Below are 57,671 nucleotides of genomic sequence, written 5' to 3' on the forward strand. Positions count from 1 at the left end.
GTGAATCTCTCAAATCTTTGGCAAAGTTGCCTGTTACAACTTCAAGATCAAGTTTCAGCCAGCGATCTTAGCACTTGGCTTCGTCCTTTACAGGCTGATGTGGTGGCGGATAATCACATTGTTTTATATGCTTCTAATATGTTTGTGAAAGGTTGGGTGGAAACTCATTATCTCGCACAAATCCAGCAAATTTGTCAAACACTTGCACAAAATCCTGAACTGCGTATTTCTTTAAAAGAAGGGGTCAAGCCTGCACCCAAAGTAGTGGACAGTGAACCAAGTGGCAATCCTAAAACAGAAAGTGCGGTAGATTTTCAAACTGAATCTAGTGCTTCAGTAAAATTTGAATCTCATCTAAATACTAAACACTTATTTGATAACTTTGTTGAAGGTAAATCGAACCAACTCGCACGCGCAGTCGGTCAAAAACTTGCTCAAGCTCCAGGCGAACCTTCGGCCAACCCTTTCTTTTTATATGGTGGTACAGGTTTAGGGAAAACCCACTTGTTACACGCGATTGGCAACGGCATTTTAGCTAATAAACCAAATGCGCGTGTGCTTTATATTCACGCAAATAACTTTATGCAACATATGGTAAAAGCCGTGCGTGACAATAAAATGGATCAGTTTAAAAAATTCTATCGTTCTCTCGATGCGCTTTTAGTGGATGATATTCAATTTTTCGCTGAAAAAGAAAAAACTCAAGAAGAATTCTTCCATATATTCAATAACTTATTTGAAACTGGTCGTCAAATTATCTTAACATCAGATCGTTATCCTAAAGAAATTGAAAAAATTGAGGAACGTTTAAAATCACGTTTTGGCTGGGGCTTAACAACAGCCATTGAGCCGCCCGATCTTGAAACGCGTGTAGCGATTTTATTGAAAAAGGCGGAAGAACATAATATGAACTTGCCAGAAGAAGTCGCGTTCTTCATTGCTCAACGCTTGCGTACCAATGTGCGTGAACTCGAAGGGGCGTTAAATCGAGTGAAAGCAATGCAAGACTTCAAAGGCGGTGACATTGATATTGATTTCGTACGTGATACCTTAAAAGATATTTTGGCTCTGCAAGAACGCTTGGTTACCATTGAAAATATTCAAAAAGTGGTGGCTGAATATTATCGAATTAAGGTTTCAGATTTAAAATCAAAAAGCCGTGCACGTTCAGTGACTCGTCCTCGCCAAATTGCAATGGCATTAGCAAAAGAATTAACAAACCGCAGTTTGCCTGAAATCGGTCGCGCCTTTGACCGTGATCACACGACTGTATTAAACGCTTGTCGCGAAGTACCAAAATTCCGCGAGCAAGACAATAGCATTCAAGAAGATTGGGCGAATTTAATCCGCACTTTGTCCGCATAAAAGGAGAACGCAATGCAATTTAGTATTTCAAGAGAAAATTTATTAAAACCGTTGCAACAAGTATGCGGCGTATTGAGTAGTCGTCCAAACATTCCTGTATTACACAACGTGTTGTTGCAAATTAAAGACAATAGATTGACTATCACAGGCACAGATTTAGAAGTTGAACTCTCTAGTCAAACTCAGCTTTCATCGTCTTCTGAAAATGGCACCTTCACGATTCCAGCAAAAAAATTCTTAGATATTTGCCGCACTTTATCTGATGATTCAGAAATCACGGTTACTTTTGAAGAAGACCGTGCGTTAGTACAATCTGGGCGTAGCCGCTTTACACTCACAACTCAACCTGCAGAAGAATATCCGAACCTCACGGATTGGCAGTCTGAAGTAGATTTTGAACTACCGCAAAATACCTTGCGCCGTTTAATTGAAGCCACTCAATTTTCCATGGCAAACCAAGATGCGCGCTATTTCTTAAATGGTATGAAATTTGAAACAGAAGGCAATTTATTGCGTACTGTGGCGACAGATGGCCATAGACTTGCGGTCTGTACCATCTCGCTTGAACAAGAATTACAAAATCATTCTGTGATTTTACCGCGTAAAGGCGTGTTAGAACTGGTTCGTTTATTAGAAACAAGTGATGAGCCAGCACGTTTACAAATCGGTACTAACAATTTACGTATCCATCTCAAAAACATTGTATTTACATCGAAATTAATCGATGGTCGTTTCCCTGACTATCGCCGAGTGCTGCCTCGTAACGCGACGAAAATTGTCGAAGGCAGCTGGGAAATTCTTAAACAAGCCTTTGTTCGCGCATCAATTTTATCGAACGAGCGCGTGCGTAGCGTGCGTTTAAACTTAAGCGAAAACCAACTAAAAATTACAGCCTCTAATACCGAGCATGAAGAAGCGGAAGAAATCGTTGATGTCAATTACAATGGCGAAGAATTAGAAGTGGGCTTTAATGTCACCTATATTCTTGATGTGCTAAATGCGCTTAAGTGCAATCAAGTTCGCATGCGCCTAACTGATGCTTCTTCTAGTTGCTTAATCGAAAACTGCGAAGACAGCAGTAGCGAATATGTAATTATGCCAATGCGTTTATAATATGGCGATTTCGCGCTTACTGGTCGAAAAATTTCGTAACTTAACAGCCGTGGATCTTGATTTTGATCCCGGCTTTAACTTTTTGGTTGGCAACAATGGCAGCGGGAAAACGAGCCTATTAGAAGCTATTTTTTATCTTGGTCACGGACGCTCATTCAAAAGTGCGGTAACAAATCGCATCATTTCTTACGACGAACCTCACTTCACCTTATTTGGACAAATCCAAGAAAGCCAACATCAATGGTCAGTGGGATTACAAAAACTTCGTCAAGGCAACACGTTAGTAAAAATTAACGGCGAAGATGGCAATAAAATTTCCGATCTTGCTCATCTTTTGCCAATGCAATTAATCACCCCAGAAGGCTTAACCTTACTGAATGGTGGGCCAAGTTATCGACGAGCATTTTTGGATTGGGGACTGTTTCACCATCAAACAAGTTTTTATGCTGCCTGGAGCAACCTTAATCGATTACTCAAACAAAGAAATGCAGCACTTGCACAAAATCAGCCCTACTCCGCTATTAAAGTTTGGGATGTCGAGCTTGCCAAACTCGCTCATCAAGTGAGTCAATGGCGCGCCGAATATGCAGAAGCACTACGCCCTGAAATCGAGCAAACTTGCCAACTTTTTCTCCCTGAATTAGAAATTAATGTCAGCTTTCATCAAGGATGGGAAAAAAATACAGATTACGCAGAAGTTCTTGAGCAAAATTTTGAACGAGATCGTGCCTTAAATTACACATTTTCTGGACCTCAAAAAGCTGATTTTCGTTTCAAAGCGCAAGGATTGCCAGTGGAAGATGTACTTTCTCGTGGACAACTTAAACTTTTAATGTGCGCATTGAGACTGGCTCAAGGCGAGCATTTAATGAAAGAAAAGCAACGCCATTGTATTTTTTTAATCGATGATTTTGCATCAGAATTAGATCAATATAAACGAGCACTGTTGGCAGAACGATTACAACAAAGCGGTTCACAAGTGTTTGTTACAGCCATTACTCAACAACAATTAAAAGAGATGCAAGTCGAAAACAGAAAAATGTTTTCAGTCGATAATGGAATCATTAAAACGTTAGATTAGATCAAAAAGTACGGTGAAAATCACCGCACTTTTATCTTTTTTAGCGCAAGAACGCTGGAATGTTTTTCTCGTATTCTGAGATTTTTTCTTCATGCTGAAGGGTTAAACCTATATTATCAAAGCCGTTTAACAAACAATGACGACGGAATTCATCAAGTTCAAAAGCATAAACTTTATCCCCTACAATAACCGTCATGGCTTCTAAATCCACATGGATTTGTTTGCCTTCATTTACCCACACCCATTGGAAGATTTCTTCTACTTCTTCTTCGCTTAAACGAATCGGTAACATGTGGTTATTTAAGCTGTTGTTGTAGAAAATATCTGCAAAGCTTGGTGCGATCATCACTTTGAAACCATAATCAGCTAATGCCCAAGGCGCATGTTCACGAGACGAACCACAACCTAGGTTTTTACGTGCTAATAAAATGGTCGCGCCTTGATATTGTGGATAATTCAATACGAAATCTGGATTTGGCTTGGTCCCTTCCACATCCAAATAACGCCATTCATGGAATAAATGTTTGCCGAAGCCTACGCGAGTAATGGCTTGTAAAAATTGTTTTGGGATAATCGCGTCTGTATCCACGTTTGCCGCATCCAATGGTACGACTAAGCCTGAAAGTTGTTTAAATCCTGCCATTTTCTGCTCCTTAGTTTAATGTTACGTCACGAATATCAACGAATTTACCGAACATTCCCGCAGCCGCTGCCATAGCAGGGCTCACCAAGTGAGTGCGACCATTACGGCCTTGGCGACCTTCAAAGTTACGGTTTGAAGTAGATGCACAACGTTCCCATTCGCCTAAACGGTCATCGTTCATCCCTAAACACATTGAGCAACCAGGGTTACGCCATTCAGCGCCTGCTTCGATAAAGATTTTATCCAAACCTTCTTTTTCCGCTTGTTCTTTTACTAAACCGGAACCTGGCACCACTAAAATCCGTTTTACGTTATCGGCTTTTTTACGTCCTTTCATCACCGCCGCTGCTGCACGTAAATCTTCAATACGTGAGTTGGTACAAGATCCGATAAATACTTGATCAACTTTAACTTCTTTTAAATTAGTGCCAGCCTCCAAGCCAATATAGTGTAAGGCTTTTTCCGCCGAAGCTCGTTGTACAGGATCTGTCATTTCTTGCGGATTTGGTATGGTTTCATTCACAGAAATCACCTGCCCTGGGTTTGTCCCCCAAGTGACTTGTGGTGCGATGTCTTTGGCTTCTAATGTGATGACCGTATCAAATTTTGCATCATCATCGGATTTTAAGGTTTTCCAATAAGCAACGGCATCATCCCAATCTTTGCCTTTAGGCGCGTGTGGACGATCTTTTAAGTATTTGAAAGTGGTTTCATCGGGTGCGATTAATCCCGCTTTCGCGCCCATTTCAATCGCCATATTACAAACAGTCATACGGCCTTCCATAGAAAGATCACGAATCACTTCACCGCAGAATTCCACCACATGACCTGTGCCACCTGCCATGGTGGTTTTACCGATAATGGCAAGAATAATATCTTTTGCGGTAATGCCTGGCGCTACTTTGCCACGCACTTCAATTTTCATGCTTTTTGCACGGGCTTGCTTTAAGGTTTGCGTGGCTAATACGTGTTCCACTTCAGAAGTACCAATACCAAATGCTAAAGCACCGAATGCACCGTGAGTGGCTGTGTGGGAGTCACCACAGACGATTGTCATACCAGGTAAAGTTAAGCCTTGCTCAGGCCCCATCACATGTACGATTCCCTGCTCTTTCGTTGTTATATCAAATAATTTGATACCCGTCGCTTTGGTATTTTTATCAAGTTCTAACACTTGGATTTTCGCTTGTCCTTCAAGTTTGTTCACATCACGCACTTGAGTAGAAATGCTATGATCCATAGTACCGAAGGTTTTGCTCACTTGACGCACTTGACGGCCTGCAACACGTAAACCATCAAAGGCTTGTGGGCTGGTCACTTCATGGATTAAATGACGGTTAATATACAAAATCGGCGTTTCGCCTTCAGCTTCGTACACCACGTGGGCATCGAATAATTTTTCGTAAAGAGTTTTTGCCATAATTTTTCTCAATTCGTTAGAGTAGTAAGTGCGGTCAAATTTCGGAGTATTTTTGAACCGCACTTTAATTGTTTTTATTAGATTGCGTTAGCGATTAACGTACCCATTTCCGCAGTTGAAACAGGGGCAGAATCATCAGCTAAATCACCCGTACGGTGACCATTTGCTAAGACTTTTTGTACCGCATTTTCAATCGCATCTGCGGCATCATTTAAGTTGAAGCTGTAACGCAACATCATCGCGGCAGAAAGAATTTGTGCGATTGGGTTGGCAATGCCTTTGCCAGCGATATCCGGCGCAGAACCGCCAGCCGGTTCATATAAGCCGAAACCTTCTTCGTTTAAGCTAGCAGATGGCAACATCCCCATAGAACCTGTGATCATCGCCGCTTCATCAGAAATAATATCGCCGAAAATGTTAGAGCAGAGGAGCACATCGAAAGACTCTGGCGCTTTGATTAATTGCATGGTCGCGTTGTCGATATAAATGTGATCTAAGGTGACTTCAGGGTAATCTTTCGCCACTTCAGTCACGGTTTCACGCCATAAGATTGAGGCTTGTAGTACGTTAGCTTTATCCACAGAAGTCACGTGTTTACGACGTTTCATTGCTGCATCAAAAGCCGCATGTGCAATGCGTTCGATTTCATATTTGTAATAAACTTCAGTGTCGAATGCTTTGGTTTGTGCGCCTTCACCTTCACGGCCTTTAGGCTGACCGAAATAAATCCCGCCCGTTAATTCACGCACAACCACCATATCAAAGCCTTTTGCTGCAATATCTGCACGTAATGGGCAGAATTTTTCGAGTCCTTTATAAAGGGTTGCAGGACGAAGATTGCAGAATAATTTGAAATGTTTACGCAATGGTAATAATGCACCGCGTTCTGGTTGTTGATCCGGAGGTAAATTTGTCCATTTAGGGCCACCCACTGAACCAAATAAAATCGCGTCAGCATCATCACAACCTTTTAAGGTTTCTGCCGGTAATGGGCAACCACAATGATCAATTGCAGCACCGCCCACATAAAACTCGTTGAAGTTGAGTTTCAAACCAAATTTTTCTTGGACTTTATTTAATACTTTAATGGCTTCCGCCATGACTTCCGGGCCAATACCGTCTCCTGGTAGAACAGCGATGTTGTATGATTGCATATTATTTTTCCTATTTCTTTCACACTAAAGTGCGGTTAATTTTCTCCCCCTCTTTTGTCAAGAGGGGGACTCAATCAATTAATGATGTTTGTGGCTTTTAATATCTGCCACTTTATGTGCACGATAAATGGCATTAATTGCATGCACTAACGCTAACGCGGAAGATTCAACGATATCTGTTGCTAAACCAACACCATGGAATTTACGCCCTTCGTTTTCAACGACAATATCCACTTGCCCTAATGCTTCTGCCCCCTCGCCTTTAGCGGTTAAGTTATAGTGAGACATTTTGATTTCTAAGCCAGTTAAATTTAAGATGGCGTTGTAAACCGCATCCACTGGGCCATTGCCGCCAATTGAAGACGTACTTAATTTTTCGCCATCCAATTTCAATTGAACAAAAGCTGTTGCTGGATATTCTTTTGTTGAATGCGCTGAAAGCTTATCTAATACCAAACGATCTTCATCCCCTTGTTGCATATCGATGAACGCCAATGCTTCTAAGTCATAATCGAATACCTGACCTTTTTTATCCGCCAATTTTAAGAACGCATCATACAATTTATCCAAATCATAATCTTGCTCAGTGTAGCCCATGTCGGTCATGTGGCCCTTCACTGCTGCACGGCCGGAACGCGCGGTTAAATTCAATTTTTCTTTTTTCAAACCGATCGTTTCTGGAGACATAATTTCGTAGGTATTTTTGTTTTTCAACATACCATCTTGATGAATGCCAGAAGAGTGCGCAAAAGCATTTGAACCCACAATGGCTTTATTCGGTTGAATCGGCATATTGCAAAGTTGGCTGACCATTTGACTCACGCGATGAATTTCTTGAGTATTGATACGAGTATCCACGCCCATAAAATCCTGACGCACTTTCATGGCCATCACCACTTCTTCAAGGGAAGTATTGCCCGCACGTTCACCAATTCCATTAATGGTACATTCAATTTGGCGAGCACCATTTTGCACTGCCGTTAAAGAATTAGCGGTTGCCATACCTAAGTCATTGTGGCAATGCACAGAAATCACGGCTTTGTCGATATTCGGCACGCGATTGCGCATTTGAGCAATAATGTTGCCGTATTCATTTGGTAAGCAGAAACCAACGGTATCTGGAATGTTTACTGTGGTCGCACCCGCATTAATTGCGGCTTCAACAATACGACAGATATTATCGATGCCTGTACGGCCTGCATCTTCGCAAGAGAACTCAACATCATCCGTATAATTACGTGCGCGTTTCACTGCTGCAACGGCCATTCCTACCACATCATCAAAAGAACGTTTTAACTTCGCTTCAACATGCAATGCAGAGCTTGCAATAAAAGTATGAATACGGAATGCTTTAGCAACTTTCAATGCTTCGTATGCGGCATCAATGTCTTTACCTACGGCTCGAGATAACGCCGCAACACGAGAGTTTTTGATATGACGCGCAATGGTTTGAACAGACTCAAAATCCCCTTGAGAAGAAACAGGGAACCCCACTTCCATTACATCCACGCCTAAGCGTTCAAGTGCTAAAGCGATCTGTAATTTTTCTTTTACCGTCAAACTTGCTTTTAATGCCTGTTCCCCATCACGCAAGGTAGTATCAAAAATAATAACGCGATCTGTCATAACAATGTCCTTACTAAAAGTCCTTCTGAAATCACTCCAAAAGTGCGGTGCATTTTCCTGTATTTTTTAGACAAAAAACCCGCAACTTATAAAGTGCGGGTTTAAAATTGGGTATTTACATCTGACTGTTTTTCATCCACAACTTAGCCGCACACAAAGTGTGAGAGCAGCAGGTTGAGAGATAAAGAAACAATACGAGACATAAATAAAAATCCTTCTGTGTAAAACGCTTTTCATATTACGAATAAAAAACTGGTTGTCAAACTATTTTTTAGCGTTTTATATTAAAAGCAATCATTCAAACACAAGATAAAATATACATTTAACTAATAAATTTAAAATAAAAAGAATATTCAACCAAATTGATTGCAATCAGCAAATTTTTATTATTAAATTTTTTACATTTTCAAAATAAGAAAAATTTTGCAATTTTTTACTCATCAAAAAGAATTTTTGCGATCTATATCGCAAAATGCTTTCAAGTTAATCGTTTCTTTCAATCGTTTTTTCCATACTAAATTTTCAAATCAAAAAGGAAAAAGCATGCACGATATTACTTACACGCTACTCCGCCTAATGCAAGTCCCTAAACTTAGCGGAGTGGGCATTGATAAAATTTTATCCAATATTACGCTAGATGAGTTGCTCAATTATGATGATGTTGCTTTTCGACAAATGGGATGGGGAGCCATTCAAATTCGTCGTTGGTTCAAGCCTGAAACAAAATTTATTGAGCCAGCGCTAGAGTGGTCACAAAAAGAGAGAAATCATTTGGTAAATTATTTTTCCCCTTTTTACCCCTTTCTATTGAAACAGATAGCGAGCTTTCCCCCTCTGCTATTTGTAAAAGGAAATTTGACCGCACTTTCACAACGTCAAATTGCCATGGTGGGAAGTCGCTACTGCACGGCTTATGGTGAATATTGGGCTAAATATTTTGCTACGGAACTATCATTGGCAGGCTTTACGATTACCAGTGGACTAGCATTGGGAATAGATGGGCATTGTCATCAAGCAGTTGTTGATATTCAAGGACAAACCATTGCAGTTTTAGGAAGCGGATTAGAACAAATTTATCCCGTAAAGCACCGAAAACTTTCAGAACTCATTTTGCAAAACAACGGTACATTAGTTTCTGAGTTTTTACCAAACCAAGCACCAATTGCAACAAATTTCCCTCGTCGTAATAGGATTATTAGCGGGCTTTCAGTCGGGACATTAGTGGTTGAAGCCACAGAAAAAAGTGGCTCTCTGATTACCGCTCGATATGCATTGGAACAAAACCGAGAGGTTTTTGCTGTGCCAGGCAATATTCAAAGTGAATTTAGCCAAGGTTGTAATCGTCTCATTAAACAAGGCGCAATGTTGGTGGAAAATGCAAAGGATATTTTGGAAACTCTCTACCAACATTCTATCCATAGCCAAACTGAAATCGATTTTGACCAGATCTCTGTGCCTAATTACACGCCACCACCCGATCCTCGCCGATTGGTGGAAGCACCAAGTCACCCTAAACTTTACTCGCGTATCGGTTACACGCCTGTGAGTATTGATGATTTAGCTGAAGAATTTAACTTGAGTGTCGATGTTTTACTTGTTCAGTTGCTCGATCTTGAATTGCAAGATCTCATCATGAGTGAAAATGGGCTATATAAACGCGTTTAGTGTAAATTTTTATGCTAATATACGCCCATTCTTTTTTCATAAAAGGACGATTATGTTAGCCATTATCTCCCCTGCGAAAACCCTTGACTTTGAAAGTGCGGTAAAAAATTTTCCTGTTTCTCAACCGCACTTTACTGATTACAGCGAACAACTTATTGAGGTTTGTCGTAAACTTTCTCCACAAGCTCTTTCATCTCTTATGTCTATCAGCGATAAATTAGCTGGTCTAAATGTTGCACGCTTTGCAGAATGGACAAAAATTCACGATGAAAATAATTCCCGCGCTGCATTATTTGCATTTAAAGGCGATGTTTATACTGGTTTAGATGCTGATTCCCTTTCGGAAGATGATGTTGCCTTTGCACAATCCCATTTACGTATGCTGTCTGGGCTTTATGGGCTTTTAAAACCACTTGATTTAATGCAACCTTACCGATTAGAAATGGGAACAAAATTATCCAATCCGAAAGGAAAAGATCTGTATGCCTTTTGGGGAAATGTGATTACTCAAGCGGTTCAACAAGCTATAGATGAACAAGGTGATAATGTTCTGATAAATTTAGCCTCTGATGAATATTATAAATCTGTTAAAGAAAACCAGCTTAATGCAAAAATTATTAAGCCAGTTTTCTTAGACAATAAAAATGGCAAATACAAAGTAATTAGCTTTTATGCTAAAAAAGCTCGAGGCTTAATGTGCCGTTATCTTATTCAAAATCGTTTAACTGACATTGAACAGTTAAAAGAATTTGATTTAGCTGGTTATTGGTTTGATTCAGCCTCATCCACTGAAAACGAATTTGTATTTAAGCGAGATATCAATGAATAAAATTTTTGTTATATTGACCGCACTTATACTCTCTGGCTGTGCAACTAAACTGACTCAATTAAATGTTCCTACACAGTTAGAGCACAACGGTAAAAATTATGCCCTTACCGGCAGCCAAGATTTAGAAACCATTGCACGCTATGTTTATATAGCTAAGCCAGATACGCTAGAAAATTGGCAATCTGAAATTGAAATTCTCTTTGATCGCAATCAACCTACGCGTTCAATTAAAGAGCGGATCGCATTGAGAGAACGTATTTATCGTAATACAGGCGTAAAAGATTTCCATTTTAATGCTATTCCAGAAAATTCGACGAATCCACATGAATTAAATGGATATGTCATCTATTCGCCAACGAAAGAAAATCCATCTTGGCAAGTGAATGTGATGAAAGGACGACAATTACCGCAATGTGGCTTTGTTCAGTATCAATATTCACAAAAAGTACAGCAACCAACACTTTCTAAACATTTATCCGTCGATAAAGTGCAACAACATTTGCAAAAATACGTTGTGGATATAGAAAGAAAGCATTTACAAGATTTGAAGTGGCAACTGTTCTGTCAAAAATAATGTAAAAAATTATGCCGGATCAAAATCTCATCAGATTTTGCTAGAGCAGATACCTCTAATGATGTAATCTTATGCCAGTTTCCAATTACGGTTAAAAGTAGGTAAATATGATCAAAAAAATTGCAGTTTTAACAAGTGGTGGCGATGCGCCAGGTATGAATGCAGCAATTCGTGGCGTAGTACGTTCAGCACTTGCAGAAGGTCTAGATGTATTTGGTATCTATGATGGTTACCAAGGCTTATACAACAATAAAATCAAGCAACTAAACCGCTACAGCGTATCAGACGTGATTAATCGTGGCGGTACGTTCTTAGGTTCTGCACGCTTTCCTGAATTTAAGGATCCAAATGTTCGTGCGAAATGTGCTGAAATTTTACGTTCTCACGGCATTGATGCACTTGTTGTTATCGGTGGTGACGGTTCTTACATGGGCGCAAAATTGTTAACTGAAGAACATGGTTTCCCTTGTGTTGGCTTACCCGGCACGATTGATAATGATGTTGCAGGCACAGACTATACCATCGGCTATCAAACCGCATTACAAACTGCAGTCGATGCTATCGACCGTTTACGCGATACATCAAGCTCACACCAACGTATTTCTATCGTTGAAATTATGGGCCGCCATTGTAGTGACTTAACGATTTCTGCAGGTATCGCTGGCGGTTGTGAATATATCGTCGCATCAGAAATTGAATTCAATCGTGAAGAATTAATTCAACAAATTGAACGTAGCATTATTCGTGGTAAACGTCATGCAATTATTGCAATCACAGAACTTTTAACCGATGTTCATTCTCTCGCAAAAGAAATTGAAGCTCGCGTTGGGCACGAAACTCGTGCAACTGTTTTAGGGCATATTCAACGTGGCGGTTCTCCTTGTGCTTTTGACCGTATTCTTGCTTCACGTATGGGCGCATACGCGGTAGATTTATTGCTACAAGGTAAAGGTGGCTACTGCGTAGGCATCCAAAATGAACAACTTGTTCACCATGATATTATTGATGCAATTAATAATATGCATCGTGAATTTAAAGGTGATTGGCTTAAAGTGGCAAAACGTTTGGAATAATCGTTTATTCACTTTATATAAATCACCAAAACTTAATTCATCTTTTTTATCTCACTTAAACAGACACAGCAATGTGTCTGTTTTTTCTTACAAAAGTGCGGTGATTTTTTCTTGAATTTTCTATAAATCATTTCACTTTTAAAGTTTGAAAATAAACGCGACTGCCAGTTCTCCCTAGATGATCTTTTTGCTATAAAAATAGATATCCGATAGAATGCGCCAAGCAAAATAAGGTATAAAAATTATGACAAAGAAAAAAGTAAAACCAGGATCAAATACTATCGCACTGAATAAACGTGCGAGACATGATTATTTTATAGAAGATGAAATTGAAGCAGGTCTTGAACTACAAGGCTGGGAAGTCAAATCAATGCGAGCAGGCAAGGCAAACATTAGTGATAGTTATGTCATTTTTAAAAATGGCGAAGCCTTTTTATTCGGTGCAAGCATTCAGCCATTAAATGTTGCATCAACGCATATTGTTTGTGATCCAACTCGCACTCGTAAATTATTATTAAATAAACGTGAATTAGCATCCCTATTTGGCAAAGCAAACAGAGACGGTTTTACCATCGTAGCGCTTTCTCTTTACTGGAAAAGTGCATGGGCAAAAGTCAAAATTGGTTTAGCCAAAGGTAAAAAACAACATGATAAACGCGATGATATTAAAGAGCGTGAATGGAAAGTAACAAAAGATCGCATTATGAAAAATGCACATCGAGGATAATATATAGCAAAAAGCCCGAAGTTATTCGGGCTTTTTATTCATATCTTATGACTATTTAGCAGTCGGAACTTTTAATTCTGGCTCATCTGGCTTTTCAATTGGTGCAAAAGTTTTATCTTTATTCGCATCAATAATTTTTTGGGTATCATGGGCTAATGCTGTTAAACCCATTTTTTCATACGCTTCTTTCATCAAAGATAAACCTTCATAAGTTGCTTTAGCATCAGGATATTGTTTCAACATTCCAACTACACGGTTTGACACTGCAACCCAAGCATCACGTTTTGCATAGAATTTTGCAATATCTAACTCATGACGAGCAAGCGCATCTTTAATATAAGCCATACGCGCTAAAGCATCTTGAGCATAAGGGCTATTAGGGAATACACGAACTAAATTTTGGAAATTAGAAAAAGCGGTACGCATAGAAGTGGTTTCACGTGTCGCACGATCAATTCCAAAGAAATCTTGAATGAAATTATCACCTGTTGCGGCATTGGTTAACCCAGCCATATAGACTGCATAGTCTTGGTTCGGACTTTGTGGGAATTGATGTAAAAAGCTATCTACCGTCAATAATACTTGCGTATAATCTTGTGCTTTATAGTTTGCATAAATTAAATCTAGCATCGCCTGTTCTTGATAAATACTACCAGGGAAACGTTCAGTCGCCGCTTTTAAATAACGAATAGCTTCAGAATAACCGCCTTCTTGTAATGATGTAACACCTTTAGTGTACAACTCATTTACTGATGCTTGCTCCACATCTTTTGAACCACTTGAACATCCAACAACCAATGCTGCCACGGCAAGCAATGCCAAAGATTTTATTTTACGCATTGTTTTTTCCTTAATTTTTACGAAAACCAATAAATAAGATACAATTGTCCGCTATTGTATAGAACATTAATCAATAAGCCAACTTTTAAAATTTTTGAGAGCTATTTATGCCACAAATTACCCTTTCGGCTGAAGTGCAGCCAGAACAAATGGGACAGCGTTTAGACCAAACACTTGCAGAGTTGTTCCCTGAATATTCTCGCTCCCGATTAAAAACGTGGATTGAAGCCGATCTCGTAAAACTTAATGATCGCATTGCCAATATTCCGCGTGAGAAAGTGCTCGGAGGAGAAAAAATAGAAATCACCGTAGAAGTGGAAGATGAGACACGTTTTGAACCAGAAAATATTCCATTAAATATCGTGTATGAAGATGACGACATTATTGTGATTAATAAACCCAAAGATTTTGTGGTACACCCTGGTGCTGGTAATCCAAATGGAACTGTGCTCAATGCGCTACTCTATCATTATCCGCCGATTGCAGAAGTACCGAGAGCAGGAATTGTGCATCGATTAGATAAAGATACGACAGGTCTAATGGTTGTTGCGAAAACTATTCCGGCACAAACCAAGTTAGTACGCGACTTACAAAAACGCAAAATTACGCGTGAATATGAAGCTATCGCTTCGGGCATTATGACCAAAGGTGGCACAGTAGATCAACCTATGGCTCGTCATGCAACCAAACGTACTTTAATGGCGGTTCATCCAATGGGAAAACCAGCTGTGACCCATTATCGTATTATGGAGAATTACCGTAACTACACCCGTTTACGTTTACGTTTGGAAACGGGTCGTACGCATCAAATCCGTGTTCATATGGCACATATTGCCCATCCATTGCTAGGCGATCAAACCTATGGCGGACGTCCTCGTCCACCAAAAAATGCGAGTGAAGACTTTATGGAAGTATTGCGTAATTTCAAACGCCAAGCTTTACATGCTGTCATGTTACGCTTAGCTCATCCTATTACAGGTGAAATGATGGAATGGTATGCACCATTACCAGATGACTTTGTTGAATTGCTTAATGCACTCAAAGCCGACTATCTCGAACATCAAGATGAGTTAGATTATTAATATGCAAGCGATTAACCCAAATTGGAACGTTCCAAAGAATATTCATGCCTTTACCACTACTCGTGAAGGGGGCGTGAGCTTGACGCCTTATTTTAGTTTTAACTTAGGCAATCATGTCGGTGATAACAAAAGTGCGGTAAAAACTAACCGCACTTTATTAGTAGAAAAATTTGGTTTGCCACAAACACCTATATTTTTAACGCAAACACACAGTACTCGAGTAATTCAATTACCTTATTCAGGACAAAATCTTGAAGCTGATGCAGTTTATACAAATGTTCGTAATCAAGTTTGTGTTGTTATGACTGCAGACTGTTTGCCGGTTCTATTCACCACAACATCAGGCAATGAAGTAGCTGCAGCACATGCTGGCTGGCGTGGTTTATGTGATGGCGTATTGGAAGAAACGGTAAAATGCTTTCAGGCCAAACCTGAAGATATTATCGCGTGGTTTGGCCCTGCTATTGGCCCAACTGCATTTCAAGTTGGAATTGATGTTGTAAAACAGTTTGTTGCGGTAGATGAAAAAGCCAAACTCGCCTTTCAACCTGATGCAATAGAAGAAGATAAATACCTAGGTAATCTTTATCAAATCGCGACTCAACGATTAAACAATCTAGGCATTACGAAAATTTATGGTGGAAATCACTGTACATTCAATGAAAAAGAATTGTTTTTTTCTTATCGCCGCGACAACCAAACGGGTCGAATGGCAAGTGTCATTTGGTTTGAATAAATAGTCTAAAAGCGCATAACATGCGCTTTTAGTATCTTTATTTTATATTCTTTCTTCAATAATACCGCCGCCCAAACAAACTTCACCAACGTAAAATACGGCAGATTGTCCTGGTGTGACGGCTGATTGAGGTTCATCGAAAATCACTCGAATAGTTTCATCATCAATAGGTTCAATCACACAAGGAATATCTTGTTGGCGATAACGTGTTTTCACCGTGCAACGTAATAACTCTCGAATTGGTTCGCGATCAACCCAATGTAATTGGCTAGCAATCAAACCTTTTGAAAATAAACGAGGATGCTCATGCCCCTGAGCGACAATAAGTTCATTATTTTCCACATCCTTATCTACCACATACCAAGCCTCATCACCCGCATTTTTTAAACCACCAATGCCTAATCCTTTACGCTGTCCCAACGTGTGATACATCAAACCATCATGGCGACCAATAATTTCACCATCAACAGTACGAATATCACCAGGCTGAGCCGGTAAGTAACGCGCTAAGAAATCCTTAAATTTACGCTCACCAATAAAACAAATACCGGTAGAGTCTTTTTTCTTCGCCGTAATTAAGCCAAGATCTTCAGCAATAGCGCGAACAATCGGCTTCTCGATTTCACCAACGGGGAATAAACTTTGCCCCACTTGTTTGTGGCTTAAGGTATAAAGAAAATAACTTTGATCTTTATTGGCATCTAGACCACGTAATAATTTTGCATTTTCATCATCACCAGCTCTACGTACATAATGCCCTGTTGCAATGTAATGAGCACCAAGATCTTCAGCAGCATATTCTAAAAATGCTTTAAATTTAATTTCTTTATTACACAAAATATCTGGGTTCGGCGTACGCCCTGCTTTATATTCAGTTAGAAAATGCTCAAAGACATTATCCCAATATTCTGCAGCAAAATTAATTTTATGTAATTTGATACCCAATTTATCACATACAGCCTGAGCATCTGCAAGATCAGCTGCTGCAGTGCAGTAATCCGTATCATCATCTTCTTCCCAGTTTTTCATAAACAGGCCTTCAACCTGATAGCCTTGCTGTTGAAGAATAAACGCTGACACAGAAGAATCTACACCACCAGACATACCACAAATGACTTTTTTTGTCGCATTTCTCGCAAGCTGCTCTTGCGTCAATTGAGGAAAGTGTTGATTATAAGTATTTGAAATTAACATAGTTCTCCCGTAACTTCGGTTAAGGCGAAGCACATTGGTTATTGAATGAGAAAACGGCAAAATAATTTTGCCGTTAATTTTATTTTGCACATAAAGTGCGGTCATTTTTGAGCAAGTTATTTCACTTCATAAAATTGCGAGTCATCATCTTTTTTTGCAAATTTTTGCTCATATTCAGCTTTCGCTTGTTCATCGCCCGCATCTAATTTTGATTGAAGCGTATCGCAAGGTTTATCACAATCGCAAGCTTTGGCAATACCAAGGGTAGATAAACCACCACAGCTGCCTTTTAAACTTTGTTTTTTGATAATAAATCCAATAGACATCAACAATATAATTGCGACGAAAGCGATTAAAGTAAAAAATAAAGTTTGCATAACTATTCTTTTGTTTCTGTTAATTTTTTGAACGCAGAGGATGATTTTGTGACAAAACCACTATCTGTTTTAATGATTAAGTAAATGGCAAAATTATTTTTCTCTGCCACTTCTAACGCCTTGTCTTCACCCAGTACAAATAACCCTGTTGATAGGCCATCTGCAGTCATTGAAGTTGGTGCAAGTACCGTAATTGAGGCTAAATGATGCTGAATTGGGTAACCTGTTTTCGGATCAATTTCATGAGCAAAGCGTTTACCATTTTCTTCAAAGTAAATCCGATAATCGCCAGAGCTTGCCATTCCCATATTGTCTAATCCAATGACAGCTTCAACCGCTCTTTCACCTGTTGTAGTTGGTTTTTCAATTGCGATCTGCCAAGGTTTACCTTCAATATTTTTTCCTTTCGCACGAATTTCACCGCCGATTTCAACCATATAATTCTGAGCATTTAGTTCTTCTAACTTTTCAGCCACTTGATCAACACCAAAGCCTTTAGCAATCGAGGACAAATCGACATAAACTTGAGGAAGTGCTTTGCTTAATGTCGGTTTTGCACCACTCATATCGAGGGCAATTTTATCAATACCAACCCAAGCTTGGCGTTCAGCTAATTGTTCTGGCGTAGGTTGTTTTTCTGGGCGTTTTTCTGGGCCAAATCCCCATAAATTCACAACTGGGCCAACAGTTACATCCAGTGCACCTTCAGTCACTTTATTTAAACGAATCGCTTCGGCCAATACTTTGGCAAAATCTGCTGAAATCTCAATCGGTGTATTCACTTGAGTATTTTGATTGAAACGGCTCAGTTCCGAATCTTTTTTGTAAGTGGACATTTTAGCGTTCACATCTTTTAAGATAGCTTCAATTTCTTCATGCGTCTTTTCAGATGTTGCTTTCATCGAGCCTTCATCAAGGTATTTAACATGATAAGTTGTTCCCATTGTTTTACCACTTAATGAGATAACTTTTGTTTCTTTTTGACAGGCTGCAAGACTTAATACCATTGCCACAGCCATAATACCACTTATTAATTTTTTCATCTGGATTTCCTACATCTGTGAATTACTGGCAAATTCAACAAAACTTACCTGTAATCATAGAAAATTTTCTAAAAACACCTTAAATTTTGACCGCACTTCATCACAAAGTGCGGTCAGTTTTTATGATGAATTGATTAACTAAAATCAGCCACCAAAGTCATCTAATAAAATGTTTTCATCTTCAACACCAAGATCTTTCAACATTTTAATTACAGCAGCATTCATCACTGGAGGTCCACACATATAGTATTCACAATCTTCTGGTGCTTCATGATTTTTCAAGTAGTTTTCATAAAGTACATTGTGAATAAAGCCTGTATAGCCAGTCCAATTATCTTCAGGCAATGCGTCCGATAATGCAACATGCCATACAAAGTTTGGATTTTCAGCTTGCAATTGGTCAAAGTCTTCTTGATAGAAGATTTCACGTTTAGAACGTGCACCATACCAGAATGACATTTTACGTTTAGAGTGGAGACGTTTTAATTGGTCAAAAATATGAGAACGCATTGGAGCCATACCTGCACCACCGCCGATAAATACCATTTCTGCATCAGTTTCTTTCGCAAAGAATTCACCAAATGGACCAGAAATAGTAACTTTGTCACCTGCTTTTAATGACCAAATGTATGAAGACATTTGACCTGGAGGTGCATCAGGTTGACGAGGCGGAGGCGTTGCAATACGAACATTAAGCATAATAATGCCTTTCTCTTCAGGGTATGAGGCCATTGAGTAAGCACGAATGATATGCTCGTCCACTTTAGAGACATAACGCCATAAATCATATTTATCCCAGTCTTCGTGGTATTCTTCAGGAATATCAAAATCTTTATAGTTCACCACATGTGGATCAGCTTCGATTTGGATATAACCACCCGCGCGGAAAGGTACTTCCTCGCCTTCAGGAATAGCCAATTTAAGCTCTTTGATAAAGGTTGCTTTGTTATCGTTAGAAATAACAGTACATTCCCATTTTTTCACGCCAAAGATTTCTTCAGGAAGTTCAACTTCCATATTACCTTTCACGTTAACTTGACAAGCTAGACGATAACCTTCTTTTGCTTCACGTTTGTTAATGTGAGAAAGTTCGGTTGGAAGAATTTCTCCACCACCATTTTTCACTTTAACAATACATTGACCACAAGAGCCACCGCCACCGCAAGCAGAAGACACGAAAATACCTTTACTTGCTAAAGCACCTAATAATTTACCACCTGCAGGTAATGTGATCGCTTTTTCAGGATCGTCATTGATGCCGATAGTAATATCACCAGAATCGACTAATTTTGATTTCGCAAATAAGATGATTGCCACTAACACTAATACAATAACCGTGAATGCGGCAATACCGAGTGCAAGAATTACTGAATCGCTCATTGATTACACTCCTTATAATTGAATACCAGAGAAAGACATAAAGCCTAACGCCATTAAACCAACAGAGATAAAGGTAATACCTAAACCTTTTAATCCTGCAGGAATATCCGCGTATTTCATTTTCTCAGTTAAGCCAGCAAGCGCAACAATCGCCAACATCCAACCTAAACCTGAGCCAAAACCGTACACGATAGATTCAGGGAAATTGTAATCACGTTGAACCATGAAAGACACCCCACCAAAGATCGCACAGTTTACTGCGATTAACGGTAAGAAAATCCCTAATGCGTTATAAAGAGATGGCATAAATTTATCTAATACCATTTCAAGAATTTGCACTAAACCAGCAATAACCCCAATGAAGGTAATGAAGTTCAAGAATGATAAGTCCACACCTTCAATTAAAGCATTTTCTTTTAACACATTTGCATAAATTAATTGGTTTACCGGCACGGCGATACCAAGAACGAAAGTTACCGCAATACCAAGACCAAACGCAGTTGATATCTTTTTAGATACCGCTAAGAAAGTACACATTCCCAAGAAGAAAGAAAGTGCCATATTTTCAATGAAGACTGCCTTAACGAATAGGCTAATATAATGTTCCATTGATTACTTCTCCTGTTGCTCTGGTTTCCAAGTTCTTAATCCCCAGATAACAAATCCGATGATAAAGAATGCACTTGGTGCAAGTAGGAATAAACCATTTGCTTGGTACCAACCACCATTCTGAATGGTTTCAAAAATAGTCATACCAAATAATTTACCTGAACCGATAAGTTCACGGAAAAATGCTACGATAATTAACATCGCACCATAACCTAAACCATTACCGATACCATCTACAAAGCTTTCAACGGGAGGCGACTTCATCGCAAATGCTTCGGCACGTCCCATTACGATACAGTTAGTAATAATCAAACCAACGAATACCGAAAGTTGTTTAGATAAACCATAAGCGTAGGCTTTTAATATTTGGTCAACAACGATTACAAGTGATGCAATAATCGCAAGTTGCACAATAATACGAATGCTGTTTGGAATATAATTGCGAATCAAAGAAACAAAGAAACTTGATAACCCAGTTACCAAACTCACTGCAATCGCCATTACAACAGCAGTTTCTAATTTTGTTGTTACCGCCAATGCAGAACAAATACCCAAGATTTGTAATGCAATTGGGTTGTTCTTAACAACTGGAGCTAACAACAGATCTTTATAATTTGCTTTTTCAGACATTAGTTTGCTCCCGCATGAAGTTTTTCAAGATATGGACCAAAACCGTTTGCACTAAACCAATAATCAAACGTACCCTGTACGCCATTACCAGTTAAAGTCGCGCCTGATAAACCATCAATACTATGCTCATCTTGTGGAGCTTGCCCTTTCACGATGTGAATTGCAGGTTGGTGTTGTTCATCAAACAATTTTTTACCTTTAAATAAACTTGCCCAGTTTGGATTTTCAATCTCACCACCCAATCCTGGCGTTTCACCATGTTGGTAGTAAGTGATACCATTAATAGTATTACCATCTGGTTGAACAGATACTAGACCATACATCACTGACCACAAGCCAGTTCCATAAATTGGTAAAATAACTTGTTGAGTCTTACCTTGTTCATCTTTTACAAGATAAACTTCGGTCGTTTTGCTACGAGAACGGATACGTGCTTTATCGGCATCAGCAGGAATTGCTTGTTGGCTATCATCTGCTTGTTGTGTGTATTCACCCGTTGCTAAATCAACGAAACGGGGCTCGATAAATTTTGCATAAGTTTCTTTTACATTAGTGTTTTCTTGTAAAAGACCAGCTACATTTAAGATATTTTTTTGTTTATCGAGTAACTTTTGTTCTTCTTGTGCTGGCTTTAACATTACTGCGGAACCAGCAACAATAATGGAACAAACTAAACTCAGTAGCAATACGACAAGAATTGTGCCGCCTACGCTGTCTTTATTAAACTTAGCCATTTGTTCTTGCTCTCCGACGTTTGATATTTGCTTGAACTACGATGTAGTCGAAAATCGGTGCAAATAAGTTTGCAAATAAAATCGCTAACATCATGCCTTCCGGATAAGCTGGGTTTACAGTACGAATTAATACAGCCATTACACCAATTAATGCACCGTACCACCACTTACCTGCATTGGTAAAGGATGCTGAAACAGGGTCTGTTGCCATAAATACCATACCTAATGCAAATCCACCTAAAACAAGGTGCCAATGCCAAGGCATTGAGAACATTGGGTTAGTATCAGAACCAACTAAATTGAATAGAGTTGAAGTTGCAATCATACCAATCATCACACCAGCAATGATGCGCCATGCGGCAATACGAGTGAACACAATCACTGCGCCACCGATTAAAATTGCAAGCGTAGAAACTTCACCCATTGAACCAGGTAAATTACCAACAAAAGCATCCATCCAAGTGATTGGAGCACCAGTTACTGTATGTTGTAATGCTCCCTGACCACCTTGTGACCATTGTGAAAGTGCGGTTGCGCCAGAGAAACCATCAGCGGCAGTCCAAACAGTATCACCTGAAATTTGAGCTGGATAGGCGAAGAACAAGAAAGCTCGGCCTGCAAGTGCAGGGTTCATAAAGTTACGACCTACGCCACCAAAAATTTCTTTTGCAACAACGATACCAAAAGTAATACCTAATGCGGCTTGCCATAATGGCAATGTTGGTGGAACAATTAACGCAAATAAAATAGTTGAAACGAACATCCCTTCATTTACTTCATGACCACGCACAACTGAGAACAATAATTCCCAAATCGTACAAACGGTGAACACCACTAAGTAAATTGGTAAAAAGAAAATTGCACCCAGCGCCATTTTTGAGCCCCAAGTTGCATTGGCTGTTAAATCTAAACCTAATGAACTTGCAAAGGCATAGTGCCAATCGTTAGCAATTAATTGATCTAAATTGCCTAATTGATTTAAGGCAGGGATCGCTTGGTTACCCACATTGTACATCCCGTAAAAAATCGCTGGGAACAACGCAAGGAAAACCGTAATCATCATACGTTTTGAGTCTAACGCATCACGAACGTGAGTGTTTTTGTGCGTTACTGTACCTGGTGTATAAAGCAAGGTATAAATCGATTCAAAGATCGGATAAAGCTTGCTGTATTTACCACCTGGTAAAAACGCGGGTTCCATTTTTTCAAAAAGATTTTTCAAACCCATTTTTAACCTTCCTTCTCAATCTTATCTAGTACTTGACGCAAGATTGAACCGTATTCATATTTGCCTGGGCAAACGAAAGAGCACAATGCTAAGTCTTCTTCGTCTAATTCAAGACAACCTAACGCTTGCGCGCCATCGGTATCACCCACGATTAAATCACGTAATAATAATGTCGGTAAAATATCCAACGGCATCACGCGCTCGTAGCTACCAATTGGCACCATTGCACGCTCACCACCGTTTTCTGCGGTAGTAAAATTGAATAATTTCTTACCGAAGTGACCCAACACTGTACGAGTAATTGAATATTTATTTGATTGCGGAGTAATCCAGCCAAGGAATTCTTTCTCATTACCTTCTGCAATCACAGAAACTTGTAATGCATAACGACTTAAATAGTCATGTGCACCTTTTGCAATTTGCCCACAAAGCACTGAGCCAGAAATTACGCGATTTTCACCCGCACTTAATTCATTTTGGGTTAATTGAGAGAGATTAGCGCCAATTACAGTGCGAATTAAACGAGGTTCTTTCACTTGCGGACCAGCAAGAGAAATAACACGTTCAACATAAAGCTCGCCTGTTGTAAATAATTTACCCACTGCGATCACATCTTGATAATTGATGTGCCATACAGTTTTATTTACACCAACAGGATCAATAAAATGAATATGAGTACCAACAAGACCTGCAGGGTGAACGCCACCGAAATCATGAATCTGTAAATTTTCAAGATCAACAGTTGGGATATTCGTATCACCTGCTTTACACAAGTGTAACGGTTTTGAAGGGAATAAACGACTTAATACCGTTAAACCATTTGTGAAATCTTGCCAAAATTCTTTTAGCACGATAGCAGGATCTGCGGCTAATGGATTGGTATCCATTGCATTCACGAAAATTGAGGCTGGTTCACTATCAATCGCAGGTACTTTGCTAAATGGACGAGTACGTAATGCAGTCCATAAACCTGATTCAACAAGGTTTTGTTTTACTTGTTCAGAAGAAAGCGTATTCAATTGTTCTGCACTATATTTTGCGAAAGTGATTTGCTCATTTCCTTCCACATTAATTACGACAGATTGTAATACGCGCTTCTCACCACGATTGATTACAGTGATAGTACCACTTGCAGGGGCTGTAAAAATCACACCGGGATTTTTCTTGTCTTCAAAAAGCACTTGGCCTTTCTTTACAACATCGCCTTCGCGCACCTTCATAGAAGGACGCATCCCCACATACTCCTCACCTAGAATCGCAACTTGATTCACAACATTTCCGTTGTGGATTACTTGTGCTGGTTTTCCCGCAATTGGGAGATCCAAGCCTTTCTTAATTGTAATCATACTGTTTGCACTACTTTTCAAGGTTAAAAATACAATTGCAAATAAACAAGTTAAATGCAATCTCGTGTTTGAGCGTGACAAAACACCTTTAGAAAGACATTAATGTCACAAAAATAAAAAACTCAAATCGGTTAACTTCACGATAAACATCCTTATCGAGAAATTGAATTTGGATAAAATTAGACGCCTTATTCTAGCGAAAATCTGCTTTTTTCGCTACTTAAACGCCTACTTTTTTGTAAAAACCTTTTGCGATATATCAAAAAAATGTTACATCTTCATAACATAAAAAATTAATGTCCAACGCCTGCGCATTTCGTTGAAGCAGGAATTTTCTCATTTAACTCGCCCCATTCCTCTACAGTAAATAAGTGCAACGCTAACGCATGAACACCGCTATTAAGCTCATCTGCAAGCAATTGATAAACACGTTGATGACGCTGTACTTTACGCATTCCTTCAAAAACATTACTCACAATCACACATTTAAAATGAGATTCCGCGCCACGACCAGAACTATGTAAGTGGCTTTCATTTTCTACACTAAAAAAGTGCGGTTGAAATTCTAGTTGAATTTTTTGTTCGATAGTTTGTTGAACAGACATCATAAATCTCCACAAAATCACAATGAAACGCTATACATTAGCAGTGAAGTTTGCAAGAATAACACAGTTTTAACTGGCTCATTGGGGAAATTATGACATTATCAAACAAAATCAAAACATTATCAGCAGTAAGTATTGCAGCAGCTACGCTGTTCCTTGCTGGCTGCCAAGCACAATCAAATACATTAACGTTCACACCACCGGCACCGAATGCCACAATGAACATTAATCAAAATGCGATTGTGTATGTAACAACGAAAGATAGCCGCACAACGCAAGATATCGCGAGCTATACCAAGCGTGGAGAACTCATTAAATTAAATTCATCGCCGAGTGTTACGCAATTATTCCAACAAGTGATGCAACAAAATCTTATTAGTAAAGGTTTCAGAATTGGGCAATCCAATGGATCAAATGCGTGGGTAACTGTAGATGTACGTGAATTTGCTACTCAAGTAGAACAAGGTAATCTTCGTTATAAACTGAATACCAAAATTCAAGCGACTGTTTATGTTCAAGGTGCGAGAGGTTCATATAACAAAGCATTTAATGCTACTCGTTCACAAGAAGGCGCATTAAACGCGGATAATGACGAAATTCAAAAAGTTCTGTCTCAAACATTTAACGATATTGTGAATAACATTTATCAAGATCAAGAAGTATCCGCTGCGATTAACCAATATGCTAATTAATCGTATAGCTAATTAGATATGCTCTGAAGTGGGGAAGGTTACTATAACCTTCCTCATTTTTTATATTAGCGAAAAATAACATTGATGTAATTAACGGTTTCGGAAAATTTGTCGATGCGCATACTATTGAAGTAACTCTTGCTGATGGTACAAAAGAGCAAGTAACCGCAGATCATATTTTAATCGCAACAGGTGGTCGCCCATATCGTCCAAACATTAAAGGACAAGAATACGGCATTGATTCGGATGGTTTCTTTGCATTAACTGAATTACCAAAACGCGCTGCGGTTATTGGGGCTGGCTATATTGCCGTTGAACTTTCTAGTATATTAAACAGCCTAGGCGTAGAAACGCATTTATTAGTGCGTCGTCATGCGCCAATGCGTAATCAAGATCCATTAATCGTAGAAACATTAGTGGAAGTGCTTGCGCAAGATGGAATTCAATTACATACTAATTCCACGCCATCTGAAATTGTTAAAAATGCAGATGGCTCCCTTACAGTAAAATGTGATGGTCAATCTGATGTTATTGTAGATTGCGTTATTTGGGCTGCGGGTCGTGTTCCAGCGACAGATAAAATTGGCTTAGAAAATGCAGGTGTAGAAACAAATGAACACGGCTATGTCAAAGTAGATAAATATCAAAATACCAATGTGAAAGGCATTTATGTGGTAGGCGATATTATCAAATATCGGCCTTATTTTTACCTATCATTTTGCATAAAATCTAAAGAATACTTTATTGCATCAATAACCGAATCCCCGTGATTTTTGTTCGGAATCCATTTAAATATTGCATGATTGCCTTGAGCTTGTAATTTTTCCGCTAATTGTTGAGCATTAAATGGTCGCATCTTCTTTCGTTGCTCAATGCGTTGTTGCTGCTCCTCTGTCATTTTAGGATCTTGTTCCGGATATTCTTCATATTCGCCTAAAGTGATTAAAATATGCTTAGGATGAGATGTAATCCAAGATTCATTTTTAGACAAAAACGCACCCTTTCCCCACCAAAGTGATGGACTCGCCAAGGTGTAATATTGGAATAAATCCGGCTGATGAAACAGCACGTAAAGACCAAATAATCCCCCAAAGGAATGCCCAAAGAAATATTGTTTTTCAGGATTAATGTCGTAATTTTTCTCAATACTCGGTTTAATTTTAGTTTGGATAAAACGTAAAAAATCTCCCGCGCCACCACCTTGCTTAAACTCATCACCTTGTGCTGGAAATGTGTAATCTCTTTGACGCTCTTCAATGGCATAGGCTTTTTCTGAAACATAGCCAATGCCTACAATCAACGGTAAAGATAAATTAGCATTCACTGCATTTACCGCTAAAGAAAATTGCGCATTGCCATCAAGTGTATAAAACACCGATAAATTGTGCTGTCGTCTTTTCGGCTCGGCGATAAATAAACGATAACGTTTATTCTCAAACACTAAATCTTGTTGATGAATGTGATAAAGTGCGGTTATTTTCGGATTTATTTTAGAAATAGAAAAATCAGGTGCAGCCATAGCTATATTGATCGCCCCTAAATAGAAAAAAAGAATTTTAAATAAAGTACTCATAAGAAAAAGAAAGCTACATTTAGACGCTGCTAAATGTAGCTTATTTTCGTGCTAATTAGAATGTAACATTCAGATTCGTCCAAAAACGTCGGCCTTCTTCAACCGTCCAGCTTCCCCCATTCGTATTCACGCGTTCACCAATTTCATTGCCAATATTAAGCACTGCCAAGCTTAAGGATACATTAGGATTAAATTTGTAAGTTGTCCCTAAATCTACTGTGGTGTAAGCTGCGCGGGTTCGATAATGATTTTTGCTATCGCCATTACGTGGGTTAGCCCATATTTGTTTGCCTTTATAAGCAATACGCGTATAAGCAGTCAAGGCATCATTCATTTGCCAGTTTAATTTAGCACTCGCTGCATGTTTTGGTGTATTATCAAGCGGTAAGCCACGTAGGCTCATTTTGGATGCAGAAATATCTTCATCAGATTGGCGTTTAGAGTGTTGATATGTGTAACTCATATCAACATTCCAATGTTCATTGAATGGAATATGAGTGGCAATTTCAGTGCCTTTAATATTCGCACGTCCAACATTAGCATACTCATAAAGTTTTGCCTTCATAACTGGATCAGTTAAACCGGTATAATAGCTCGTTAATTTATTTTTAAAATCCGTATTAAATAAGGTAATGCTCGCGTTATAACCATTATCATTGGTGTAAACTAACCCAATTTCTTCGTTCACACTGGTTTCTGGTTTTAAATCTTTATTACCATAAATAACCCCTGCGCCAGCCTCTGTGGATGTCACATAACTTTCACTGATTTCACGAATACTTGGTGCTTTAAAAGCTTTACTTACACCGCCCTTTAACGAGAAATTATCATTGATATGATAAACAGCATAAACTCTTGGGCTCCAATGTGAACCATATTTTTCATGATGATCAAGACGAGATCCCAGCGTTAATAAAATGTCTTTGCCAATATCAATGCGATCTTCTAAGAAAAGTGCGGATTGTTTTACACTATTTTTACTATTTTCAAATACAGCTCTTGAGGCTTTATGACCATTTGGTAAAGTTTTTGTTAAAACACGTGTTACCGAGTCATCTTGTAATTTAGCTTGTTGAACCTGTCCGCCAAATACAAAGAAATGATTGGATAAAGGCAGTATAAATTTTGCATCAAAGACATTATTTTTGATTTCTGGTTTACGGGTATTCATCACGCCATTAACACTGACTTCGCGTTTTGCAATTTCTTGTGAAAAACTTAATTCTGATGTCATCAAATCCCAATCAGCTTGATGTGTGATAGACCAATGATTACGGCTTGCACGAGTAGAACTTGGATTATTAGGCGTGACTGATGTTCCACGTGTGGTGGTCAAATCAATAGTTTTCCCCGGTGTTTCATCTTTTTCTAAACGATGGCGCCCCGCCTCAAAAATAAAGGTTTGTTTATCAACCGGCGTAAAAGTCAATTTCGCATTCAAATTTTGATCTTTATTTTTATTCGATGCGCCAATCAAGTTATCTTCTTGACGATAGTTCCCCCCACCATAAACCTGAAGACCTAATATATCCTTAACAAGTGGACCTGACACAAAGAAATCACCATGATAACCATCACCAAAGTCTGACTTATCATGTACGGTAAATCCTGTCGAAACCGATCCTGTCCATTCTTTTGTTGCATTTTTCGTGATGATATTTACCACGCCACCCATCGCATCTGAGCCGTAGAGGGATGACATTGGTCCACGAACAACCTCAATTCGTTCAATTGCACTAACAGGCGGAATAAATCCCCCTTCAAATCCGCCATTGCCATTTGGGCGGGATTCACGCGTATTTTGACGACGACCATCCACCATAATTAAAGTGTAGTCCGCCGGTAAGCCGCGAATAGAAATATCGGTTCGGTTTGCATTACTCCCACTTACATTCACTCCGGGAATATCTCGCAACGCGTTCTCTAAGCGATTAGAAGGATGCGATCTTAATTGCGCTTGATTCACCACGCTAATACTTGCCGGTGCATCACGTAATTCTTGCGTCGTACCTGAGGCTGTAACCACAATCGCATCAAGGTTTTCAGTATTTTGCTCCGTAGCTACCGCATTGGTTGTAAGGGCAGCAAGAATTGACAGACTTAAAAGTGAAAGTTTTATTTTGAATGGGTTCATAGTTTGTCCTTAAATTTGTGATGATTAATGTTCAAAAACAATGGGAAAATCGACCGCACTTTTGCGACCGATTTTGCCTAGAATGTCCATAAGAAAGTTCTAGACTTAATTCCCAATCATTATCTAAAAATAATTTTGTTTCAGAGAAAAGATTATATTTATCGCCTTTTAATCGAGACCAACGTTCCCCTAAGTATGTACTTCGTGGAAATTTAAGAGAATCTTGGCAAGCTGGATGAGAAGAAAATGCCGCAACTTTTGGATTCTCACAAGGCAACATAACACCAGCAAAATCCGGTACTTCATTAATTTTTTGATACATACCGTCAAGGGTAAATAAACCTTTATCACGGATATTGCTTTCAAATAATCCATAAACCATTTGTTTACTGCCTTTTACATCTTGCTTGAAAGAATGTGATTTTTCATCCACGCCCACGTACGTTTTTTTTCTTTATTTATTGGGCCTGACACATCAAGCATAGTGCGAACACTGCCACGCTGATCTACAGTAATTTCACCTAAATGTTGGAATTTATCTGTTGGGCGTTTGCGAATAAGATTAATAGTTCCGCCTGGTTCGGAATTGGATTGAGTTAAACCTGTTGCACCGCGTACTACTTCAATATGATCGTAAACGGCTAAGTCTGTGCTCGGCACTACATCAATTTTAGCGGTATAACCTGAACGCCCTCCTACATTGGTAGTGATACCATCTTCACCAATTTGATCCACATAGAAACCACGAGAGAGAAAACGGGTTTGTAAACCAGAATCATGCACAATATTCACGCCAGTAGTGTTTTTCATTGCGTCTTCAAGGGTATGAATCGCGCGATCATCAAGTTGTTTTCTTGTTACCACGCTCACAGATTGTGTCTTGTCTTTACCGGAAATACGCAAGCCGGTGGCAGTATTCATTGATTTGATAGTATAGCTTTTACTGCCAGCTGTGGAGTTAACTGGGCTTTCATCAACAACATTGATTTGCTCTAAGCTTTCAGCCTGAGCAAAGGGATGAAAAGCAAATATCGCTAAAGAAATGAGGCTTAAAGAAAAGTCTAGGGTAAGGGTGGAATGTGTTTGTTTGTCAAAAACTACATTATTCGGCATAACTTACTCCTGTTGTTTTCTTGTGTTCAATACATTGCTCCATTTTCTTACGTCACTGAATAATTATAAAAAAGAAAGAATAGAGAATAGCCCAAAATTACGTTAATGATAATGATTTGTGTTATTTTAGTAAAGTGTGAATTTAGATTTTTGAGTGAAAAAGAAAATCGGCGAGCCAAAAGAACCGCCGACTTATCAAAAAAGAAAAATATTTCGTTTATTTCATCGCTTTTTTAAGCTCCGCAGCAATAATCTCCATGGATTCCAACCCTCCAAAAGCCAAATACCAATTTGCGGCATCTAAATATACGATGTGGTTGTTTTTAAAGGCGTTTGTTTGTTGGATGAGGGAATTATCAAGCACTTTTTGTGCGTTGTTTACTTTGTCGGTGACTGCCGCTGTACGATCCACTACAAATAAATAATCCGGATTTTTTTCTAAAATATATTCAAAACCAACGCCCATTCCGTGAGTGGAAGATTTAATGTTCGGATCCGCTGGTTTAAAGCCAAATTTTTGATACACCATGCTATAACGCGAGTTGTCGCCAAAGGCGCTGATTTTGCTTTCATTTACTAACACTAGCAACGCCGTTTTGCCTTTCGCATCTTTTGCTACTTGCGCTACTTTGTTTTCTAAAGCATCCAATTTTTCTTTTGCCACGGCGTCTTTATTGAAAATTTTACCAAGCGCGGTCACATTTTCTTGGAAACTTGGGTAATAATTGGCGTAGTCGTTTTGTACATAGAACACCGGCGCGATTTCTTTCAATTTATCCAACAATTTTTGTTGGCGCGACGCGGCGATAATTAAATCCGGATTGAGTTCGTTGATGGCTTCAAATGCTGGTTCAGGTAGGGTGCCGACGTTTTTGAATTTGTCTTGGTTGAACTCAGCTAAATACTCTGGAATATGCCCTGCTTTCGGGAAGCCCACGATTTTACCAGCATCGCCTAAGGCGCGGATGGTATCCGCTACGCCAAAATCCAGCACCACCACTTTTTGTGGATTTTGTGGCACGATTTGTTCACCAGCTGCATTTTTTACGGTTATGTCTTGTGCGTTTGCCGTTGCCGCTGCGAAAACTGCAATGCTAAGTGCGGTGAGTTTTTTCAATGTTTTCATAGTGTTTCCTTGTGTAATGTTATTAAGGTAAAGAATGCTTCGCTCACCCTGTTTACAGAGGAGGTGCGCAAGTTGAGAGGGGAACCCTATATGGCCCCTTCCTCCCTTTCAGCACGTTATTCGCTACGTTCACCCGATAGGGTTCGTTGGCAAAGCCAATACTCAAAATGCTATGTATTTTGTTCCCCACAAGCAGTGGAAGGGCAAGATAATTTTTATTTAATAAAAGATCATTCCTGACGAAAATAAACCGCAATCCTTCTCCCATCAATTTCTTGAATCGGAATCGTCATTTCGTAAATATCCTGCAGCACTGGTGATTGCATCATTTCTTCCACAGAACCTTGCGCAACGAGCTTACCTTGTTTCATGGCGATAATATAATCAGAATAACAGGACGCAAAATTGATATCATGAATCACAATCACGACGGTTTTATTCAGCTCCGTGACGAGTTTATGCAGCACCTGCATAATTTGCACGGAATGTTTCATATCCAAATTATTGAGCGGTTCATCGAGCAAAATATAATCTGTATCCTGCGCTAAAGTCATCGCAATATAAGCGCGCTGGCGTTGTCCACCACTTAGGTTTTCAATGTATTGATGACGAATTTCATCTAAATTCATATAAGCAATAGCGTTGCTGATAAAAGTGCGGTCGTTTTCGGTGAGATTTCCTTTAGAGTAAGGAAAACGACCGAATGCCACCAATTCTTCCACAGTAATGCGCAAATTAATGTGATTAGATTGTTTTAAGATGGCTAATTGACGAGCAATGTCAGTACTTTTTTGTTCATTCAGTAACTGATTATTCAGATACACTTCGCCGCTATCGGCTGCTAACAATCGGCTGATAATGCCTAGAAGAGTGCTTTTTCCTGCACCATTCGGGCCGATAAAAGATGTAATTTTCCCAGTGGGAATGGTGAGTGATACATCATCCACCACTTTTTTTATGCCGTAAGATTTATGAATATGTTTGATTTCTATTGCCATTTTTTATTTGCTCTTAATAACAGAGAAAGGAAATATATGCCGCCCACAAAATTAATGATCACACTCAGTGGTGTGCTGAAAGTAAACACTTGCGCCAATAAAAATTGTCCGCTTACTAAGGTAAAAACGGAAAGTAACATGGCTGCCGGAATAAGGAATTTATGACGATAATCACGCATAAATTCAAAGATCACATTCATCACCAGCAAGCCTAAAAAAGTCAATGGTCCCACAAGTGCGGTGGAAACAGACATTAAAATTGCCACAATAATCAGCAGTTTTTTTATCATCGGTTGATAATCCACGCCCAAATTAATCGCCTGTTCGCGCCCCAGTGCCAGCACATCCAAGTATTTCCAATAACGCAAGCTAAACAGCATGACGACAATCAAAATCACCAACGCTAACCAAAGAATATGAGTATTAATTCGGTTGAAACTGGCAAAGCCAATATCTTGCGAGATTTGGAATTCATTGGGGTCAATCAATACTTCCATAAAGGTCGTTAGACTGCCAAAAAACGTGCCAAACACAATCCCGACGAGCAATAAAAAGAAAATATTCTGCGATTCCTTTTTGAACAGAAAATAATAGAGCGCAAGCATAAAGCAAATCATCACGCTAGTACTGCCGAGAAAAAGCGTAATCGGATTGAGGGAAAGTAGCGTGTTCGAACCGAATAAAAACAAAATGCCTGTTTGGATTAATAAATACAGTGAGTCCACCCCTAAAATGCTCGGCGTGAGAATGCGATTATTTACGACTGTTTGGAAAAGCATCGTAGCTAACGCAATCGCAATGCTTGTCACGATAATCGCCGTTACTGATAAAGCGCGATTGGTTAAAGCATATTGCCAGCGATTCGGCAAATGATAGCCAAGATATAATGCAATGCTCACGAGCGCTAGAACCCCTAAAATCACTAAATGAAGGAACGATGATTTACGCATAACGATCCCGTTTTAGTAAGAAATACAAGAAAATGCCGCTGCCAATTACGCCAACGACAGCATTAATAGAAATCTCGTAAGGGTAAATTAGGCTGCGCCCCAAAATATCGCAGAACAACACAAAAACAGCCCCTAAAAGTGCGGTATGAGAAAGGTTTTTTTTCAAGTTATCACCCAAATACAGTGTGACGAGATTCGGCACAATCAAGCCTAAAAAAGGAATTACGCCGACAGATACAATAATAATCGACGACACCGTTGCCACAATCATCAGACCAACATAAAGCACTTGGTTGTAATTTAAGCCGAGATTGGTAGCGAAATCTTTACCCATTCCGACGATAGAAAAACGATGCGCAAATAGATAAGACACAATCAACATAGGGATGCTGAAATAAAGCAGCTCGTAGCGGCCGCTCATGACAAGAGAAAAATCTCCTTGTAACCAGCCGGAAAGGTTCTGCAACAAATCTTGTTGATAAGCGATAAAAGCAGTGATCGAACTAATGATATTACCGAACATCATCCCTACTAAAGGTACAAAAATCGTATCTTTGAATTTCAGGCGGGATAGGAACGTCATAAATAACAGCGAGCCAAGGAAAGACACCAGTACCGCGATAGTGGTTTTCAGCAGCATCGAGGCATCTGGAAAAAATAGAATCGCCAGCAAAATCCCAAGGCGTGCGCTATCCATTGTGCCAGCGGTTGTTGGCGATACAAAACGATTTCGGCTCAGTTGCTGCATCACCAAGCCACAAATACTTAACGACGCGCCCGCAATCAAAATACTCACTAAACGTGGCACGCGACTATCAAGAAAAATCTGCCATTGATTGTCTTTAAAATGGAGCAATCCCTGTAAATTAACCGTACTTATGCCAAGAAAAAGAGAAATAGCGGAAAGTAAAACTAATAGAAAAACTAAGTATCGCCGTTTAAACATCTTAAAATGAGAATGATTCGTAACGGAAAGAGGATAACATATCAAAGTTAAAAAAGAAAAGGGGATAGAACGATTATTAATAATAACCAATTACATCAATTTATAGCATTCTTCATAAAAATTAGGCAAAATACGGAAAATTTTTGAGTTCAAAAAAGGATCAAACTATGACTAAACATTATGATTACATCGCTATTGGCGGTGGCAGTGGCGGTATTGCTTCTTTAAATCGTGCTGCAAGCTATGGAAAAAAATGCGCAATCATTGAAGCTAAGCATCTTGGAGGCACTTGTGTAAATGTAGGTTGCGTACCTAAAAAAGTCATGTTTTATGGTGCACATATTGCAGAAGCAATTAACAATTATGCACCAGATTATGGTTTTGATGTTGAAGTGAAAAAATTTGATTTTTCAAAACTGATTGAAAGTCGCCAAGCCTATATTGGTCGTATTCATACATCTTATAACAATGTATTAGCGAAAAATAACATTGATGTAATTAACGGTTTCGGAAAATTTGTCGATGCCCATACCATTGAAGTAACACTTTCTAATGGTACAAAAGAACAAGTAACCGCAGATCATATTTTAATCGCAACTGGTGGTCGTCCATATCGTCCAAACATTAAAGGACAAGAATTCGGCATTGATTCAGATGGTTTCTTTGCATTAACAGAATTACCAAAACGCGCTGCTGTTATTGGGGCTGGCTATATTGCCGTTGAACTTTCTGGTGTATTAAACAGCCTAGGCGTGGAAACGCATCTATTAGTGCGTCGCCATGCGCCAATGCGTAATCAAGATCCATTAATCGTAGAAACATTAGTGGAAGTGCTTGCGCAAGATGGAATTCAATTACATACCAATTCCACACCATCTGAAATTGTTAAAAATGCAGATGGGTCTCTTACAGTAAAATGTGATGGTCAATCTGATGTTATTGTAGATTGCGTTATTTGGGCTGCAGGTCGTGTTCCAGCGACAGATAAAATTGGCTTAGAAAATGCAGGTGTAGAAACAAATGAACACGGCTATGTCAAAGTAGATAAATATCAAAATACTAATGTGAAAGGCATTTATGCAGTAGGCGATATTATCGAAAACGGCATTGAATTAACACCGGTTGCAGTTGCAGCAGGTCGTCGCCTTTCTGAGCGTTTATTCAATAATAAACCGACTGAACATTTAGATTACAATTTGGTTCCAACCGTTGTATTCAGCCATCCACCAATCGGCACTGTAGGTTTAACTGAACCTCAAGCTATCGAACAATATGGTGCTGAAAATGTTAAGGTATATAAATCCTCTTTCACTGCAATGTACACTGCGGTCACTCAACATCGCCAACCGTGCAAAATGAAATTAGTTTGTGTGGGTAAAGATGAAAAAGTTGTGGGTTTACATGGCATTGGTTTTGGTGTAGATGAAATGATTCAAGGATTTGCCGTAGCAATCAAAATGGGCGCAACAAAAGCTGATTTTGATAATACTGTAGCTATTCATCCAACGGGTTCAGAAGAATTCGTGACCATGCGTTAATCTTCAAAGCAAAGAAAAAAGAGCGGTAAAATTACCGCTCTTCTTTGTTTCTAAGTTTGCTTAAGTATGTTTAGATACGTTTAACCAATTTCGTCCAGTTATAATAACCGTACAACGAGTTAAGTAAGTAGGCTGAATACATTAAGTACATGGCTGGTGTTTCTGCCCATAAGAAAATAGAAAGGATATTTAAAGCAATCCATAACAACCACTGTTCACGATAACGTAAAATCATTAAAATCTGTGCAGCAACTGTAATAATTGTTGTTAGACCATCTAAACCAGTTGAACTTCCGCCAGCCGCTTGTAATGCTTGAACAAAAAGCAAAGTACCAACCGTAGTCACAACAATTAGTGTCACCCATCCTTTAACAGTTAACGCTTTTGCAATCACACTTTCTCCACCATCACTATTTTGCATATTGGCTTTCCACATGAAGTAACCAATAAATTGAGATGGCAAATATACATAGAGTACAGTATTCATTTCACCTAAGAAATTTGATCCCCAAGCAACATAAAAATAAGTGTAAGCAAAAATTAATCCAAAGAAATAATTACTAATTTTACCTTTACTTACCAATACCACACACAAAATACCAGAAATACCAGAAATCATTGCTAACCAAGAATCTGGCGCTTGTACATAAGCCCAAATCTGCGCAATGATGAAAAGCGCAAGCCAAACTACCTCAAAAGGTTTCCAACCAGAAACAAATTCTTGTTTTAAACGTTCTGCCAAAGTCATTATGTACTCCTGTTGACTTAAATTTGAATGTGATCATTCTTGCATTGTGCGTTGATAATGTAAAGATTCAGAGGCATTTAATTCTCAACTTGTGAAATTCATCACGTTTCAATTAAATCCTAAATAATCCATTATTCAGAAAACTCTCTAAAAATTTACCGCTCTTTAAATACAATAATCTGGCTCAAGTGGTATTTTTGCTTGCAACAAGAACTGTTTAGTCCGCTCGTGTTGTGGGCAAGAAAAAAATTTATCTGCTGTATTTTGTTCTACAATATTCCCATCCGCCATCAAAATTACACGATCTGCAACATCTTTCGCAAACTGCATTTCATGAGTAACAATAATCATTGTCCAACCTTCTTGAGCAAGCATTTTTAATGTTTGTAACACCTCGCCAACCAATTCTGGATCTAACGCCGATGTAGGTTCATCTAATAAAATAATATCAGGTTTTACCGCAAGGGCTCGGGCAATTCCGACTCGCTGTTGCTGACCGCCAGAAAGTTGAGATGGAAATAAATCCGCTTTATTTTTTAGTCCTACCTTCTCTAACAAGCTAAGAGCCTTTTCTCTAGCCTGACTCTTATCTTGTTTTTGCACGACAACCATTCCTTCCATGATATTTTCAAGGGCGGAACGATGAGGAAATAAATTATATTGTTGAAATACCATTGATGAACGTCGGCGCAACTTCAATTCATCTGCTTTACTAATTTTCTGGCTAAAATCAATTTTTAGACTACCATCAGTAAATTCCAAAATGCCTTGCTCTGGTCTCTCAAGCAAATTTAAGCAACGTAAAAAGGTAGTTTTTCCTGAACCAGACGGCCCTAAAATTGCTACCACTTCACCTTTATTAATTTCAAAATCAATGCCTTTTAACACATGATTGCCATTAAAGTTTTTCTGAATATTACTTACTTTTAGCATAGACAATCCTTACAAGTGACGAGAAAGGCGTTTTTCTAAACGCATTTGACCAATAGATAACACAAGGCAGAAAACCCAATAAATCAATGCAGCCTCACTATAAATCAAAATAAACTCATAATTCTCAGCTGTAATATTTTGTGCGACACGAAATAATTCTGCAATCCATACTAAAGAAGCCAAAGAGGTATCTTTCACCGTACTAATAAAAGTGTTAGAAAGCGATGGCACAGAAATGCGTAATGCCTGTGGCATAATCGTGCGAATAAATGCCTGTTGATAATTCATTCCTATAGCATAAGAAGCCTCCCACTGCCCTTTTGGAATCGCAATAATTGATGCACGCACAGTTTCTGCAGCATAAGCACCGATATTGACGGAGAAGGCAATAATTGCAGTTGGGAAAGGCTCGAGTTTAATACCAACTTCAGGCAATCCATAGAAAATAATAAAAATCTGCACAAGCATTGGCGTACCACGAATAATAGAAATATAAGCACGACAAATACTTTGCAAAAGTTTAGTCATAAAATTTGGATGTGGAAGCGTACAAATTACGGCAACAATTACCGCAATAAATAAACCACAAAAAAAGGAAATAACGGCTAAGGGAATCGTATATAAAATTGCGCCTTCCAACATAGGCCAAAACGAGCTGATTACATAATCAGCTCGTTCTGCACTCATAAATGGAAGACTAGCTAACAAATTATTGAGTAATGTCATCACCAAACCATTTAATTGAAAGTTGTTTTAATGTACCGTCTTGGCGTAATTCTTCTAGTGCTTTATTCACTTTTGCAATGAGTTCTTCTTCACCTTTCAAAAATGCAAAACCTGTCGGAATTTTCTTATCGCTCTCAACGGCAATTTTTAAACCTGCATTTGGTTGTTTCTTGAAATAATCAAGCACCGCTAATTTATCATTCACTGTTGCATCAACACGTTCTTGTTTGACTGCTTCAAGATTTTGCGCAAGGCTATCCACTGTCACAATAATCGCACCATTATCACGAGCGTCTTTGCTCCAGTTACTCGTTGCTGATTGAGCTGATTTTTTACCTTTTAAATCAGAGAAAGTCTTAATGCTGTTATTATTTTCTTTCGTCACAATAACCCCTGCAGAATAATTATAGGGCGCAGAATAATCATATTTTTTTAAGCGCTCTGGGCTTGGATTCGTTTGGTTTGCAATAACATCAAATCGTTTCGCATTCAAACCTGCATACATTCCATCCCAAGCGGTTTCTTTAAATTCAATTTTCAAACCTAATTTTTCTGCCACTTTCTCAATGATTTCTACATCAAAACCTGTCAATTTTCCGTCTTTACTATGGAAAGTAAATGGAGCATAAGTACCCTCCGTTCCCACTAATAAAGTTTTAGTTTTTTCAACGCGGTCAGCAATTTCACCAGCGTGAGAAAATGTTGAGAAAGCAATACCAGCACTTAAAAGTGCGGTTGTAAAAAATAATTTTTTCATTTTTTATTCCTTGTGTTGTGTTTGTCTAAGCGTGATTATAAAAAGCAAATTTATGAAAAAACAAGATTATTTATTTATATTTTATGAATTTTAGTTATAACAAAGCGAAATATGACCAATTACTATCAAAATAAGAAAATAATCTACCGCACTTTCTTTTAGAAAAACAGGTTTCTAAACAATGTAATCAATCTACTCTTATAAAATTTCAGTAAAAAAATGCCTTTCTAAAGAAAGGCATTAGTAAAAATTTAAAATTATAAATAAACTTGTAATGTCTAATAGAAAAGTAGCGTACCTAATTACGCTTCATCACTTCCAGAAAAACGTTCAATTTTCGCGCCTAGGCCACGTAATTTATCTTCGATATGTTCATAACCACGATCGATATGATAAATACGATCTACTATGGTTTCACCTGTTGCGATACAACCTGCAAGAACCAAACTGATTGATGCGCGTAAATCTGTCGCCATCACTTCTGCACCAGACAACTGTTCAACACCATGACATACGGCTGTATTCCCTTCAATTTCAGCTTTACCGCCCATGCGAATTAATTCAGGAATATGCATAAAACGATTTTCAAAAATCGTTTCAGTAATAATACTTGTGCCCTCTGCCACCATATTTAATAAGGTGAATTGAGCCTGCATATCAGTAGGGAAACCTGGATGTGGCGCAGTACGAATATTCACCGCTTTAGGCCGATTTCCAAGCATGTCTAACGTGATACTATTCTCAGTAACATCAACTTGAGCGCCAGCTTCACGAAGTTTATCGATCACTGCATCTAAAGTATCAGCTTTAGTATTTTGACAAACAACACGACCGCCCGAAATTGCTGCGGCAATTAAGAATGTACCCGTTTCAATACGATCTGGCACGACACTATGCTCACAACCAGTTAAACGTTCAACACCTTCAATCGTAATGTGATCAGAACCTGCACCAGATATTTTCGCACCCATTTTATTGAGGAAGTCAGCGGTATCTACAATTTCAGGCTCACGAGCTGCGTTTTCAATCACGGTGGTGCCTTTCGCAAGCGTTGCTGCCATCATAATAGATAAAGTCGCACCTACGCTCACTTTTTCCATTACAATGCGAGTTCCCACAAGACGATCTAATACTTGTGCTTTTACATACCCTTCTTCAAGAACGATGTCCGCGCCTAATTTTTCTAAACCGCTAATATGGAGATCAACTGGACGAGCACCGATAGAGCAACCACCAGGTAACGATACTTGGCCCTGATGAAAACGAGCAACTAAAGGCGCCAATGCCCAAATAGAAGCACGCATGGTTTTAACCAATTCATAAGGGGCAGTGAAATGATCGATATTCGATGCATCTAATAAAACTGCACCAGTTTCATCACGATCTACAACTACACCTAATTTACGTAAAATCTTTAACGTAGTTTCAATATCTTTAAGCGCAGGAACATTCGTGAGTTTAACGGGTTCCGTTGCCAAAATAGCGGCAAAAAGGATTGGAAGTGCCGCATTTTTGGCACCTGAAATATTCACTGTTCCACTTAAACGAGATTGCCCATAAACACGAAATTTTTCCATTTTTGAATCCTTAATTAAGTTGGTTTAATGCACGATCACGTTTCCACTTTTCAGTGGTGTAAGTTTTAATTGTTAACGCGTGAATTTCGCCAGTAGTAAAATAAGCCATTAACGGAGCATAAATTGTTTGTTGTTGTTTTACGCGAGAAAGTGCGGCAATTTCATCACTCACGACAATCACGCCAAAATGCGCGTTTTCACCTTGAGCATAAACCTCTTCTACGTTTAGCTCATCTTTTAAAATTCGTTCAATTTCTTGAAGTTCCATCAGATTTCCGTTTAATTAAGATCTGTAAAATTTGCGATCCAATCAGACAAACCAACAAGATCTGCAAGGGTTAATAATTGTTTTGGTGGATAAACTAATCGCACTGTTTTGTTAAACTTTTGGCATTCTCGTAAAAAATCACAAAGAGCTGCAAAACCGGCTGAATCAATATGTTGAATACCAGACAAATCCCATTCAACAAGCGTTTTATCAAGCGCATTCGCTGATAAAAAAACGTCATGTTGCTGCCACATAGGCAACAACGTGTTGCGAGATAGCTCCCCCGACAAAAGGAGCGCTATCTTATCATCATTTTTCTTTAAATCCCAATTTAACATGGCAACAAGATTATTTGCTTAATGTTACAGGTTGGGCGGCTGATTTTTGTACTTGTGCAGTTAATGCATCAATGCCATGTTGACGTAAGATACCACTCCATTCTTGTTGTTTTGTTACAACCATGCTCACTCCCTCAGCAACCATGTCATAAGCTTGCCATTCGCCAGTTTTACTATTTTTACGCCATTTAAAATCTAATTTAATTGGCGCAGTTCCGTTAACTTGAATGATATTCACACGAATATTTACTAAGTTTTTATCGCCTAATGCTTTTTCTGGCTCGATTTGGATTTGTTGATTTGAATATGCTGTTAATACTTGTGCATAAGCTTGTTCAATAAAGTCACCAAAAGCTTTAAAGAATTTTTCACGTTGTTCAGGTGTAGTCGATTTGAAATGAGAACCTAGCACCAAAGAACCTGCATAATTGACTTGAACATAAGGCAGCAAATCATTACGAACGATAGTACGTAGATAATTTGGATTCTTTTTAATTTGGCTTTGATTTGCCTGAATATCAGAAAACAATTTATCTGACGCTTGTTGCATCAATACATAAGGGCTTGTTTCAGCCATAGCTGTACCAGCAGTAAAAAGTGCGGTAAATACTAAGGTTAAAATTGCAAACCATTTTTTCACTTGGAAAAATTTCATCATAAATCTCCTAAATAAATGTTAGTTGTTATTGTACTGTAGGCTCAGTCTTTTCACTGTTACCATCAGATTTTTTATCGCCGTAAAGGAATTGGCCGATTAAATCCTCCAACACCATAGCAGATTTTGTATCTTGAATTTGGCTACCCTCTTTAAGCATAGCCGATTCACCATCATCAAATCCCATTGTCAATGCAACATATTGCTCACCTAATAAGCCAGATGTCTTAATTGATAAAGAACTGTTTTCTGGGATTTCATTATATTCCTGATTAATTGCAATACTGACTTTTGGTAAATAGCTTTTTTCATCAAGCGTAATACCGCTCACACGCCCAATAACCACTCCACCAACTTTTAATGGTGCACGTACTTTTAGTCCACCAATATTATCAAAAGTTGCCGTCACAGTATAAGATTTCGTCTCACCAAAACCTTGTACGTTGGCTACGCGTAAACCTAAAAAAACTAAGGCGCCAATACCAAGTAATAAAAATAACCCGACCCAAAATTCATATTTAATTGTTTGTCTCATAAAAAATCCTTAACCTGCTCCAAACATAATAGCAGTCAAAATAAAATCTAATCCTAGAACAACAAGCGATGCATGCACAACTGTTCGTGTTGTAGCTTGGCTGATGCCTTCTGATGTTGGCATACAATCATAACCATTGAACAGCGCAATCCAAGTTACGGCTACAGCGAAGAAAACCGCTTTAATAAAGCCATTTAAAATATCATAGCTCCAACTCACCGAATTTTGCATAACAGACCAAAAGCTGCCTGAATCAACACCTTTCCAATCCACACCGACTAAGGAACCGCCCCAAATACCAATCGCGATAAACAAGATTGACAAAATTGGCATGGAAATAACTCCTGCCCAAAAACGAGGTGCAATCACTCGACGTAAAGGATCAACAGCCATCATTTCAAGACTAGAAAGTTGTTCAGTGGCTTTCATTAATCCTATTTCAGCCGTCAATGCAGAACCTGCTCGACCAGCAAATAAAAGTGCGGTAACAACAGGCCCTAATTCTCGTAAAAGAGAAAGCGCCACAAGCTGACCTAAACTTGTTTCAGCAGAAAAATCGACTAACACGACATAACCTTGTAGTCCTAATACCATTCCAATAAATAAACCGGACAACAAAATAATGAGTAACGATTGGACACCTAAAACATACATTTGCTTCACAAGCAAAGGAAAATGCTTACGAATTTGTGGCTTACCGATCAATGCGCCAAATAACATAAAGCCTGCTCGCCCCAATGCACGGAAAAAGTCAATCACCTGTTTTCCTAAAGCAGAAATAAAATTGACGATCATTCAAACAATTCCTTCACATAATCTTGCGCTGGGTACTTAAAGCGCACAGGACCATCAGATTCACCTTTTAAGAATTGCACCACGCGCGGATCTTGGCTTTGTAAAAGCTGCTCTGATGTTCCTTCTGCGATGATTTTTTGGTCTGCAATAATATAGGCATAATCTGCAATACTCAATACTTCCTCCACATCGTGTGACACTACGATAGAAGTCAAATTTAACGCTTCATTTAATCGTTTAATCAGGCTCAAAATTACGCCCATACTGATTGGATCTTGCCCCGTAAATGGCTCATCAAACATAATTAAATCAGGGTCAAGCGCAATAGCGCGTGCTAATGCAGCTCGACGAGCCATACCACCAGAAAGTTCTGAAGGCATCAATGCGGCAGCGCCTCGCAACCCAACAGCCTCCAATTTCATCAACACGATTTGACGAATTAAACTTTCAGGCAAATGCGTATGTTCACGAATTGGAAAGGCGACATTATCAAAAGTAGAAATATCCGTAAAAAGCGCACCTGATTGGAATAACATCCCCATCCGCTTGCGTACTTCGTACAGTTCACGATTAGATAGACGACAAATATCTTGCCCATCAAACAAAATTTCACCTTGTTCTGGTATTAGCTGCCCACCGATCAATTTAAGTAAGGTGGTTTTACCAATCCCAGACGGCCCCATGATCGCAGTGATTTTTCCCTTTTTTACTTGCAAATTCAGGTTATCGTAAATCACGCGATCACCGCGTTTAAAGGTGAGATTCTTAACTTCAATTAGATTTTGATTCATTAAAATCTCGTTTATAAATAAAAAGTGCGGTCGTTTTGACTAGCGTTTTTGTGAAAGGTTCATCTTACGACGAACAAACGCCATCATGCCGTGTAATACTAAAAACAACAATGATAAAGCATATAAAGGCATATTTCCCAACGCAGAATAAGGGGTTTTACCTTCCGCTGGTGCAATTTTATGCGTCAACGTTGTTTCAATAAACTGCGGTGCCTGCGCTAACACCTTACCTTGTGCATCAACAAAGACTGAAATCCCCGTATTCGTTGCACGAATAAGCGGTTTCCCCAATTCCAAAGCGCGCATTCTTGCCATCTGTAAATGTTGCCAAGGTCCAATCGAATCACCAAACCAGGCATCATTAGAAATTGTAAGCAAATAATCTGTATCTTGTTTCAAATTTTGCCGCACTTGTTCGCCAAAAATAATCTCGTAGCAAATTGCTGGCGAAAAAGCGCGTTTTTTTGCCATTAAAGATGGCTGAATCGCATCCCCGCTTTGAAATGCAGACATCGGCAAATTAAACACTGAATTAAGTGGTCGCAAAATACTTTCTAGTGGAACATATTCACCGAACGGCACGAGATGATGCTTACTATAACGATTTGATGTATCGGGCTGATAAGGAAAATCTGGGTTTCCAGCAGTCATAATAGAATTAAGCAATTTACCAGATTTCGTATCTTGGAATACGGTTCCAACCATTATCTCCGTTTTCGTTTCTTTAGCAGCACGATCTACCCCTTCAAAAAATGGGGTAATCGCATTTTCAAGAGTTGGCAACGCTGATTCTGGCAAAATAATTAAATCTGTTTTGCCAAGATTTTCTGCGATTAATTTTTGATAAATTTCCAAAGTAGAATAGAAATAAGCCGGATCCCATTTAAGATTTTGTTCAATATTTCCTTGAGCAAGCGTGACTGAAATTGCCTTATCCTCAACAGCTTTTACAAAGTGAATTCGGGATGAATAAGCACTTAATCCCCCCACGATGATCAATAACAAAAGATTCGCCAAGACTAATTTAAGATTTTTCGTTTTAAACAAAAATGAAACGAGATTAAAAATTACCGCACTTGCCCAAACGGTAAAGAACGTCAATCCTGTTACCCCAAAAATCGGGGCGATGCCATAAAATGGGCTGTCAATTTGTGTATAACCAAACTGAAGCCAAGGAAAACCGGTAAAAAGCCAACCTCGTAAAAATTCTGTAAATGTCCAAATCACGGCAAAAATTACCGCACTTTGAACTTGGAAACGCTGAACCAAATAAGTAAAGAGCATCGGGTATAGTGCAAGATAAGCCGCAAGTAAACCGACAAGGAAATAACTCACACCTAAAGACGCGCCACCAAATTGGTGAATACTGACATTAAGCCAACTTACTCCAAAGCAGAAAAATCCCATCGACCATAAAAACGTCGCTAAAAGTGCGGTGGATTTTTTAGGATTTTTAGCTACATAAAGTAAACCGAGTAAAGAAACATAGGCTAAAGGCCAATAATCAAATGGCGAAAAGGCAAAAACACCGACTAAACCAGATATAAGCGCAATAAGATAAGTAAAATATTTATTCATAAATTCAATTATATTTTGCACGCCCTTACGAGCGTCTTTTGTGTTGAAATTTGGAATTCCATTCCAAGTAAATAAAAAGCACGCGTTAGAAAACGCGCGCCATCATTGAGGACGATAAAATGCTATTCGGCTTTTTCTTCCACATCATCCATTTCTGCCAAATGTTCATCTGGCACAGTCACTCGAAGTTGAATCAATCGGCGACTATCTGCCGAGGTGACTTTAAATTGAAGATTGTTCAAAGTAATTTCTTCACCACGTTTTGGTAAATAACCAAAAGTTTGCATAATCAGCCCACCAATGGTATCCACTTCTTCATCATCAAAATCTGTATTAAATTGCGCATTAAAATCATCAATATCGGTGAGCGCACGCACAGCATAAGTATGACGAGAAAGCTGACGAATATCCGCAACTTCTTCTTCATCAAACTCATCTTCAATATCGCCAACAATTTGTTCCAAAATATCTTCAATGGTGACAAGACCTGATACTGCACCAAACTCATCTACCACAATGGCCATATGGAAACGCTCTGAGCGGAAATCTTTCAACATACGATCCACTCTTTTGCTTTCTGGCACAATCACGACGGGGCGCAATAATGAAGATAAATCAAACTCTTCCGCATCTTCTCGTAAAAATTTCAATAAATCTTTCGCATGCAAAATACCCACGATATTATCGCGATCATCCGCATCGGCAATCACAGGAAAACGAGAATGAGCGGATTCAATAATTGTGTTTAAACAAGTATTTAAATCTTGTTGATCTTCAATAAAAATAATTTGTGAACGAGGAATCATAATATCGCGAACGCGAAGTTCCGCGATTTCCATTACGCCTTCAATCATTTCACGCGTATTTTGATCAATTAAATCGTTTTGTTCTGAATCGCGGATCACTTCCACAAGTTCTTCACGATTTTTTAGTTCACCTTGAAAAAAGCGACCAAATAAAGATTGGAAAAAAGTTTTTTTCGTATTTTCAGATTGGTTTGAATTTTGCTGTTCGTCGTTCATATTGGTTTGTAGTTGATGTCTTATTGACGGCGAAAAAGTATCATATTTTGGAAAAAATCGCAAAAAGCGAAAAGGCGAAAATCAATAAAAATAACCGCACATTAGGTTTGAACCTAAAGTGCGGTTAATTTCATTAAGATTTTAGTTAGAACTCATAACGTACGCCAATATTGAAATTACGTCCTGGTGCGCTATAACGATCCGCATTGGCTGATGTAATAGCCATTGGAATGGTTGATGAAGGTCTTCCTTGATCTTGCGTTGCTTTACTTAGCAGGGCAAGATAAGAAATATCATTCCAATTCCAATATTTTTTATCAAACAAATTATTCACATTAGCTGTAAACATTAAGTTTTTGGTTGGTTTCCAGTAAGCTCCTAAATCAAATAAAGAATATCCACCTGTTGGGTTGTATAGATAAGCAGATGATTGTTCAATATCTTTGTCTGATTTACCTCGACTGTATGTCCATTGGATATTAGCCCCAAAAGATTCTCCTTCATAACCAAAACCTAATTTTGTTTTCATTGGCTGAATGCTATTTATTGGTGTTTTTATACCATTATTTTCGGCTTTACCACGTGAATAGGAAAGACCAGCAATAGTATAAAAATCATCATAAAAATTCCATTTCATATCGGCTGTGACACCATATACCTTAGCTTTATCAAGATTATCATATTGAATAAAGCTGGTGTAACCATTCGTTGGTTTAGCAACCCAATCAATAAAATTATGATATCGGTTGTAATAACCCGTCACTAAATAATTAATCTCTGATGTTTTACCTTTTACACCAACCTCAAAATTATCTGCCGTTTCTGATTTCAAATTTGGATTCCCTACTACTGCGACATTTACCGTTTGTGTACCACGCCCTGGAATAGGATAGATAATACTTTCAAAGAAATACGAGCTTAGCTGCTGTGTTGATGGCGTTCTAACACCACGGGAATATTGTAAATAAGGAATGAAATTATCGGACAAGCGATATTCCAAGCTAATTTTTGGCGTAAATTGGGTCTCGGATTGCTTACGAGCGTGCAATTCAGCAACTCGATCATTATTAGATATTGGTTTTACTCGATAATGTACAACCCCCAATTGTGGTGTAATAGCAAAGTTACCAAACGCCATTTCATCTTCTAAATAACCAGTAAACTTATCCTGTTGCATCTCTGCCATTGGATACATATTTGTAATTTGACGATAAGCTGGTCTGACAAGATGAATATCATCACTCGCCTTATTATGCACATAAGATAAACCATAGCGTAACACTTGAGGAATATTTCCATCAATTACTGAAATTAAATTACTTACGAGGCCATAGCTTTTATCACTAAATTTAGTATTTTCTTGACGATAGCTCCGCGTACCTAAACGATAACGATAGTTTTCAGTTTTGGCATCTTGATAAAAAACTTGTGTTTTTGCATATTGCAACCAGCCTTTTTCACTATTGTATTCGTGACTTAACGAAAAACGATCTCGAGTTACTTTATCCTGCGTATAGCCCGTGATCTGCGTTCCTGTACGCATATCAATGTTAGAATTATTGAAAGAAAGTAAATCTTTATTAATGTTCTTATGTTGATGTTCAAAAATAAAACCTAACTTATTCTTATCGTCTAGTTGATAGTAGTGCTTAGTTAATAGATAAGTATTTTTAGTATCCGTTGGATTTGGTGCTGTACGTGTTTCCCCCACACTATTATTTTTACCTTGGTTTTTAGTTTCATTCCCTTTCCGTTGAGTTAGCATTACCATGCCTTCATAATCTCCAGCTTTGACTGCGCCTCCAGCACTACCATAAACTGAACGATCAACACTGTTATAACCAGTTCCTACAACGCCACCAAAATGACGACCTTTTAATAAATCTGAAGGTTCTATCGTTGTAAAATTAACACTACCAGAAAGGCTATTAGCTGAACCAGCATAACGAACATCCGCACTACGTAAAGCACTTACATCAATGTAATCAGTACGACCAAATTCTGAACCATAAGAAATAAAATGTTTTGCTTCTTGCGCTTCTGGTAAAGGAATATCATCTATTGTTGTAGTGATTCGGTTAGCTTGTAAGCCTCGAATGTTTACACCTTCTCCGCCAGAGCGTGCACCTTGCAATTGACTGACATTAACATCCATTTTTCCTGCAAAAACATCTTTTACATCACGTGACTGTTTTAAGAAAATTTGTTGATAGCTTACCGATGTATTCACCAATGCATCGCTAATATTTGAATCACTCACAACAATTTCATTCAACTTTTCTTGCGGTGAGTTATGAGAAAGTGCAGCCTGTTCTTGAGCAAACACTATCGGAGATGTGCAAAAAAACGCTACTAATGTAGCAAGCTTTGTTTTTTTCATAAATAAACCTCAGATATAATTGATAAACATTATCAATTATATCTGAGTGTATTATTTTTTCAAAATTTCTTTATACTTAAATGATTGACATAACCTTATCGCTAACAAACCCGAACACAGTTAACCAGAGATCAATAAGAACTTAAACTCTGTCCATTGATAATATCGCTCGCCTGCTTTTTGAATACCGCCGTAATTTTGCCATTCAGGATGATTAGGCGTGTCGGGTAAACATTGGGTTTCTAGCGCTACGCCAGAAAAATCGGCATATTTACCACTATTTCTCGTTGGTGTGCCTGCAAGATAATTACCCGTATAAACCTGCAATGCGGCTTGCGAGGTTCTTACTTCTAAACTTAAATCACCAGTTGGAGAAGTCAGTAACACACAAGGCTTTTGCCAAGCTTTATTGACAATAAAGGAATGATCGTAACCTTTTGTTGCTTGCTGATCCCCTTGTAAAAAATCTTGTTTTATGGGTTTAGCAATACGGAAGTCAAAACTTGTATTCACTACGTGCTTTAATGGAGAATTAGGAATCCCCTCATTATCTACAGGCAGATAAAAATCAGCATTTAAACGTAATATATGTTCACGCACGTCACTGCCTTGTACTGCATTTTCTAAATTGAAATAGGCGTGATTCGTTAGGTTCAATGCAGTATCCTTATCACAGCTCCCTGCATATTCAATTTTTACGCTATTATCATCTGTTAGCGTATAGGTTACAGACACATCCACATTACCAGGAAAACCCTGATCGCCATCCTCTGAGTATAATGAAAAACACACAAAATTTTCACCGCACTTTTGGATGTTCCAACGGCGTTTATCAAAGCCCTCTCCACCATGAAGCTGGTGTTTACCTTGATTACTACTTAATTTAATAAGTTCGCCATTCAATTCAAATTGAGCATTTGCAATACGATTTGCATAACGCCCAACACTTGCACCTAAATAGCTTTGATGAGTGGGATAATTCTCTACCTTACAACCCAATAAAACCTCGCGTAATGTGTCATTTACTGGCACTTTACAAGAAAGCCAAGTTGCGCCCCAATCCATAAATTGAACACGCATCCCATTTTCATTTTGCAGTGTTACAAGCTGATAAGGTACACCATCAGGCGCATTAAAAGTGGTTTGATCTAACATCATTTTCTCTTAAATTACTCGAACACCTTGTGATGCTGTGCACACATAAAAAGTTTCTTTTAAACCAGTCGTTTTCTCGTAATTATCAGCAATAATTTTACGAACTGCATCGACTTTATCATGCGGCGCAAGTGCGACAATACAACCACCAAAACCGCCGCCCGTCATACGTGCACCGCCACTTTTGCCAATAACAAGTTGAGCCAATTCAACTAAATAATCAATTTGTGGCACGGTGATTTCAAAATCATCACGCATTGAATCATGAGATTCCCCCATTAACTCACCTAAACGGGTCAAATCATTTTTCTTCAATGCTTCTACTGCATCGAGCACTCGTTGATTTTCTGTTACGACATGACGAGCACGTTTTCCTGCTAATGGAGAAAGTGCGGTCAATTCTGCTTCTCTTTTTCGGAATTGTTCAACTGAAACATCACGCAACGCTTTTACTCCAAAAAATTTTGCTGCCTCTTCACATTGCTGACGGCGAGTATTGTATTCCCCCGTTACCAAATCGTGCGGTACGTTTGAATTCACAATAATCACGGCAACATCTTGTGGCACGGGTGTTGGAGTGGTTTCAAGACTACGACAATCGATCATCAGTAAGTGATTTTCCTGCCCAAGTGCCGAAATTAACTGATCCATATTGCCACAATTTGCGCCAACAAATTGGTTTTCCGCTTTTTGTCCATTCAAGGCAATATCCGTATGAGAAAGCGGTAAATCACCAAGTTGTTGGCAAAATTTACCCACCGAAACTTCTAACGCTGCAGATGAACTTAATCCAGAAGAAAGCGGCACATTTCCAGAAATCACTAAATTTGCACCTTGTTGAAAGTGCGGGTAACGTTCTTGGATAAATTTTACAACCCCACGCACATAATTAGCCCATTTGTGTTGACTCTTAGGAATTTCAACATTGAGAGAAAATTCATCAGTTTCATCAAGATCCGCCGCATAAACATTCCAAATATGATCATCTCGTTTTGTACCAGAAACGGCCGTACCAAAATTAATCGCACAAGGCATAACAAAGCCGTCGTTGTAGTCAGTATGTTCGCCGATGATATTGACTCGGCCAGGCGCATAGACGGTAATTTCTGGCAAAATTTTATACTGTATATTGAAAATTTGTTGAGCATTTTGGATTGGGGTCATATTTCTATCCTTTATATATTAAATCTGTACTCGATCTGCCCCCCTCTTTGCTAAAGAGGTGGCTGGCTATATTATTTAGTTCTTTCTTTATAATGAACTTCACTCAAAGCACGTAATCGCTCTGCAGCCTGTTCTGCCGTTAAATCGCGTTGGCTTTCGCCTAACATCTCATATCCCACCATAAATTTACGCACGGTTGCTGAGCGTAAAAGAGGAGGGTAAAAATGAGCATGTAGCTGCCAATGTTCGTTTTCTTCGCCATTAAATGGTGCAGCATGAAATCCCATTGAATATGGGAAAGAAGTCTCAAATAGGTTGTCGTATTTGGTCGTCAATTTTTTCAAAATAACAGCGAGATCTTTTGATTGTTCGTCACTTAATTCAGTTAAACGTTTTACATGAGTTTTCGGTAGAAGCAATGTTTCAAATGGCCAAACAGCCCAATAAGGCACCAAAGCTACCCAATATTCAGTTTCAACGACAATACGTTCTTTTAACTCCAGTTCTCGTTTCACATAATCAACTAGCATTACTGAACCATGTTTTAATAAATAATCACGTTGTGTACGATCTTCACGAGCAACTTCATTTGGCAAGAAACTATTCGCCCAAATTTGACCATGTGGATGTGGGTTCGAACAGCCCATTGCTGCCCCTTTGTTTTCAAAAATCTGCACCCATTGGTATTTCGCACCAAGTTCACGAAGTTGTTCCTGCCATACTTTAATCACTTCTTCAATCTCAAGTGCGGTCAATAATGGCAATGTTTTACTATGATCTGGAGAGAAACAAATAACGCGACTTTCGCCACGAGCTTGAGAACTCTGGAAAAGTGGATCTGAGGATTTTTCAGGGGCTGGCGTATCTTCTAAAAGCGCGGAAAAATCATTTTTAAACACATAAGGTTTACGATAATCTGGATTTAATTCACCTGTAATACGCTTATTACTCGGGCAAAGATAACAAGTTGGATCATAACTTGGTTTTTGTTCTTCATTCACTTTTTCTTGTTGCCCTTGCCATGGACGCTTAGCTCGATGTGGTGATACCAAAACCCATTGATCAATTAATGGATTATAGCGACGATGTGGATGCTCGGTTGGTTCAAAAATATCACTCATAATTGGCTCCCTTTTTAAATTGTAAACGGTTACATAAAAGACTGCACATAAGATAGCAAATTCAAAAAAATAAACCGTGATCAGTATCACATAATGGGAAAATCGCTGAAAGTTTTTTGTGATCTCGGTTACAAATCAGAAAGTAACCGCTTTCAATTTTATTTAGAAAGAACATAATAAGAAACGTGATTTCATTATGGAGAGCATTCTATGAGCACCATTCATGATGTAGCCGAATTAGCCCATGTATCTATTGCTACGGTTTCTCGTGTTGTAAATCAACATCCCTCAGTCAGTGAAGATACTCGCCTTACAGTAAAACAAGCAATTGAACAACTTAATTATCAGCCAAATGCAAATGCTAAAGCCCTTGCAATACAAAACACCGATACTATTGGTGTGGTTGTTACCGATGTAACAGACTCGTTTTTTGCTATTTTAGTAAAAGCCGTAGATAAAGTCGCAGAAGCACACCGTAAAACAATCTTGATTGGCATTGGTTATCACCATGCCGAGAAGGAACGTGAAGCTATTGATACTTTACTTCGCAAGCGTTGTAGTTGTTTAGTTGTGCATTCCAAAGCGTTATCCGACGATGAGCTTAGCCATTATTTGAAAACAGTACCAGGAATGGTGATTATCAACCGGGTGATTCAAGGCTATGAAAATCGTTGCGTAAGTTTAGATAATAAAAAAGGAACCTACTTAGCAACAGAAATGCTTATCCGTTGTGGCCATAAACATATTGCATATATTGGATCTAATCATGCTATTTTCGATGAAATTGAGCGTCGAGATGGTTATCTTACTGCATTAAAAGATCACAATTATCCAATTATGGAGCATGCCATAACGCACAATTCTCCAGATTTCGAAGGTGGTGAAAAAGCAATGATTGATTTGCTTAGTTATAACAAAGATCTTACTGCTGTGGTCGCTTATAACGATTCAATGGCTGCAGGAGCAATTTCAGTTCTCAATGAAAACAATATAAGTGTACCAAGCCAATTTTCAATCATTGGTTTTGACGATATGCCAATCGCTCGTTATTTAATACCAAAATTGACTACAATTCGCTATCCTATTGATTTAATGGCAACTTATGCAGCTAACCTTGCATTAAGCCTTGTCGATAATAATGTGAGAACGCCATCAACAATTCAATTTAATCCAACATTAGTACGCCGTTTTTCTGTGGAATCTATCTAAATTTGAAAATAAACGCACTCATAAAATGTGATGGCGATCACAAATCCGAATTTTTAATGTAATCGTTTTCATTTATGTGAGTTTGATCACAGATTCCAAGCAGATTATTCGCTAATATGGCATCAATTGCAGAATGTAATGCAATATTTATCTCTAACATCAACATTCCAAAATAGGAGCGTTATTATGAAAAAAACAGCAGTATTAAGTGCGATTGCTTTAGCTATCGGTTTAGGTGCAGCATCTTCTAGCTTCGCAGCAAGTAACAAAATTGGTGTAACTATTTACAAATACGATGACAACTTCATGTCTTTAATGCGTAAAGAAATTGATAAAGAAGCTAAAGCACTTGGTGGCATTAACTTATTAATGAATGACTCCCAAAATGCACAATCAATTCAAAATGACCAAGTTGATGTATTACTTTCCAAAGGTGTGAAAGCTCTTGCAATTAACTTAGTTGACCCAGCTGCAGCGCCAACTATTATTAGCAAAGCAAAACCAGATAACATTCCTGTTGTATTCTTTAATAAAGACCCAGGTGCTAAAGCTATCGGTTCTTATGAACACGCTTACTATGTAGGTACTGATCCAAAAGAATCTGGCTTAATTCAAGGGGATTTAATTGCAAAACAATGGAAAGCAAATCCAGCTCTAGACTTAAATAAAGATGGCAAAATCCAATTCGTATTATTAAAAGGTGAACCAGGTCACCCAGATGCTGAAGCACGTACAAAATTCGTAGTTGAAGAACTTAATGCGAAAGGTATCCAAACTGAACAATTATTTATTGATACCGGTATGTGGGATGCTGCAATGGCGAAAGATAAAGTAGATGCGTGGTTATCTAGCTCTAAAGCTAACGACATTGAAGTAATTATTTCTAACAACGACGGTATGGCATTAGGCGCATTAGAAGCGACCAAAGCACATGGTAAAAAACTCCCTATCTTCGGTGTGGATGCATTACCAGAAGCATTGCAACTCATCAAAAAAGGTGAACTTGCAGGTACTGTGTTAAACGATGGTGTGAACCAAGGTAAAGCAGTTGTTCAATTATCTAACAACTTAGCACAAGGCAAAGCAGCGACTGAAGGCACAAAATGGGAATTAAAAGATCGTGTTGTACGTATCCCTTATGTTGGTGTAGATAAAGACAACTTAGGCGACTTCTTAAAATAATTTCTCATCAATTTTTGTTGTAATCCAAGGGGAAGTTACCCTTCCCCTTTTTAACGAGGTTGGATATGACATCTCAAACTCAAAGTCAAGACAGCCAAGTGCTGCTCACAATGACCAATGTCTGCAAGTCCTTTCCAGGCGTAAAAGCCTTAGATAACGCAAACTTAACGGTTCGTTCACATTCTGTTCATGCTTTAATGGGTGAGAACGGCGCGGGCAAATCTACATTACTAAAATGCTTATTCGGCATTTATGCCAAAGATGAAGGCGAAATCCTTTTCTTAGGCCAACCCGTCAATTTTAAAACATCTAAAGAAGCCCTTGAGAATGGTATTTCAATGGTGCACCAAGAACTCAACCTCGTGCGCCAAACTAGCGTAATGGATAACTTGTGGCTTGGACGCTATCCACTTAAAGGACCTTTTGTCGATCACGCCAAAATGTACCGTGATACTAAAGCGATTTTTGATGAATTAGATATTGATGTGGATCCTAAAGAAAAAGTCGCCAAACTTTCAGTTTCTCAAATGCAGATGATCGAAATTGCGAAGGCGTTTTCATACAACGCTAAAATCGTAATTATGGATGAACCAACATCCTCGCTTTCTGAAAAAGAAGTTGAGCATCTGTTTAAAATTATCGACAAATTAAAACAACGCGGTTGCGGCATTATTTATATTTCTCACAAAATGGATGAAATCTTCAAAATCTGTGATGAAATTACTATTTTACGCGACGGTAAATGGATCAACACAGTAAACGTGAAAGAATCCAGCATGGAACAAATTGTCGGAATGATGGTAGGTCGTGAATTAACACAGCGTTTCCCTGAAAAAACAAACACGCCAAAAGAAGTAATTTTACAGGTGGAAAATCTTACCGCTAAAAATCAACCATCCATTCAAGATGTATCTTTTGAATTACGAAAAGGTGAAATTCTCGGTATCGCAGGCCTTGTGGGGGCTAAACGTACTGATATCGTTGAAGCTATTTTTGGCGTACGTGAATTAACCGAAGGAACTATCAAGTTACACGGAAAAACCGTGAAAAATCATACCGCACTTGAAGCGATTAATAATGGCTTTGCATTGGTAACTGAAGAGCGTCGTTCAACTGGTATTTACTCCAATTTAAGCATTGAATTTAACTCATTGATTTCAAATATGAAATCTTATCTCACGCCATGGAAATTACTTAGCACAAAGAAAATGAAAAGTGATACCCAGTGGGTAATTGATTCAATGAATGTTAAAACGCCATCACATAGAACAACAATTGGTTCTCTTTCTGGCGGTAACCAACAAAAGGTTATTATCGGTCGTTGGCTTTTAACTCAACCTGAAATTCTGATGCTTGATGAGCCGACTCGTGGTATCGACATCGGAGCAAAATTTGAAATTTACCAACTCATTCAAGAACTCGCTAAAAAAGATAAAGGCATTATTATGATTTCATCAGAAATGCCTGAATTACTAGGTGTAACTGACCGCATTTTAGTGATGAGTAACGGTAAATTGGCGGGTATTGTAGAAACTGCAAAAACTTCACAAGAAGAAATCTTACAACTCGCTGCGAAATATTTATAAAGATAAAAGGAACAAATCATGAGTGCCTTACAAAAAAACAAATCCTTTGATTTATTAAAACAAAATGCGATTTATTTTGTCTTGCTGATTTTGCTCGGCATTATTATTGCGCAAGATCCAACCTTTTTAAATTTAATCAACTTCAGTAACATCTTAACCCAATCTTCTGTGCGCTTAATTATTGCTCTCGGGGTTGCCGGATTGTTGATTACACAAGGGACTGACTTATCTGCTGGTCGCCAAGTTGGTTTGGCTGCGGTTATCTCTGCAACCATGTTGCAATCAATGGAAAATATGAACCGCGTATTCCCTGAAATGGGTGAAATTCCAATTCCTGTGGTAATTCTTGCAGTTTGTGCTATCGGTGCTGTAATTGGTTTAGTGAATGGTTTAGTTATTGCTTACTTAAATGTAACGCCATTCATCGCAACCATGGGCACCATGATCATCGTATATGGTTTCAACTCACTATACTATGATGCAGTAGGTGGTTCGCCAATCGCAGGTTTTAGCGAAAACTTCTCAACATTCGCGCAAGGATTCTTCCGAATTGGTAGTTTTAAACTTTCCTACATCACAATCTATGCAGCTATCGCAGCATTATTAGTGTGGATTATGTGGAACAAAACTCGTTTCGGTAAAAACGTATTTGCTATCGGAGGTAACCCAGAAGCTGCGAAAGTATCTGGTGTAAACGTTGCACGTAACTTAGTTGTCATCTACATGATTGCAGGTATGTTCTATGCCTTTGGTGGTATGCTCGAAGCTGGTCGTATCGGTTCTGCAACTAACAACCTAGGTTTCATGTATGAATTAGATGCTATCGCCGCTTGCGTAGTCGGTGGTGTATCCTTCGCAGGTGGTGTAGGTACCGTCATTGGTGTAATCACTGGTGTTATCATCTTTACAGTTATCAACTACGGTTTAACTTACATCGGTGTAAACCCTTACTGGCAATACATCATCAAAGGTAGCATTATTATTCTAGCGGTAGCTATCGACTCATT

Annotated in this window: 56 protein-coding genes and 1 pseudogene (1 of these 57 running past the window's edge); 17 read left to right on the forward strand and 40 right to left on the reverse strand. The window is 38.6% G+C overall.

Features of this window, described 5'->3' with window-relative positions; translation table 11 throughout:
• The 3 genes from dnaA to recF form a co-directional block, all read left to right on the forward strand.
• The coding region (dnaA, locus tag AC6H0J_RS00005; RefSeq protein WP_497512660.1) for a chromosomal replication initiator protein DnaA at nucleotides 1-1,365 on the forward strand (1,365 nt) is incomplete at its 5' end.
• Between the two features lie 12 nt (nucleotides 1,366-1,377).
• Nucleotides 1,378-2,478, forward strand: coding sequence for a DNA polymerase III subunit beta (gene dnaN / locus AC6H0J_RS00010; RefSeq protein WP_005627409.1), 1,101 nt, complete (start codon nucleotides 1,378-1,380; stop codon nucleotides 2,476-2,478).
• 1 nt (nucleotide 2,479) lies between these two features.
• Entirely contained in the window at nucleotides 2,480-3,559 is a 1,080-nt protein-coding gene (gene recF, locus AC6H0J_RS00015; RefSeq protein ID WP_118817094.1) for a DNA replication/repair protein RecF, read from the forward strand.
• 40 nt (nucleotides 3,560-3,599) lie between these two features.
• Here the strand turns inward: recF and leuD are convergent, their stop codons facing one another.
• From leuD to leuA, 4 genes are all read right to left on the reverse strand, one after another.
• Nucleotides 3,600-4,202 carry a 3-isopropylmalate dehydratase small subunit gene (gene leuD, locus AC6H0J_RS00020; RefSeq protein ID WP_118817095.1) on the reverse strand — a complete coding sequence of 201 codons (603 nt, stop codon included), beginning with the start codon at nucleotides 4,200-4,202 and terminating at the stop codon, nucleotides 3,600-3,602.
• Nucleotides 4,203-4,212: 10 nt separating this feature from the next.
• Entirely contained in the window at nucleotides 4,213-5,622 is a 1,410-nt protein-coding gene (gene leuC / locus AC6H0J_RS00025) for a 3-isopropylmalate dehydratase large subunit (RefSeq protein ID WP_005627415.1), read from the reverse strand.
• Nucleotides 5,623-5,699: 77 nt separating this feature from the next.
• The gene (gene leuB, locus AC6H0J_RS00030) at nucleotides 5,700-6,776 is read right to left on the reverse strand and encodes a 3-isopropylmalate dehydrogenase (RefSeq protein ID WP_118817096.1); all 1,077 of its coding nucleotides are present in this window, start codon (nucleotides 6,774-6,776) and stop codon (nucleotides 5,700-5,702) included.
• A 78-nt stretch (nucleotides 6,777-6,854) separates the two neighbouring features.
• On the reverse strand, nucleotides 6,855-8,402 hold the full coding sequence (gene leuA, locus AC6H0J_RS00035; RefSeq protein ID WP_497512661.1) for a 2-isopropylmalate synthase: 1,548 nt from the start codon (nucleotides 8,400-8,402) through the stop codon (nucleotides 6,855-6,857).
• 543 nt (nucleotides 8,403-8,945) lie between these two features.
• Between leuA and dprA the strand changes: the two genes are divergently transcribed.
• The 5 genes from dprA (at nucleotide 8,946) to smpB (ending at nucleotide 13,270) form a co-directional block, all read left to right on the forward strand.
• Nucleotides 8,946-10,067 (forward strand): DNA-processing protein DprA, encoded by a 1,122-nt coding sequence (dprA, locus tag AC6H0J_RS00040; RefSeq protein ID WP_032825579.1) that lies wholly within the window; start codon nucleotides 8,946-8,948, stop codon nucleotides 10,065-10,067.
• Nucleotides 10,068-10,119: 52 nt separating this feature from the next.
• Complete coding sequence (yaaA, locus tag AC6H0J_RS00045) at nucleotides 10,120-10,896, forward strand: peroxide stress protein YaaA (protein ID WP_005627424.1); 777 nt, start codon at nucleotides 10,120-10,122, stop codon at nucleotides 10,894-10,896.
• Nucleotides 10,889-11,470 carry an HI_0983 family protein gene (locus AC6H0J_RS00050; protein ID WP_005627426.1) on the forward strand — a complete coding sequence of 194 codons (582 nt, stop codon included), beginning with the start codon at nucleotides 10,889-10,891 and terminating at the stop codon, nucleotides 11,468-11,470. Before yaaA ends, AC6H0J_RS00050 begins: the two co-directional genes overlap by 8 nt.
• 107 nt (nucleotides 11,471-11,577) lie before the next feature.
• The gene (gene pfkA, locus AC6H0J_RS00055) at nucleotides 11,578-12,543 is read left to right on the forward strand and encodes a 6-phosphofructokinase (protein WP_497512662.1); all 966 of its coding nucleotides are present in this window, start codon (nucleotides 11,578-11,580) and stop codon (nucleotides 12,541-12,543) included.
• A gap of 244 nt (nucleotides 12,544-12,787) precedes the next feature.
• On the forward strand, nucleotides 12,788-13,270 hold the full coding sequence (smpB, locus tag AC6H0J_RS00060) for an SsrA-binding protein SmpB (protein WP_005633362.1): 483 nt from the start codon (nucleotides 12,788-12,790) through the stop codon (nucleotides 13,268-13,270).
• A gap of 51 nt (nucleotides 13,271-13,321) precedes the next feature.
• Here the strand turns inward: smpB and AC6H0J_RS00065 are convergent, their stop codons facing one another.
• Entirely contained in the window at nucleotides 13,322-14,110 is a 789-nt protein-coding gene (locus AC6H0J_RS00065) for an outer membrane protein assembly factor BamD (RefSeq protein ID WP_497512663.1), read from the reverse strand.
• Between the two features lie 107 nt (nucleotides 14,111-14,217).
• On the opposite strand from AC6H0J_RS00065, the gene rluD reads away from it, so the two are divergent.
• Both rluD and pgeF read left to right on the forward strand, forming a co-directional pair.
• Nucleotides 14,218-15,192 (forward strand): 23S rRNA pseudouridine(1911/1915/1917) synthase RluD, encoded by a 975-nt coding sequence (gene rluD / locus AC6H0J_RS00070; RefSeq protein WP_497512664.1) that lies wholly within the window; start codon nucleotides 14,218-14,220, stop codon nucleotides 15,190-15,192.
• Between the two features lies 1 nt (nucleotide 15,193).
• Nucleotides 15,194-15,928, forward strand: a complete 735-nt coding sequence (gene pgeF, locus AC6H0J_RS00075) for a peptidoglycan editing factor PgeF (RefSeq protein ID WP_497512665.1) — start codon at nucleotides 15,194-15,196, stop codon at nucleotides 15,926-15,928.
• A gap of 42 nt (nucleotides 15,929-15,970) precedes the next feature.
• On the opposite strand, the gene mnmA is transcribed toward pgeF, so the two are convergent.
• The 10 genes from mnmA to AC6H0J_RS00125 form a co-directional block, all read right to left on the reverse strand.
• A complete protein-coding gene (mnmA, locus tag AC6H0J_RS00080) occupies nucleotides 15,971-17,122 on the reverse strand; it encodes a tRNA 2-thiouridine(34) synthase MnmA (RefSeq protein WP_497512666.1) in 1,152 nt (383 codons plus the stop codon).
• 116 nt (nucleotides 17,123-17,238) lie between these two features.
• Entirely contained in the window at nucleotides 17,239-17,499 is a 261-nt protein-coding gene (gene nqrM / locus AC6H0J_RS00085) for a (Na+)-NQR maturation NqrM (RefSeq protein WP_005629187.1), read from the reverse strand.
• A gap of 2 nt (nucleotides 17,500-17,501) precedes the next feature.
• Nucleotides 17,502-18,542, reverse strand: a complete 1,041-nt coding sequence (locus tag AC6H0J_RS00090) for an FAD:protein FMN transferase (protein ID WP_005629185.1) — start codon at nucleotides 18,540-18,542, stop codon at nucleotides 17,502-17,504.
• 144 nt (nucleotides 18,543-18,686) lie between these two features.
• Nucleotides 18,687-19,922, reverse strand: a complete 1,236-nt coding sequence (gene nqrF, locus AC6H0J_RS00095; protein WP_005629183.1) for an NADH:ubiquinone reductase (Na(+)-transporting) subunit F — start codon at nucleotides 19,920-19,922, stop codon at nucleotides 18,687-18,689.
• A gap of 12 nt (nucleotides 19,923-19,934) precedes the next feature.
• Nucleotides 19,935-20,531 (reverse strand): NADH:ubiquinone reductase (Na(+)-transporting) subunit E, encoded by a 597-nt coding sequence (gene nqrE / locus AC6H0J_RS00100; RefSeq protein ID WP_005629181.1) that lies wholly within the window; start codon nucleotides 20,529-20,531, stop codon nucleotides 19,935-19,937.
• Nucleotides 20,532-20,534: 3 nt separating this feature from the next.
• Nucleotides 20,535-21,161 (reverse strand): NADH:ubiquinone reductase (Na(+)-transporting) subunit D, encoded by a 627-nt coding sequence (gene nqrD / locus AC6H0J_RS00105; RefSeq protein WP_005629349.1) that lies wholly within the window; start codon nucleotides 21,159-21,161, stop codon nucleotides 20,535-20,537.
• Nucleotides 21,161-21,895: a Na(+)-translocating NADH-quinone reductase subunit C gene (locus AC6H0J_RS00110; RefSeq protein WP_005629176.1), complete on the reverse strand. Its 735-nt coding sequence runs from the start codon at nucleotides 21,893-21,895 to the stop codon at nucleotides 21,161-21,163. Before AC6H0J_RS00110 ends, nqrD begins: the two co-directional genes overlap by 1 nt.
• A complete protein-coding gene (locus AC6H0J_RS00115) occupies nucleotides 21,888-23,123 on the reverse strand; it encodes an NADH:ubiquinone reductase (Na(+)-transporting) subunit B (protein ID WP_005629174.1) in 1,236 nt (411 codons plus the stop codon). The genes AC6H0J_RS00110 and AC6H0J_RS00115 overlap by 8 nt, the downstream gene beginning before the upstream one ends.
• 2 nt (nucleotides 23,124-23,125) lie before the next feature.
• Nucleotides 23,126-24,469: a Na(+)-translocating NADH-quinone reductase subunit A gene (locus tag AC6H0J_RS00120; RefSeq protein ID WP_005629172.1), complete on the reverse strand. Its 1,344-nt coding sequence runs from the start codon at nucleotides 24,467-24,469 to the stop codon at nucleotides 23,126-23,128.
• A 293-nt stretch (nucleotides 24,470-24,762) separates the two neighbouring features.
• A complete protein-coding gene (locus AC6H0J_RS00125; protein ID WP_005629170.1) occupies nucleotides 24,763-25,074 on the reverse strand; it encodes a BolA family protein in 312 nt (103 codons plus the stop codon).
• Nucleotides 25,075-25,166: 92 nt separating this feature from the next.
• Between AC6H0J_RS00125 and AC6H0J_RS00130 the strand changes: the two genes are divergently transcribed.
• Together AC6H0J_RS00130 and AC6H0J_RS00135 are read left to right on the forward strand one after the other, a co-directional pair.
• Nucleotides 25,167-25,766: a YajG family lipoprotein gene (locus AC6H0J_RS00130; RefSeq protein WP_005629168.1), complete on the forward strand. Its 600-nt coding sequence runs from the start codon at nucleotides 25,167-25,169 to the stop codon at nucleotides 25,764-25,766.
• A gap of 62 nt (nucleotides 25,767-25,828) precedes the next feature.
• Nucleotides 25,829-26,458 (forward strand): annotated as a pseudogene (locus AC6H0J_RS00135) (FAD-dependent oxidoreductase); the annotation flags it as partial.
• Between the two features lie 14 nt (nucleotides 26,459-26,472).
• On the opposite strand, the gene AC6H0J_RS00140 reads toward AC6H0J_RS00135, so the two are convergent.
• From AC6H0J_RS00140 to AC6H0J_RS00175, 8 genes are all read right to left on the reverse strand, one after another.
• Nucleotides 26,473-27,339: an alpha/beta hydrolase gene (locus tag AC6H0J_RS00140; protein WP_497512667.1), complete on the reverse strand. Its 867-nt coding sequence runs from the start codon at nucleotides 27,337-27,339 to the stop codon at nucleotides 26,473-26,475.
• A gap of 55 nt (nucleotides 27,340-27,394) precedes the next feature.
• Complete coding sequence (locus AC6H0J_RS00145) at nucleotides 27,395-29,473, reverse strand: TonB-dependent receptor domain-containing protein (protein ID WP_497512668.1); 2,079 nt, start codon at nucleotides 29,471-29,473, stop codon at nucleotides 27,395-27,397.
• 31 nt (nucleotides 29,474-29,504) lie between these two features.
• A complete protein-coding gene (locus AC6H0J_RS00150; RefSeq protein WP_497512669.1) occupies nucleotides 29,505-29,906 on the reverse strand; it encodes a hypothetical protein in 402 nt (133 codons plus the stop codon).
• Entirely contained in the window at nucleotides 29,870-30,586 is a 717-nt protein-coding gene (locus AC6H0J_RS00155; RefSeq protein WP_497512670.1) for a TonB-dependent siderophore receptor, read from the reverse strand. Before AC6H0J_RS00155 ends, AC6H0J_RS00150 begins: the two co-directional genes overlap by 37 nt.
• 217 nt (nucleotides 30,587-30,803) lie before the next feature.
• On the reverse strand, nucleotides 30,804-31,712 hold the full coding sequence (locus AC6H0J_RS00160; protein ID WP_497512671.1) for a siderophore ABC transporter substrate-binding protein: 909 nt from the start codon (nucleotides 31,710-31,712) through the stop codon (nucleotides 30,804-30,806).
• A 230-nt stretch (nucleotides 31,713-31,942) separates the two neighbouring features.
• Nucleotides 31,943-32,710, reverse strand: a complete 768-nt coding sequence (locus AC6H0J_RS00165; RefSeq protein WP_118817105.1) for an iron ABC transporter ATP-binding protein — start codon at nucleotides 32,708-32,710, stop codon at nucleotides 31,943-31,945.
• The gene (locus AC6H0J_RS00170; protein WP_497512672.1) at nucleotides 32,701-33,660 is read right to left on the reverse strand and encodes an iron chelate uptake ABC transporter family permease subunit; all 960 of its coding nucleotides are present in this window, start codon (nucleotides 33,658-33,660) and stop codon (nucleotides 32,701-32,703) included. Before AC6H0J_RS00170 ends, AC6H0J_RS00165 begins: the two co-directional genes overlap by 10 nt.
• Nucleotides 33,653-34,606 (reverse strand): ABC transporter permease, encoded by a 954-nt coding sequence (locus AC6H0J_RS00175; RefSeq protein WP_497512673.1) that lies wholly within the window; start codon nucleotides 34,604-34,606, stop codon nucleotides 33,653-33,655. The genes AC6H0J_RS00170 and AC6H0J_RS00175 overlap by 8 nt, the downstream gene beginning before the upstream one ends.
• Nucleotides 34,607-34,773: 167 nt before the next feature.
• Here AC6H0J_RS00175 and gorA point away from each other — a divergent pair, with 167 nt between their 5' ends.
• A complete protein-coding gene (gene gorA, locus AC6H0J_RS00180) occupies nucleotides 34,774-36,144 on the forward strand; it encodes a glutathione-disulfide reductase (protein WP_005628360.1) in 1,371 nt (456 codons plus the stop codon).
• A 70-nt stretch (nucleotides 36,145-36,214) separates the two neighbouring features.
• Here gorA and pnuC read toward each other — a convergent pair whose 3' ends face one another.
• The 17 genes from pnuC to galT form a co-directional block, all read right to left on the reverse strand.
• Entirely contained in the window at nucleotides 36,215-36,892 is a 678-nt protein-coding gene (gene pnuC / locus AC6H0J_RS00185; protein WP_005628357.1) for a nicotinamide riboside transporter PnuC, read from the reverse strand.
• 165 nt (nucleotides 36,893-37,057) lie between these two features.
• On the reverse strand, nucleotides 37,058-37,825 hold the full coding sequence (locus AC6H0J_RS00190; RefSeq protein WP_005628355.1) for an amino acid ABC transporter ATP-binding protein: 768 nt from the start codon (nucleotides 37,823-37,825) through the stop codon (nucleotides 37,058-37,060).
• 9 nt (nucleotides 37,826-37,834) lie between these two features.
• A complete protein-coding gene (locus AC6H0J_RS00195) occupies nucleotides 37,835-38,551 on the reverse strand; it encodes an amino acid ABC transporter permease (RefSeq protein WP_005628353.1) in 717 nt (238 codons plus the stop codon).
• Nucleotides 38,535-39,308, reverse strand: coding sequence for an amino acid ABC transporter substrate-binding protein (locus tag AC6H0J_RS00200; protein WP_005628351.1), 774 nt, complete (start codon nucleotides 39,306-39,308; stop codon nucleotides 38,535-38,537). The genes AC6H0J_RS00195 and AC6H0J_RS00200 overlap by 17 nt, the downstream gene beginning before the upstream one ends.
• Nucleotides 39,309-39,610: 302 nt before the next feature.
• Entirely contained in the window at nucleotides 39,611-40,885 is a 1,275-nt protein-coding gene (gene murA, locus AC6H0J_RS00205; protein WP_005628349.1) for a UDP-N-acetylglucosamine 1-carboxyvinyltransferase, read from the reverse strand.
• 10 nt (nucleotides 40,886-40,895) lie between these two features.
• Nucleotides 40,896-41,153, reverse strand: coding sequence for a BolA family protein (locus AC6H0J_RS00210; RefSeq protein WP_497512674.1), 258 nt, complete (start codon nucleotides 41,151-41,153; stop codon nucleotides 40,896-40,898).
• Between the two features lie 11 nt (nucleotides 41,154-41,164).
• Complete coding sequence (locus tag AC6H0J_RS00215; protein ID WP_497512675.1) at nucleotides 41,165-41,491, reverse strand: STAS domain-containing protein; 327 nt, start codon at nucleotides 41,489-41,491, stop codon at nucleotides 41,165-41,167.
• 10 nt (nucleotides 41,492-41,501) lie between these two features.
• Nucleotides 41,502-42,146: a phospholipid-binding protein MlaC gene (mlaC, locus tag AC6H0J_RS00220; RefSeq protein WP_497513573.1), complete on the reverse strand. Its 645-nt coding sequence runs from the start codon at nucleotides 42,144-42,146 to the stop codon at nucleotides 41,502-41,504.
• A 28-nt stretch (nucleotides 42,147-42,174) separates the two neighbouring features.
• On the reverse strand, nucleotides 42,175-42,681 hold the full coding sequence (gene mlaD / locus AC6H0J_RS00225) for an outer membrane lipid asymmetry maintenance protein MlaD (RefSeq protein WP_497512676.1): 507 nt from the start codon (nucleotides 42,679-42,681) through the stop codon (nucleotides 42,175-42,177).
• Between the two features lie 9 nt (nucleotides 42,682-42,690).
• Nucleotides 42,691-43,476: a lipid asymmetry maintenance ABC transporter permease subunit MlaE gene (gene mlaE, locus AC6H0J_RS00230; protein ID WP_497512677.1), complete on the reverse strand. Its 786-nt coding sequence runs from the start codon at nucleotides 43,474-43,476 to the stop codon at nucleotides 42,691-42,693.
• Nucleotides 43,473-44,267: a phospholipid ABC transporter ATP-binding protein MlaF gene (gene mlaF / locus AC6H0J_RS00235; protein ID WP_497512678.1), complete on the reverse strand. Its 795-nt coding sequence runs from the start codon at nucleotides 44,265-44,267 to the stop codon at nucleotides 43,473-43,475. The genes mlaE and mlaF overlap by 4 nt, the downstream gene beginning before the upstream one ends.
• A 39-nt stretch (nucleotides 44,268-44,306) precedes the next feature.
• On the reverse strand, nucleotides 44,307-45,845 hold the full coding sequence (gene lnt, locus AC6H0J_RS00240; RefSeq protein ID WP_497512679.1) for an apolipoprotein N-acyltransferase: 1,539 nt from the start codon (nucleotides 45,843-45,845) through the stop codon (nucleotides 44,307-44,309).
• A 122-nt stretch (nucleotides 45,846-45,967) separates the two neighbouring features.
• Nucleotides 45,968-46,867: a CNNM family magnesium/cobalt transport protein CorC gene (gene corC, locus AC6H0J_RS00245; protein ID WP_005641108.1), complete on the reverse strand. Its 900-nt coding sequence runs from the start codon at nucleotides 46,865-46,867 to the stop codon at nucleotides 45,968-45,970.
• A gap of 145 nt (nucleotides 46,868-47,012) precedes the next feature.
• The gene (locus AC6H0J_RS00250; RefSeq protein WP_497512680.1) at nucleotides 47,013-49,247 is read right to left on the reverse strand and encodes a TonB-dependent receptor domain-containing protein; all 2,235 of its coding nucleotides are present in this window, start codon (nucleotides 49,245-49,247) and stop codon (nucleotides 47,013-47,015) included.
• Between the two features lie 120 nt (nucleotides 49,248-49,367).
• On the reverse strand, nucleotides 49,368-50,402 hold the full coding sequence (gene galM / locus AC6H0J_RS00255; protein WP_497512681.1) for a galactose-1-epimerase: 1,035 nt from the start codon (nucleotides 50,400-50,402) through the stop codon (nucleotides 49,368-49,370).
• A gap of 9 nt (nucleotides 50,403-50,411) precedes the next feature.
• Nucleotides 50,412-51,566 (reverse strand): galactokinase, encoded by a 1,155-nt coding sequence (galK, locus tag AC6H0J_RS00260; RefSeq protein ID WP_497512682.1) that lies wholly within the window; start codon nucleotides 51,564-51,566, stop codon nucleotides 50,412-50,414.
• Nucleotides 51,567-51,637: 71 nt separating this feature from the next.
• The gene (galT, locus tag AC6H0J_RS00265) at nucleotides 51,638-52,687 is read right to left on the reverse strand and encodes a galactose-1-phosphate uridylyltransferase (protein ID WP_497512683.1); all 1,050 of its coding nucleotides are present in this window, start codon (nucleotides 52,685-52,687) and stop codon (nucleotides 51,638-51,640) included.
• A 210-nt stretch (nucleotides 52,688-52,897) separates the two neighbouring features.
• Here galT and AC6H0J_RS00270 point away from each other — a divergent pair, with 210 nt between their 5' ends.
• The 4 genes from AC6H0J_RS00270 to mglC all read left to right on the forward strand — a co-directional run.
• The gene (locus AC6H0J_RS00270; RefSeq protein ID WP_497512684.1) at nucleotides 52,898-53,896 is read left to right on the forward strand and encodes a substrate-binding domain-containing protein; all 999 of its coding nucleotides are present in this window, start codon (nucleotides 52,898-52,900) and stop codon (nucleotides 53,894-53,896) included.
• Between the two features lie 186 nt (nucleotides 53,897-54,082).
• Nucleotides 54,083-55,078 carry a galactose/glucose ABC transporter substrate-binding protein MglB gene (gene mglB, locus AC6H0J_RS00275; RefSeq protein WP_497512685.1) on the forward strand — a complete coding sequence of 332 codons (996 nt, stop codon included), beginning with the start codon at nucleotides 54,083-54,085 and terminating at the stop codon, nucleotides 55,076-55,078.
• 65 nt (nucleotides 55,079-55,143) lie between these two features.
• Nucleotides 55,144-56,664 carry a galactose/methyl galactoside ABC transporter ATP-binding protein MglA gene (gene mglA, locus AC6H0J_RS00280; protein ID WP_005633425.1) on the forward strand — a complete coding sequence of 507 codons (1,521 nt, stop codon included), beginning with the start codon at nucleotides 55,144-55,146 and terminating at the stop codon, nucleotides 56,662-56,664.
• An 18-nt stretch (nucleotides 56,665-56,682) separates the two neighbouring features.
• On the forward strand, nucleotides 56,683-57,671 hold the 5' portion of the coding sequence (gene mglC / locus AC6H0J_RS00285; RefSeq protein WP_005628313.1) for a galactose/methyl galactoside ABC transporter permease MglC. It continues 22 nt past the right edge of the window; 989 of the gene's 1,011 nt are visible here — the first part of the coding sequence; the start codon lies at nucleotides 56,683-56,685; its stop codon lies off the right edge, out of view.

It is taken from the genome of Haemophilus sp. THUN1691, from assembly GCF_059704425.1.

Bases quoted from the DNA above. Each gene is read 5' to 3' on its own strand.
- dnaN (WP_005627409.1), top strand. From the start codon at position 1,378: ATGCAATTTAGTATTTCAAGAGAAAATTTATTAAAACCGTTGCAACAA.
- recF (WP_118817094.1), top strand. From the start codon at position 2,480: ATGGCGATTTCGCGCTTACTGGTCGAAAAATTTCGTAACTTAACAGCC.
- leuD (WP_118817095.1), bottom strand. From the start codon at position 4,202: ATGGCAGGATTTAAACAACTTTCAGGCTTAGTCGTACCATTGGATGCG.
- leuC (WP_005627415.1), bottom strand. From the start codon at position 5,622: ATGGCAAAAACTCTTTACGAAAAATTATTCGATGCCCACGTGGTGTAC.
- leuB (WP_118817096.1), bottom strand. From the start codon at position 6,776: ATGCAATCATACAACATCGCTGTTCTACCAGGAGACGGTATTGGCCCG.
- leuA (WP_497512661.1), bottom strand. From the start codon at position 8,402: ATGACAGATCGCGTTATTATTTTTGATACTACCTTGCGTGATGGGGAA.
- dprA (WP_032825579.1), top strand. From the start codon at position 8,946: ATGCACGATATTACTTACACGCTACTCCGCCTAATGCAAGTCCCTAAA.
- yaaA (WP_005627424.1), top strand. From the start codon at position 10,120: ATGTTAGCCATTATCTCCCCTGCGAAAACCCTTGACTTTGAAAGTGCG.
- AC6H0J_RS00050 (WP_005627426.1), top strand. From the start codon at position 10,889: ATGAATAAAATTTTTGTTATATTGACCGCACTTATACTCTCTGGCTGT.
- pfkA (WP_497512662.1), top strand. From the start codon at position 11,578: ATGATCAAAAAAATTGCAGTTTTAACAAGTGGTGGCGATGCGCCAGGT.
- smpB (WP_005633362.1), top strand. From the start codon at position 12,788: ATGACAAAGAAAAAAGTAAAACCAGGATCAAATACTATCGCACTGAAT.
- AC6H0J_RS00065 (WP_497512663.1), bottom strand. From the start codon at position 14,110: ATGCGTAAAATAAAATCTTTGGCATTGCTTGCCGTGGCAGCATTGGTT.
- rluD (WP_497512664.1), top strand. From the start codon at position 14,218: ATGCCACAAATTACCCTTTCGGCTGAAGTGCAGCCAGAACAAATGGGA.
- pgeF (WP_497512665.1), top strand. From the start codon at position 15,194: ATGCAAGCGATTAACCCAAATTGGAACGTTCCAAAGAATATTCATGCC.
- mnmA (WP_497512666.1), bottom strand. From the start codon at position 17,122: ATGTTAATTTCAAATACTTATAATCAACACTTTCCTCAATTGACGCAA.
- nqrM (WP_005629187.1), bottom strand. From the start codon at position 17,499: ATGCAAACTTTATTTTTTACTTTAATCGCTTTCGTCGCAATTATATTG.
- AC6H0J_RS00090 (WP_005629185.1), bottom strand. From the start codon at position 18,542: ATGAAAAAATTAATAAGTGGTATTATGGCTGTGGCAATGGTATTAAGT.
- nqrF (WP_005629183.1), bottom strand. From the start codon at position 19,922: ATGAGCGATTCAGTAATTCTTGCACTCGGTATTGCCGCATTCACGGTT.
- nqrE (WP_005629181.1), bottom strand. From the start codon at position 20,531: ATGGAACATTATATTAGCCTATTCGTTAAGGCAGTCTTCATTGAAAAT.
- nqrD (WP_005629349.1), bottom strand. From the start codon at position 21,161: ATGTCTGAAAAAGCAAATTATAAAGATCTGTTGTTAGCTCCAGTTGTT.
- AC6H0J_RS00110 (WP_005629176.1), bottom strand. From the start codon at position 21,895: ATGGCTAAGTTTAATAAAGACAGCGTAGGCGGCACAATTCTTGTCGTA.
- AC6H0J_RS00115 (WP_005629174.1), bottom strand. From the start codon at position 23,123: ATGGGTTTGAAAAATCTTTTTGAAAAAATGGAACCCGCGTTTTTACCA.
- AC6H0J_RS00120 (WP_005629172.1), bottom strand. From the start codon at position 24,469: ATGATTACAATTAAGAAAGGCTTGGATCTCCCAATTGCGGGAAAACCA.
- AC6H0J_RS00125 (WP_005629170.1), bottom strand. From the start codon at position 25,074: ATGTCTGTTCAACAAACTATCGAACAAAAAATTCAACTAGAATTTCAA.
- AC6H0J_RS00130 (WP_005629168.1), top strand. From the start codon at position 25,167: ATGACATTATCAAACAAAATCAAAACATTATCAGCAGTAAGTATTGCA.
- AC6H0J_RS00140 (WP_497512667.1), bottom strand. From the start codon at position 27,339: ATGAGTACTTTATTTAAAATTCTTTTTTTCTATTTAGGGGCGATCAAT.
- AC6H0J_RS00145 (WP_497512668.1), bottom strand. From the start codon at position 29,473: ATGAACCCATTCAAAATAAAACTTTCACTTTTAAGTCTGTCAATTCTT.
- AC6H0J_RS00155 (WP_497512670.1), bottom strand. From the start codon at position 30,586: ATGCCGAATAATGTAGTTTTTGACAAACAAACACATTCCACCCTTACC.
- AC6H0J_RS00160 (WP_497512671.1), bottom strand. From the start codon at position 31,712: ATGAAAACATTGAAAAAACTCACCGCACTTAGCATTGCAGTTTTCGCA.
- AC6H0J_RS00165 (WP_118817105.1), bottom strand. From the start codon at position 32,710: ATGGCAATAGAAATCAAACATATTCATAAATCTTACGGCATAAAAAAA.
- AC6H0J_RS00170 (WP_497512672.1), bottom strand. From the start codon at position 33,660: ATGCGTAAATCATCGTTCCTTCATTTAGTGATTTTAGGGGTTCTAGCG.
- AC6H0J_RS00175 (WP_497512673.1), bottom strand. From the start codon at position 34,606: ATGTTTAAACGGCGATACTTAGTTTTTCTATTAGTTTTACTTTCCGCT.
- gorA (WP_005628360.1), top strand. From the start codon at position 34,774: ATGACTAAACATTATGATTACATCGCTATTGGCGGTGGCAGTGGCGGT.
- pnuC (WP_005628357.1), bottom strand. From the start codon at position 36,892: ATGACTTTGGCAGAACGTTTAAAACAAGAATTTGTTTCTGGTTGGAAA.
- AC6H0J_RS00190 (WP_005628355.1), bottom strand. From the start codon at position 37,825: ATGCTAAAAGTAAGTAATATTCAGAAAAACTTTAATGGCAATCATGTG.
- AC6H0J_RS00195 (WP_005628353.1), bottom strand. From the start codon at position 38,551: ATGACATTACTCAATAATTTGTTAGCTAGTCTTCCATTTATGAGTGCA.
- AC6H0J_RS00200 (WP_005628351.1), bottom strand. From the start codon at position 39,308: ATGAAAAAATTATTTTTTACAACCGCACTTTTAAGTGCTGGTATTGCT.
- murA (WP_005628349.1), bottom strand. From the start codon at position 40,885: ATGGAAAAATTTCGTGTTTATGGGCAATCTCGTTTAAGTGGAACAGTG.
- AC6H0J_RS00210 (WP_497512674.1), bottom strand. From the start codon at position 41,153: ATGGAACTTCAAGAAATTGAACGAATTTTAAAAGATGAGCTAAACGTA.
- AC6H0J_RS00215 (WP_497512675.1), bottom strand. From the start codon at position 41,491: ATGTTAAATTGGGATTTAAAGAAAAATGATGATAAGATAGCGCTCCTT.
- mlaC (WP_497513573.1), bottom strand. From the start codon at position 42,146: ATGAAATTTTTCCAAGTGAAAAAATGGTTTGCAATTTTAACCTTAGTA.
- mlaD (WP_497512676.1), bottom strand. From the start codon at position 42,681: ATGAGACAAACAATTAAATATGAATTTTGGGTCGGGTTATTTTTATTA.
- mlaE (WP_497512677.1), bottom strand. From the start codon at position 43,476: ATGATCGTCAATTTTATTTCTGCTTTAGGAAAACAGGTGATTGACTTT.
- mlaF (WP_497512678.1), bottom strand. From the start codon at position 44,267: ATGAATCAAAATCTAATTGAAGTTAAGAATCTCACCTTTAAACGCGGT.
- lnt (WP_497512679.1), bottom strand. From the start codon at position 45,845: ATGAATAAATATTTTACTTATCTTATTGCGCTTATATCTGGTTTAGTC.
- corC (WP_005641108.1), bottom strand. From the start codon at position 46,867: ATGAACGACGAACAGCAAAATTCAAACCAATCTGAAAATACGAAAAAA.
- AC6H0J_RS00250 (WP_497512680.1), bottom strand. From the start codon at position 49,247: ATGAAAAAAACAAAGCTTGCTACATTAGTAGCGTTTTTTTGCACATCT.
- galM (WP_497512681.1), bottom strand. From the start codon at position 50,402: ATGTTAGATCAAACCACTTTTAATGCGCCTGATGGTGTACCTTATCAG.
- galK (WP_497512682.1), bottom strand. From the start codon at position 51,566: ATGACCCCAATCCAAAATGCTCAACAAATTTTCAATATACAGTATAAA.
- galT (WP_497512683.1), bottom strand. From the start codon at position 52,687: ATGAGTGATATTTTTGAACCAACCGAGCATCCACATCGTCGCTATAAT.
- AC6H0J_RS00270 (WP_497512684.1), top strand. From the start codon at position 52,898: ATGAGCACCATTCATGATGTAGCCGAATTAGCCCATGTATCTATTGCT.
- mglB (WP_497512685.1), top strand. From the start codon at position 54,083: ATGAAAAAAACAGCAGTATTAAGTGCGATTGCTTTAGCTATCGGTTTA.
- mglA (WP_005633425.1), top strand. From the start codon at position 55,144: ATGACATCTCAAACTCAAAGTCAAGACAGCCAAGTGCTGCTCACAATG.